Here is a 57,671-nt window from a genome sequence, read left to right on the forward strand (position 1 = left end):
GCTGACCGGGCTGCTCAATCGGCGTGGTTTCTACCAGGCTGCCGAAAGCGCGCTGGTGCGCAACGAGCGTTCGGACAAGTCCCAGGCCTTGTTGTACCTGGACCTGGACGGCTTCAAACGCATCAACGACTCCCTTGGCCATGAAATCGGTGACCGTGTCCTGCATTGGGTGGCCGAGCAGCTCAAGGACTGCCTGGGCACCTGCGCCATTCTCGCGCGCATGGGCGGTGACGAATTCACCGCGCTGCTCGATGCGCTGGACTGCCCCGAACAGGCCGCGCGCTTTGCCGAGAAGCTGATCGAGCGTGTGTCCATCTGCCAGGACATCGAAGGGCTGGAGGTGACGCTGGGGGTCAGTATCGGCATCGCCACCTACCCGGATTGCGGCTTGGGCCTTGATGGGTTGCTGCGTGCGGCCGATGCGGCGATGTATGCCGCCAAGCAGTCCGGGCGTCAGCAGTACCGCTATTACGACCATGACCTCAATGGCCGGGCGCGCTCACGGCAGATGCTCGAAGACAGCGTGCGCGATGCGATCGGGCACGGGGATTTCAGCCTGGTCTATCAGCCTCAGGTTGCCTTTGCCGATGGACGCTTGCGCGGCTTCGAGGCCTTGTTGCGCTGGCGCCACCCCAGTGTCGGGGATGTGCCGCCGGGCTTGTTCATTCCCTTGCTCGAAGAGGCCCGGCTGATCAATCGCCTGGCCAGCTGGATCTACCAGCAAGGTGCGGCGCAACGCCGGGCCTGGAGCGAGTGTTTTGGCCCGGACGTGGTGCTGAGCATGAGCCTGAGCAGGGTGCAGTTTGCCATGCCCAATCTGGTTGAAGAGCTGGCGCGGGTGATCGCCACTCACGCACTTGCACCTGCCCAGTTGGAGGTCGAAGTCGCCGAGACGTCGCTGATGTACAACCGCGATGAAGCCTTCAAGCAGCTGCACAAACTCCGCGAGTTGGGCGTGCGCATCGCACTGGACGACTTCGGCGCGGGTGATTGCTCGTTGAGCCTGTTGCGCGACCTGCCTATTGATACGCTCAAGCTTGATCGCCATCTGGTGGCGAAACTGCCAGGTTCTGCGGTCGATGGCGCCCTGGTCCGCTGTGTGATCGAGCTTTGCCAGCAGTTCGGGATCAGTACCATCGCCGAAGGGGTCGAGACCTACGAGCAGGCCCGCTGGTTACGCGCCAGTGGTTGCGAGTTCGCCCAGGGCTTCCTGGTGGCGCACCCCATGACGGCCACGGATGCGAGTGAGTTCCCGGGCTTTTTTGACTGGTACCTGCTGTAGTTGGGTAAACTGCGTTTTTTTCACCTGCTTTCGCCTCATGACTGCGCTCAAATACCTGCAAGCCTATCCTCCCGCCCTGCAAGACCAGGTCCGTCAGATGATCGCCAGCAATCGCCTGGGGGATTACCTGCAGCAGCGCTACCCGGAGCGTCATGCCGTGCAAAGCGACAAGGCACTGTACAGCTACGCCCAGGGCTTGAAGCAGGAGTACCTGCGCAACGCCCCCAACCTGGACAAGGTGCTGTTCGACAATCGCCTGGACCTGACACACCGGGCATTGGGGCTGCATACGGCGGTGTCCCGGGTGCAAGGTGGCAAGCTCAAGGCAAAGAAAGAAATCCGCATTGCCTCGTTGTTCAAGGAGGCAGCGCCGCAATTTCTGAAGATGATCGTGGTGCATGAACTGGCCCACTTGAAGGAAAGCGATCACAACAAGGCGTTTTACCAGCTCTGTGAACACATGCTGCCGGGCTACCATCAATTGGAGTTCGACCTGCGTGTCTACCTGACCTACCGCGAGCTGCCCGGCAACGGGTAAGCCGTAAGGACCTGCCAATGGACGTGAGCAAGACCAAGACCAGTTTCTACCGCCGCTTGTACGTCGCCTGGCTGATCGACAGCCAGACGGCCAGCAGCGTGCCGGCGTTGATGGAGGCAACGGGCATGCCCCGTCGCACCGCCCAGGACACCATCGCCGCGCTGGCTGACCTGGATATCGTCTGTGAGTTCGAGCAGCAGGAGGGCGCGCGCAATCACGCCGGGCACTACCGGATTCGTGATTGGGGGGCGATCGACAAGCAGTGGATCATCCAGCACCTGCGGGGGATTCGTGAGGTGTTGGGGTATCCCTGAATAAATTTCGCGGGGCAAGCCCGCTCCTGCCGTAGGAGCGGGCTTGCCCCGCGATGCGTTCAGCCGCGGCGCATGCCGATATGCGCAATGTCGTCTTCCAGGTACTCCTCACCCACCACCGTAAAGCCATAACGCCCATAGTAGTCTTGCAGGTGCGCCTGGGCCGACAGGTACACCGGCACGCCCGGCCAGTGTTTCTCGGCCTGTTCAAGGGCCTCTTCCATCAATTCATGCCCCAGCCCGCGGCCGCGTGCCGAGGGCGCCGTTACCACGCGACCGATCACCACGTCACCGCCCTGGGACTGTGGGTCGAGCAAGCGCAAGTAGCACTGCAGCGTGTCATTTTCCCAGCCCATCAAGTGACAGGTGTCGCCGTCCAGGTCCTGGCCATCGACGTCCTGGTAGGCGCATTTTTGCTCTACAACGAAGACTTGGGTGCGTAGCTGCAGAATGGCATAGAGTTGTTCCTTGCCAAGGTCGCTGTGATGTTTGCAGATCCAGTCGATGGACATAGGTAGCGCTCGAGCAGTTGATTGCCTTGATCATGGCAGATGAAAGGCGCAACGACGAGGCGCAAAGTGCCCGCCCTCGACTCAAGGTGTGACGCAGCTCAAGGTGACGGCATTTTGCTATCATTGCGCGCTGCGCCGGGTTACATCTTTGTGTAACCTGCGCACACTTGCGGGCACCGGAAGCGCTCAAGCAGTCGCAATCAACGGTGTGTAACGACACGCCTGCTAAAGGATTTGAGCATGTCGACACTGCTTCGAGCCTTGGGTTTTCTTGGGTTGTTGCTGGCGTTCAACGCCGCACAGGCGGAGAAGCTGCGCCTGGTCGCGGACAGCTGGCCCCCCTTTACCGATGCCAGTAAACCCGGCGGTGGCCTGGCGACAGTGATTGTCACCACTGCCTTGCAGCGTGCGGGTTACGACAGTGAGTTCGAGCAAGTGCCCTGGGCACGGGCGCTGCTTGGAATAGGCGAGGGGCGATACGACGTATTGATCAACGCCTGGTTCAACGAAAGCCGTACCTACATTGGGCAGTTCTCCGCCAGCTACCTGACCAACCGTATTCGCTTGCTCAAGCAGAAGGGCGATGACTTCAGGTTCAACGCCTGGAGCGACCTCTACCCCTATCCCATCGCCATTGTCCGCGACTATGCCTACTCGCCCGAGTTCGATGCCGACAGCCAGCTGCAGAAGATACCGGTACGCAATTTCACAGTGGCCGTGCGCATGTTGGCCGCGGGCAGGGTGGGGTTGACCCTGGAAGACGAGTACGTCGCCCGCTACTTTCTACAGCGTGAATCTCGCTGGGTTCGCGATAGCGTCGAGCTCGTCGACAAGCCCCTGGCCGAGAACGCCCTGCATATCCTGGTGAGCCTCAAGACCCCGGGCCATGAAAAGATCGTCGCCGACTTCAACCGCGCCATCACCCAGATGAAGGCCGATGGCAGCTATGCACGCTTGCTTGAGTACCACGGCTTCTGATCAGGCCTCGGCATCCTTGATCAAATGGGCGGCCAGGGTGCGCAAGGGGCCCAGTTGGCGACAGATCAGGGCCAGCTGTGTTTGCACCAGGCGCTGGTTCTCTTCCATATCCTCGGGCATCTGCTCGAGCGCATTGGCCAGGGCTTCTTCGGCATCGCTGTGGATTGCCACCGGCAACTTGCTGGCCAGGCCTTCGGCAATTTCGTCCAGGCTCTTGGCAAGGCTGGCGCCGGCACCGTCGATCAACTGCTCGTGGACATCGGCCGGCAACGTGGTTTCGCGGTGCGCACCCAGGCCCGAGAGGTAACTGAGCAAGGTGTGGGAGAGCACCAGGAAGCGAAAGCCGACATCCGCTTCCTTACGAAAATGTCCCGGCTCCATGAGCATGTTGGCCAGGGTGGTCGACAGCGCGGCATCGGCGTTGTGGGCGTTGCGCCGCGCCAGGCGGTAGGCCAGGTCATCACGCTTGCCCTGGGCGTACTGCTGCATGATCTGGCGCAGGTAGATGCTGTTGCAGCTCAGGGTGTTGGCCAGCACCTTGTTCAGGCGCCGGCCCTGCCAGTCGGGCAGGAACAGGAACACCGCCAGGATGGCGATCAGGCTGCCCACCAGGGTATCGAACAGGCGCGGCAGGAACAGCCCGTAACCGTCGCCGATCTGGTTGAAGCAGAACAGCACCATCAGGGTGATTGCTGCAGTGGCCAAGGTGTAGCGGGTGGTGCGGTTGACGAAGAACACCACCCCGGCCGCCACGGCGAACAGTGACTGGATGATCGGGCTGGGGAACAGGTCAAACAGCGCCCAGCCGACAGTCAGGCCGATGCCGGTACCGATGATCCGCTGCACCAGCTTGCGCCGGGTCGCACCGTAGTTGGGCTGGCAGACAAACAGGGTGGTGAGGATGATCCAGTAACCCTGGGTGGGGTGGATCAGGTGCACCATGCCATAGCCGATCGACAACGCCAGGGGCAGGCGCAGGGCATGGCGAAACAGCAATGAAGTGGGTGTCATCTGTTGGCGCAGGCGATTCCAGACATCCGCCAGGCTGTGCGGCGAACGGTCGAGCAGGCTGCTGTCGCTGGCATCGGCGAGGTTGTCCGGATTGCTCGCATCGCTGAGCAGGCGGTCCAGGGTTGTCAGGTTGGCGGCCAGGGCGCGCAACGAACGCAGCAGCCCACGCCAGGCCGGGTTGCTCTGGATACGCAGGTGCTCCAGGGAGGCATTGAGGTCTTCCAGGGCCTGGGCAAAGCCGGTGTCGTAGATGAACGGCTGGCGCAGCTGGATCGACTCGGACAACTGCTGGCAGGCCACCCCTTGCTGGCGCAGCAGGCGCTGGCAGCGGAACAGCACGTCACTGTGGAAGAAGGCTTCGGTCAGGGCGTTGTAGGGGTAGTGCGAGGAGCTGGCGCGCTCGTGGATGTCCTGGGCCAGGAAGTACAGCTTCAGGTAACGGCTGACTTTCGAGCCCGGCCGGCCATTGCCGACCCGGTGCAGGATGATCTCCTTGGCGGCATTGAGCGCGGCCACGACCCGGCCGTTCTGCTGGGCCAGTTCCAGGCGCCGGGCCTCGACGTCCAACTGGCGGATCGGCTCGAACAGCGTGGCCTTGAGCTTGAGGTAGCGCCCCAGCTCGCGAAACAACCGCGCCAGGCTTTGCTGCACGGGCTGGTTGGAGAACAGCACCTGCCACAGCACCGACAGCAACCCGTACCAGGCGGCGCCCGCCACCAGCAACAGCGGCTCGTGCCAGAAATCGGTAACTTCGCCACCCCGCTGGTCCACACCGATCATGGTATAGACCGAGAGAATCAGCGTGGCCGAGGCGATGGCGCCGTAGCGCTCGCCCAGCGCGCCGAGCATGGTCAGGGCAAAACTGGCCAGTGCCAGAGCACAGACAAAGATAATCGGGTAGGGGAACAGCAGCTCCACCGACAACGCCGCGACGGTAAAACACACCAGGGTCACGGCCAGGGCATTGAGGCGACCTTGCCAGCTGTCGTCGGTCTCGGCCAGGGCGCTGGCGATAATGCCCAGGAACAGCGGAATCAGCAGGCTCATCTCGTCCTGGTACCAGCACAGCAGCATGCTGCCTGTCAGGGCGATCAGGACACGGATGGCATAGCTGAATTTGTCCAGGGCCCAGAGGCGGCGCAACGATTGGCTGAGCGAGGAGGATGACATGTCGGGTCGGCAGGCCTTGAGCGATGATCGAAATTGAGCCAGTCAGATGGCAGTGGTGTTACCACCGTCACCTGACCAGCAAAATTTGTTCCTTGATGCGCTGATTCTACCGCGAAGGTTAGACGAACTGCGCTGCCGCGTACGCCGAGGCCCAGGCCCACTGGAAGTTGAAGCCGCCGAGGTGACCGCTGACATCGAGTACTTCGCCGATAAAGTACAGGCCCGGACTTTTCAGCGACTCCATGGTCTTGGACGATACTTCGCGGGTATCGACGCCGCCCAGCGTCACCTCGGCCGTGCGGTAGCCCTCGGTGCCGGCGGGTACCACCTGCCAGGCCGCCAGTTTCTCGCTGACCTGGACGAGCTCGGCCGGGGTGTACTGCTTCATCGGCTTGGAGACGAACCAGTGTTCGGCGAGCAGGTTGGCCATCTTCTTGGTGAAGACTTCACCCAGCAGGGTCTTGAGCTCACTGTTGGGGCGTTCGGCCTGTTGCTGCTGCAGCCAGCTCAGGGCGTCGTGCTCGGGCAGTAGGTTTATTTCGACGCTGTCACCGGCTTCCCAGAACGACGAGATCTGCAGGATCGCCGGGCCGCTCAGGCCACGGTGAGTGAACAGCAGGTTCTCGCGAAAGCTGGTGCCGTTGCAGCTGGCCACGCAATCCACCGAGGTGCCGGACAGCTCGGTGCAGATCGCCTTGAGCTGCGGCTCGGTGATGGTGAAGGGCACAAGGCCTGCGCGGGTAGGCAGCAGGGTATGGCCGAACTGGCGGGCGACCTGATAGCCGAAGCCGGTAGCGCCCAGGGTCGGGATCGACAAGCCGCCGGTGGCGATCACCAGCGATTGGCACTGGAACTGGCCGGCGCTGGTTTCGAGCAGATAGCCGCCGTCGACTTTCTCGATCTGGTCAATGCGGGTATCCATGCGCAGTTCGGCGCCGGCGTTACTGCATTCGGCCAGGAGCATGTCGAGGATGTCGCTGGATTTGTTATCGCAGAACAACTGACCGAGCTTTTTCTCGTGATAGGGCACGGCGTGCTTGCCGACCATCTCGATGAAGTCCCACTGGGTGTAGCGGGCCAGGGCCGACTTGCAGAAGTGCGGGTTCTGCGAGAGGAAGTTGGCAGGCTCGGTGTACATGTTGGTGAAGTTGCAGCGGCCACCGCCGGACATCAGGATTTTCTTGCCTGGCTTGTTGGCGTGGTCGAGCAGCAGCACCTGGCGGCCGCAGCCGGCGGCAGTCAGGGCACACATCAGGCCGGCGGCGCCTGCGCCAATGATGATTACTTCGGTGGAACGCACTGCTGATTCCTCAAGATTTGGGGTGAAGCGTTCGTGGGGCAAGCCCGCTCCTACAGGGGATGCGAGAGCGGGCTTGCCCCGCGAGGAAGGCTATTAAACGATCCGTACCCGCAGCGAACGGCCTTTGATCTTGCCGCTGTTCAGGCGCGCCAGCGCCTGCTTGGCCACCGCACGCTCCACCGCCACAAAGGCCTGGAAGTCGAAAATGGCAATCTTGCCGACCTGGGTACCCGGCAAGCCGGCGTCACCTGTCAGGGCGCCGAGGATATCGCCCGGACGCAGCTTGTCTTTACGGCCGGCGGCAATGCACAGGGTGCTCATGGTCGGCAGCAGCGGGGCGCCGCCCTGGGCCTTGAGGCTGTCCAGCTGTTCCCAGCGCAGCGGCGCTTTCTGGATCACTTCGATGGCCTGGGCGCGATGACCTTCGGCCGGGGCGACCAGGCTGACGGCCAGGCCTTTTTCACCGGCACGGCCCGTACGGCCTACACGGTGTACGTGGATCTCGGCGTCGCGAGCCAGCTCGACGTTGATGACCATGTCCAGGGCATCGATGTCCAGGCCGCGGGCGGCGACGTCGGTGGCGACCAGTACCGACAGGCTGCGGTTGGCGAACAGGGTCAGGACCTGGTCACGGTCACGCTGCTCCAGGTCGCCGTGCAGGGCCTGGGCCGAAATGCCCTTGGCCTGCAGGTGTTCGACCAGCTCCTGGCACTGCTGCTTGGTGAAGCAGAACGCCACGCAGGACTGTGGGCGGAAGTGCCCCAGCACTTTGTTCACCGCTTCCATGCGCTGTTCGGGGGCGATTTCGTAGAAACGCTGTTCGATCTGGCTGTCGGCGTGCAGGGCTTCGACTTTCACGGTCTGTGGATCGCGCATGAAGCTCGAGGCCAGTTGCTTGATGCCGGCCGGGTAGGTGGCGGAGAACAGCAGGGTCTGACGGCGCTGGGGGGTCTGCCCGATGATGTCGGCGATGGCGTCGTAGAAGCCCATGTCGAGCATGCGGTCGGCTTCGTCGAGAATCAGCTTGTTGAGGCCGTCGAGCACCAGGGTGCCCTTGCTCAGGTGCTGCTGCACGCGGCCCGGCGTGCCGACAATGATGTGCGCGCCATGCTCCAGCGAGGCGATCTGCGGGCCCAGCGACACGCCGCCGCACAGGGTCAGGATCTTGATGTTGTCTTCGGCACGGGCCAGGCGGCGCAGCTCTTTGGCGACCTGGTCGGCCAGCTCGCGCGTTGGGCACAGCACCAGGGCCTGGCAGCCGAAATAACGCGGGTTGATCGGGTTGAGCAGGCCGATGCCGAATGCGGCGGTCTTGCCGCTACCGGTCTTGGCCTGGGCGATCAGGTCCATGCCCTTGAGGATTACCGGCAGGCTCTGGGCCTGGATCGGGGTCATCTGGGCGTAGCCGAGGGCGTCCAGGTTGGCCAGCATGGCGGCGGACAGCGGCAAAGTGGCGAAGGCGGTGGCAATGGTGGTCACGAGGCGGGCCTGCAAAACAAAATGTCGCGCAGTGTACCAGCCTCATGGCCTTGTGCCCTAAGGCTCTATCTCCGGTTCCGGACGAGGGGCACGCCTTCCGTCTGCCTTGGACAGTTGCATGAAGATCGCCGCCGCCAGCATGGCCATCAGGCCGATGGTCAGGAACGTGAGCTGGAAAGCCCCCAGTGTGCTGTCCACACCTTCGGCGCTGCCCGCGGCGCTGAAGCCCCCCAGCAGGGCGCCGGCACAGGCGACACCCAGGCTCAGGGACAACTGCGCCACCACCGACAGCAGGCTATTGCCGCTGCTGGCGCTGGCGTCGTCAAGGTCGATCAGGGTGACGGTGTTCATCGCCGTGAACTGCATGGAGTTGACCGCGCCGAGCAGGCCCAGCTGGAACAGCAGAAGCCCATAGGGCGTCTGCTCGTCTACCAGGCCCAGGCTTGCCAGCAGTAGGCCGAGCAGCAGGGTGTTGCCGGTGAGGATGGTGCGGTAGCCGAAGCGCTCGATCAGCGGGCGGGCGATGGACTTGGCCAGCATGGCCGCCGCTGCCAGGGGGATCATGCTCATCCCGGCCTGGGCCGGCGAATAGCCCAGGGCCACTTGCAGCAGCAACGGCACCAGGAACGGCAGGGCGCCACTGCCCAGGCGGGCGAACAGGTTGCCCAGGATGCCGACGGAGAAGGTCCGGGTGCGGAACAGCCGGGGCGAGAACAGCGGGTTGTCGATGCTGCCGGCGCGTAGCCAGTAAGCCGCCAGGCATGCCATGCCGGCAAACAGCAACAGCATCACCCGCAGGTGGGGCAGGTGCAGTTCGCCCAGGCCTTCCATGGCGATCGTGATCAGCACCATCGCCGCGCCGAACAGCACAAAACCGACGCCGTCGAAGCGCGTGCGCTCACTGCCGCGCAGGTCGGGAATGAAGCGCCACACGGCATAGCAGCCAATGACGCCGACCGGCAGGTTGAGCAGGAAAATCCAGTGCCAGCTGAGAATCTCCACCAGCCAGCCGCCCATGGTCGGGCCCAGCAATGGGCCGAGCAGGCCGGGAATGGTGATGAAGCTCATGATCCGCACCAGTTCCGAGCGGGGGTAGGCGCGCAGCACCACCAGGCGCCCGACCGGCAGCATCAAGGCGCCCCCCAGGCCCTGGACCACCCGCGCCGCCACCAGCATGCTCAGGCTTTCGGACAGGGCACACAGCAGCGAGCCCAGGCTGAACAGCAGGATCGCGCCGAAAAAGATCCGTTTGGTGCCAAAGCGGTCGGCAATCCAGCCAGAGGCCGGAATCAGCAGGGCCACGGTGAGCATGTAGGCGATGATCACCGACTGCATGCGCAGCGGGTCTTCGGCCAGGTCCCGGGCCATGGCTGGCAGGGCGGTGTTGAGGATGGTGCCGTCCAGGGACTGCATGAAGAAGGCGATGGCCACCACCCAGGGGATCCAGCGGGCGGTGACGGGGTCGAGCGGGGCGCGGCTTGGCATGGCTGGTCCTTCAGGGCTGTATCTCGGGGCCAGCCCGCTACTGCGGCAGGCGCGGACTGGCCTCGTGATCAATCACAACGTCAATGTCAGGCGGTTGACCAGAGCCCCCGGCAAATGGCTGGAACTGGTCTGGCGCTGGCCATAGGTACTGGTCGACAGGATCAACTCCCGCTCGCGGGTCAACGCCTCCAACTGCGACCCCAGCAAACTGTAGACGCTGTCATCGAAGCGCATGGTGCTCACCGGTGCCTGGATCTGGCCGTTCTCGACCCAGAAAGTGGCAAAGCGGGTCAGCCCGGTCATGCGGGCGGCCGGCAGGTCGGAGAAGTTCAGGTACCAGAGGTTGCTGATGTACAAGCCGGTACCCAGGCGCGCGAGGATGTCGTGCTGGTCCAGCTCGCCACCGGCCAGGCTCAGGGCGCAAGGCGATTCATGGCTGTCGGCGCCGTTGGCCGCCAGCTCGAACTCGGCGGCGCTGCGGGCGCAGATCAACCGGTCAAGGCCACGGCCCTGCTCGATCAGGCGCAGGTCGCTGCGCGGCGTACCTTCATCGGAGAAGCTCGGGCTCAGCGAGCCGCTGACCTGTTCGGCGATGCTGACCATCGGGTTCAGGCGGGCATCGCCATCGTACAAGCGCTGCAACGGACTGTTCTTGGTGGCCAGGGAATGGGCGGAGAAGCCACCCCAGCACAGCATGCCCATGATCTCGTCCATGGCCGCGGGCGCCAGGTAGGCGCGGTACTCGCCAGGTGCCAGGGTCTTGAGTGGTCGCCCCAGGTATTCCAGTTGTTCCCGCGCCTGGCGCAGGCGCTGTGAGAAGACCTCGCTGTCCCACTGCTGACCGGCGTAGTTGGCCTTGACCGCCTGGCCGTTGCGGTGGAACAGGCTCCAGTCGAAGTTGAAGCTGTTGGCCTGGTGCCAGCCGAAGGCCCCGAACGAGCTGGCAAAGCCCCGGCAGATCGGCCCTGCGGCATAGATGCCGACCAGATCCAGTTCCCCGGCCCCCAGTTCGATCTGCGCCAGTACCTGGGCAAGGTCGGGCAGCGGCGGGTCTTGCACGCTATGGCTCTGCCAGGCGCTGTCGTTGAGTTGCAGGTAGGGGTCGGCTTCGAGCAGCGGCAAGGTCTGGCGCAGCTGTTCGATGGCCTGGGCCAGGCGCTGCTGATCGACGTCGGGGTCGTTGCCCAGGGTGAACTGCAGCTCGCCCTGGCGGCCATCCATGACCAGTTTCAGCACGCAGCTGGCTTGCTGGACTTCGCCGGCCTGGCGCACCTTGGCGTGGTTGAAACGAATGAATCGGGAGTGCTCGGCGCTGTAGCTGAGGGTGAAGTGTTCCGGCGCGCGAACCTGTTCTTGCAGGCTCTGCAACAGGCGTTGAAAGCTGTGCAGTGGGGTGGCAGCCATCAGGCGTCTCCTCCGAATACGTCGATCTGGCTGAACACGCAGGCGGGTGAAGCATGGCCCACCCGCACCACCTGATTGGGTTCGCCCTTGCCGCAGTTGGGTGTTCCCAGGACCTGGAAGGTGCTGGCATCGCCCACGGCGCTGAGGTTGCCCCAGAACTGCGCGGAGATCCCCCGGTAGTTGGGGTTCTTGACCACGCCCTTGAGCTCACCGTTCTCGATCAACTGGCCCCATTCGCAGCCGAACTGGAACTTGTTGCGGGCATCATCAATGGACCAGGAACGGTTGGTGCGCATCAGGATGCCGCGCTCGATGCCGCCGACCAATTGCGCCAGGCTCTGGTCACCCGGCTCGATGTTGAGGTTGGCCATGCGGTCGATCGGCGCGCGGTTCCAGCCGCAGGCGCGGCTGTTGGCGACGCCGTCCAGGCCCGAGCGGAACTGCGACAGCGCACCGCCCAACGGGCGTAGCAGCAGGCCGTCGCGGATCAGGAATTGCTTGTTGGCGGCGGTGCCATCGTCGTCATGGCTGTAGCTGGCCAGCTCCTCGCCGATGGTCGGGTCAAAGGTCACGTTGAGCAGTTTCGAGCCGTACTGCAGGGTGCCGAAATCGCTGGCGTTGACGAAGCTGGTGCCAGCGTAATTGCGCTCGTCACCGAGGATGCGGTCCATTTCCAATGGGTGGCCGATGGACTCGTGGATCTGCAGCATCATCTGGTCGGGCATCAGCAGCAGGTCGCGCACCCCGCTCGGGGTGTTGGGTGCGAGCAGCAGTTGCAGGGCCTGGTCGGCGACCTTGGCCCCGGCACCCAGCAGGCCGCAACGCTCGATTACATCCATGCCGCCTTGCTGGCCGAAATTCTCCCGGCCCAGGCTGCGGCTCTGGCTGTCCTGGCCATCGAAGGCGGTGGCGGTGAAGCCCGGGTAGATGAAACGCTGGGCCTGACGCTGTTCGGCGCCGGCGGTATTGAGGTAGATCTGCTCGACGGTGCTGATGCCCAGGCTTGCCTGCCAGTTCACCAGGCGGCTATCGGCGGGCACGCTGGCCGATTCGCGGGCCAGCAGGGCAAAGCAGTCCGCCAGCGAGGCCACGGGTTGTTCAAGGTTGGGGGAGCAGTAGTCGGTGCGCCCGGTGGCGACCGGTTGCTCGCGCAGGTCGAGCAGGGCGCAGCCGGCGATCTGCCGGGCGAGCGCCTCGGCTTGCTCCAGGGCGCGTTGCAGGCCTGATTGCGACAGGTCGGCGGTGGCCGCATAGGCTTCGACGCCGTTGAGCCGAACCGTCAGCATCGCGCCTTCGTCACGGCTGAAGAACGGCGGCTCGGCAACGTTCTTGCGCACCGACAGGTGCTGCTGGGACTGCTGCACATGCCGCAAGGAAAAGAATTCGGCCGTGCTGCGCAGGGCGGCGAAGCGCTGGCGCAGCAAAGCGGTCAACTCGAACATGAAGAACCTCCGTGGGTACGGTGGCTCCCCCTCAGAACCACTCGTCGTGCATGCCCTGGCACGTATCGTCGCGAGCCTCGAGCAATGACAGCTCATTATGGCAGCCCGGCACTTCCCAGGTCAGGAAATAACGGGCGGCCTGCAACTTGCCCTTGTAGAAGTCGCGGTCGGCCGGATCACCCCGTTCCAGGCCCTGCTCGGCGCGGATCGCCTGCTCCAGCCAGCGCCAGCCGATCACGCAGTGGCCGAAGGCCTTGAGGTACAGCGCCGAGTTGGCCAGGGCACTGTTCACCTGGCCTTGGGCCAGATCGCCAAGCAGGCCCAGGGTGACGCTTTGCAGGCGAACCTGCAGCTGCTCGAGGGGCGTGCGCAGGTGATCAAGGCCGGGGTAACCCCGCGCCCGTTCGCAGGTGCCGGCAATCAAACGCACCAACTGCTTGAGGCCGGCACCGCCGTTTTGCGCCAGCTTGCGCCCGAGCAGGTCCAGTGACTGAATGCCGTGGGTGCCTTCGTGAATGGGGTTCAGGCGGTTGTCGCGGTAATACTGCTCGACCGGGTATTCGCGGGTGTAGCCGTGGCCGCCGAGAATCTGGATCGCCAGTTCGTTGGCCTTGAGACAGAACTCCGATGGCCAGGATTTGACGATCGGGGTCAGCAGATCGAGCAATTCGTGGGCCTGCTGGCGCTGGAGTTCGCTGTCGCCGCTCTGGGTGTCGTCGAACAACCGTGCCGCATACAGGCCCAAGTCGAAGGCGCCTTCGACATACGCCTTCTGGGTCAGCAGCATGCGCTTCACATCGCTGTGGCTGATGATCGGCACAGCGGCGGTGGCCGGGTCCTTGTTGTCCAGCGGCCTGCCCTGGGGGCGTTGGCGAGCGTAGTCCAGCGAATACAGGTAACCGGCGTAGCCGAGCATCACCGCGCCCATGCCCACGCCGATGCGTGCCTCGTTCATCATTTGGAACATACACGCCAGGCCTTGGTGCGGTTTGCCCACCAGGTAGCCTACGCATTGGCCGTTGTCGCCGAAGTTCAGTGCCGTGGAGGTGGTGCCGCGCCAGCCCATCTTGTGGAACAGCCCGGCCAGCAGCACATCGTTGCGTGGCCCCAGGCTGCCATCGGCGTTGACCAGGAACTTGGGCACGATGAACAGCGAAATGCCCTTCACCCCCGGCGGGGCATCCGGCAGCTTGGCCAGCACCATGTGGACAATGTTTTCCGACAGCGGATGGTCGCCGCCCGAGATAAAAATCTTGTTGCCGCGCAGCCGGTAGCTGCCGTCGCCGGCAGGTTCAGCGCGGGTGCGGATATCGGCCAGGGAAGAGCCGGCGTGCGGCTCGGTCAAGGCCATGGTGCCGAAGTACCGCCCCTCGATCATCGGCTGCAGGAACAGGCGCTTTTGCTCATCGCTGCCAAAACTCTCGATCAGGTTGGCCGCGCCCATGGTCAGGAACGGATAGGCCGTCGTCCCCGCGTTGGCTGCCTGGAAGTGGGCAAAACAGGCCTGTGAAAGCAGGGTCGGCAGCTGCATGCCGCCGGCTTCGAAATCGCGACTGGCATTGAGAAAGCCCGCTTCAAGGAACGCATCGACAGCCGGTTTCACTTCAGGAATCAGCACCGCTTCGCCGTTTTCATAGCGCGGTTCGTTCTCGTCGCCTTTGCGGTTGTGCGGGGCGAAGAACTTCTCGGCAATGGTTCGCGCGGTGCCCAGCGCGGCATCGAAGGTTTCCCGGTTGTGCTCGGCAAAGCGCGGGCGTTGGGTAAGGGCCTCGGCATCCAGCACTTCGTAGAGCTCGAAGGCCAGGTTGCGGGCGCTGAGCAGGGTCTCGGACATGGCGGCATTCCTGTCATTGAAGTCGGCTGAGTGTAGGAATGGCAGGGTGGCGTGACCAGCAAGATTGATGCAGGTGATGGTGTGGGACAGCTGTCAGTTCGGTGCTGGGTTGAAGCAAGCAGCGGGAGAGTGTGGACAAAAGATGAATCGGAATGCTCGCTCCGGGCAGTCGGAGCGAGCCGACATTTTTCCAGAGGGAAAAAGCATCTGATAGGCCGCCAACTACACGGCGGTATGCCTTATGTCCATCACCACGCTTGCCTCGGCACAGGCTGTTGTCAGTTCAGGTTCCCGGGCCGGGCCCATGTTCTTCGTGGTGTCCGTGCGCAAACTGACGTTGATGACGTGTTTCACGTTCGGCCTTTATGGGTTGTTCTGGTTTTACCGCAACTGGGAGCTCTACCAGGAAACCAGTGGCGTGAAGGTGAACATGCTCCTGCGCTGCGCGCTGCCCGAGCTGTTCATCTACTCGCTGTTGAGCCGGGTTGACCGGCAGATTCGCGCCACCGGGCGGCAGTATGCGTGGTCACCCTGGTGCCTGACGTTCAGCCTGGTACTGGCGACCCTGGTGTTTTTGCAGCTGTCGATGCTGATGCCGCCAATGCTCGGCGAGATGCCTCTGATTGTGCTCGTGGCGGTGTTGGGAGTGGTGATCAGTTGCTGGGTGCTGGGCAGGATTCAGCGGGCAATCAATTTTTGCGAAGGGGATCCCGAAGGGGCGGGGAATGGGCGGTTGTCGCTGGTGAATGGGGTTTGGGTCGGGGGAATCGTGTTGCTTGGGATTGGGATTGGGGTTGGGTGAAGCTTCGCGGGGCAAGCCCGCTCCTACAGATTGCCTGTAGGAGCGGGCTTGCCCCGCGAGCGCTATCAGCCGATGGTCATCAGGCTTGCGTTACCGCCGGCAGCAGCGGTGTTGACGCTCAGCGCGCGCTCGATCACCAGGCGCTCCAGGGCAATCGAGGTTTCACCCGACGACAGGCCATGTACACCAACGATCGCACCGGCACGCTTGGCCACCTGCTCGCACACGGCGCGCAGTTGGTCGGAGTGGCCGTGGTGCAGAACCGCGTCGAACACGACTTCGTCCTTGGTCCAGTCACCGACCAGTTTGATGCGTGCCTGAACATCCTTCGGCAGACGGTTGCGCAGGGTCTTGGTCAGCTCACCCTCCGGCCACACCGCCGAGCTGCCCACGGCCAGCACGGCAGCCAGTTGGGTCAGCAGATCGGCTTCGACTTCGGCCAGGCACAGTACGTGCTCGCGCGGCAGGATGGTGTAGCTGTTGCGCTCGCCAGTCGGGCCGGCCAGCAGGCGGCTGATACCGCTCTGCGATTGCTGGGCAAACTGGTCGCACAGGCTGCCCAGGTCGGTCAGCTGGTTGCTGGTAGCCCAGGTCTTGAGTGCTTGCAGTGGCTTGGTCATGGCGTCGCGCAGGCGAGTGTCCGGGGTGTTCTCACCGTCGGTACGCTTGAACGACTGCTCGATGGCATCGGCCGGACGGGTCGACAGCAGGCGGTACAGGTACAGCGGGCCACCGGCTTTCGGACCGGTACCAGACAGGCCCTCACCACCGAACGGCTGCACACCGACCACGGCACCGACGATGTTGCGGTTGACGTAGACGTTACCGGCATTGACGCTGTCGATGACCTTGGCGATGGTTTCGTCGATCCGGGTGTGTACACCCAGGGTCAGGCCGTAACCGGAAGCGTTGATCTGCTCGATCAGCTGGTCAAGGTTCTTGCGGTTGTAGCGCACCACGTGCAGGACCGGGCCGAAGATCTCGCGCTGCAGCTCGTCGAAGCTGTCCAACTCGATCAGGGTTGGCATGACGAACGTGCCGCGCTTGATTTCCTCGCCATCGGCAATGGCTACCTGGTACACGGTGCGGCCTTTGTCGCGCATGCCCTGGATGTGCTTCTCGATGCCAGCCTTGGCTTCGGCGTCGATCACCGGGCCAATGTCGACGGCCAGGCGCTCAGGATTGCCCAGGCGGCTTTCGGCCATGGCGCCCTTGAGCATTTCGATCACGCGGTCGGCGGAGTCTTCCTGCAGGCACAGCACGCGCAGTGCCGAGCAACGCTGGCCGGCGCTGTCGAACGCCGAGGAGACCACGTCGATGACCACTTGTTCGGTGAGCGCCGAGGAGTCGACGATCATCGCGTTCTGGCCGCCGGTCTCGGCGATCAACGGGATCGGGCGACCCTGGGCATCCAAACGGCCGGCGATGTTGCGCTGCAGCAGGCGAGCCACTTCGGTGGAGCCGGTGAACATCACGCCTTTGACGCGGTCGTCGCCGACCAGGCGGGCACCGACGGTTTCACCGCGTCCTGGCAGCAGTTGCACCACGCCTTCTGGGATGCCGGCTTCGAGCAGCAGGCGCACGGCCTGGGCCGCTACCAGCGGGGTCTGTTCGGCAGGCTTGGCCAGTACCGGGTTGCCTGCGGCCAGCGCAGCAGCCACTTGGCCGCTGAAAATGGCCAGCGGGAAGTTCCACGGGCTGATGCACACCACCGGGCCCAGTGGGCGGTGGGCGTCGTTGCTGAAGTCGTTGCGGGCCTGCACGGCGTAGTAGCGCAGGAAGTCGACGGCTTCGCGGACTTCGGCGATGGCGTTGGCGAAGGTCTTGCCTGCTTCGCGGGCCAGCAGGCCCATCAGCGGCTGGATCTCGGCTTCCATCAGGTCGGCGGCGCGCTCCAGGATGGCGGCGCGCTCGGCGGGCGGGGTGGCCTGCCAGATCGGTGCAGCCTTGAGGGCGCACTGGATGGCGTTGTCGACGTCGGCAACGGTGGCTTCTTGTACGTGACCGACCACATCGCGATGGTCGGACGGGTTCAGTACCGGTGCCGCGGCTTCGTCGCTGGCGTCGCAACCGAGCATCGGTGCGGCTTTCCAGTTGTTGTGGGCGGTGGCCAGCAGGGCGCAGGACAGCGACGCCAGGCGGTGTTCGTTGGCCATGTCGATACCGGCGGAGTTGGCGCGCTCGGAACCGTACAGATCACGCGGCAGCGGAATGCGCGGGTGCGGCAGGCCGAAGCTGCCTTCCTGGGTCGCCATGCGCTCGATGGTCGCCACCGGGTCGGCGACCAGTTCCTGGATCGAGATCGACTGGTCAGCGATGCGGTTGACGAACGAGGTGTTGGCGCCGTTTTCCAGCAGGCGGCGAACCAGGTAAGCCAGCAGCGTTTCATGGGTGCCGACCGGTGCGTACACGCGGCACGGACGGTTCAGCTTGCCGTCGGCAACCTTGCCGACAACCTGCTCGTAAAGTGGCTCGCCCATGCCATGCAGGCACTGGAACTCGTACTGGCCCGGGTAGTAGTTCTGCCCGGCGATCTGGTAGATGGCCGACAGGGTATGGGCGTTGTGGGTGGCGAACTGCGGGTAGATGACTTCCGGTACCGACAGCAGCTTGCGTGCGCAGGCGATGTAGGACACGTCGGTGTACACCTTGCGGGTGTACACCGGATAGCCTTCCAGGCCTTCGACCTGGGCGCGCTTGATTTCGCTGTCCCAGTAGGCGCCTTTTACCAGGCGAATCATCAGGCGGTGACGGCTGCGGCGTGCCAGGTCGATCACGTAGTCGATCACATACGGGCAGCGCTTCTGGTAAGCCTGGATGACGAAGCCGATACCGTTCCAGCCGGTCAGCTGCGGCTCGAAGCACAGGCGCTCGAGCAGGTCCAGCGACAGCTCCAGGCGGTCGGCTTCTTCGGCGTCGATGTTCAGGCCGATGTCGTATTGTTTGGCCAGCAGGGTCAGCGACAGCAGGCGTGGATACAGCTCTTCCATCACGCGCTCGTACTGTGCGCGGCTGTAGCGCGGGTGCAAGGCCGACAGCTTGATCGAGATGCCCGGGCCTTCATAGATGCCACGGCCGTGGGAGGCCTTGCCGATCGAGTGGATCGCTTGCTCGTAGGAGGCCAGGTATTTCTGCGCGTCGTGCTCGGTCAGGGCGGCTTCGCCGAGCATGTCGTAGGAGTAGCGGAAGCCCTTGGCTTCGAATTTGCTGGCGTTGGCCAGGGCTTCGGCGATGGTTTCACCGGTCACGAACTGTTCGCCCATCAGGCGCATGGCCATGTCGACGCCCTTGCGGATCATCGGCTCGCCGCTCTTGCCGATAATGCGGCTGAGCGAGGAGGTGAGGCCAGATTCGTTGTGGGTCGAGACCAGCTTGCCGGTCAGCAGCAGGCCCCAGGTCGCGGCGTTGACGAACAGCGACGGGCTGTTGCCCAGGTGCGGTTGCCAGTTGCCGGTGCTGATCTTGTCGCGGATCAGGGCGTCACGGGTGCCTTTGTCGGGGATACGCAGCAGGGCTTCGGCCAGGCACATCAGCGCCACGCCTTCCTGGGACGACAGGGAGAATTCCTGCAGCAGGCCCTGGACGATACCGGCACGGCCGCCGGCGCTTTTCTGGTTGCGCAGCTTTTCAGCAATGCCGGCGGCCAGCTTGTTGGTGGCTTCGGCCATGTCTGCCGGCAAGCGAGCCTGCTCCAGAAGCATCGGCACCACTTCCGGCTCCGGGCGACGGTAGGCTGCAGTGATGGCCGAGCGCAGTACCGATTGCGGCAGGATGCTTTCGGCGAATTCGAGGAAGCACTGGTGGGCGTGATCGCCCGGGACTTCACCGGCTTCGTCGCCGTTGCTGCTGGCCTGACCATTGAGTTCGGTCAGCGTGGCGCCACCCTCGAGCTTTTCCAGGTAGTTGAAGATTGCCTGTTTAATCAACCAATGCGGCGTGCGGTCGATGGACTGCGCAGCTGCTTTGAGTCGCTCACGGGTCGGGTCGTCAAGTTTGACCCCAAGGGTGGTCGTCGCCATTTCTTATCCTCATTATTGCCACGATGCTGTGGCTAAAGCTGGCGCCAAGATTAGCTGTGCGCGATTTCGGGTGCAACCTAGTGCAACCCAAAATCTGTAGGAAAAAAGTGCAACTCGTCAGGTAGGTAAAACCCCACAACAAAAATGGCTGTTTCTGATGTGTTTTACGTATGGAAACAGCGTTTCTTGCTCCAAAAAGGAGCAAAAAAGTTAAGTAGTCCGAAATTTCCGACGAGGTGCAACTGGAATAAAAATATTGGTTGCACCTACTTTGCGTTGTTGCATAGCATTCGCGGCCTGGGTGCAACCTCTTCGAGGCTGTCGCTACATAAAAACAAACGCCAGGGCGCAACAAATGAGTGTAAGCAATCCAACCTTGATCACTTTCGTGATCTACATCGCGGCAATGGTGTTGATCGGCTTCATGGCCTATCGCTCCACCAACAACCTCTCCGACTACATTCTCGGTGGCCGCAGCCTCGGCAGCGTCGTGACCGCGCTTTCGGCTGGTGCCTCGGACATGAGCGGCTGGCTGCTGATGGGCCTGCCGGGCGCCATCTACATGTCGGGTCTGTCGGAAAGCTGGATCGCCATCGGCCTGATCGTCGGCGCCTACCTGAACTGGCTGTTCGTTGCCGGTCGTCTGCGTGTGCAGACCGAGCACAACGGCGATGCCCTGACGCTGCCGGACTACTTCTCCAGCCGTTTCGAGGACCAGAGCGGGCTGCTGCGGATCATCTCCGCCGTGGTAATCCTGGTGTTCTTCACCATCTATTGCGCCTCGGGCATCGTGGCGGGTGCCCGTCTGTTCGAAAGCACCTTCGGCATGTCGTACGAAACTGCCTTGTGGGCAGGCGCTGCGGCGACTATCGCCTACACCTTCGTCGGTGGTTTCCTGGCGGTGAGCTGGACCGATACTGTCCAGGCTACGCTGATGATCTTCGCCCTGATCCTGACCCCGGTGATCGTGCTGATCGCCACGGGTGGCTTCGATACCACCTTTGCTGCGATCGAGCTGCAGGACGCGGGCAATTTCGACATGCTCAAGGGCACCACCTTCATCGGCATCATCTCGCTGATGGGTTGGGGTCTGGGCTACTTCGGTCAGCCGCATATCCTGGCGCGTTTCATGGCTGCTGATTCGGTCAAGTCGATTGCCAATGCCCGTCGCATCTCCATGACCTGGATGATCCTCTGCCTGGTCGGTACCTGTGCCGTTGGCTTCTTCGGTATTGCTTACTTCTCGGCGCATCCTGAAGTTGCGGGTCCTGTGAACGAGAACCACGAGCGTGTGTTCATCGAACTGGCCAAGCTTCTGTTCAACCCATGGATCGCTGGCATTCTGCTTTCGGCCATCCTGGCGGCAGTGATGAGTACCCTGAGCTGCCAACTGCTGGTGTGCTCCAGTGCCCTGACCGAAGACTTCTACAAGACCTTCCTGCGTAAGGGTGCGTCCCAGCTGGAACTGGTCTGGGTCGGCCGCGCGATGGTACTGCTGGTCGCCGTGGTTGCCATCCTGATTGCCTCCAATCCGGAAAACCGCGTGCTGGGTCTGGTCAGCTACGCCTGGGCCGGTTTCGGTGCTGCCTTCGGTCCGGTTGTACTGATCTCGGTACTGTGGAAAGGCATGACCCGTAACGGTGCGCTGGCCGGCATCCTGGTGGGTGCGATCACCGTGGTGGTCTGGAAGCACTTCGCTATCTGGGGTCTGTACGAAATCATTCCGGGCTTCCTGTTCGGTGCCTTGGCGATCTACTTCGTCAGCAAGGCCGGCAGCCCTTCGGCTGCGATGGTTTCGCGCTTCGAAGCTGCAGATCAGGCGTTCAAGGTCGGTCATTGATCGGCGTCTGAACCCTGACTGACAACGGCCCGGCCTCCACAAGAGGTCGGGCCGTTGTCGTTTCGGCCGGGCGCTCCTGACGCCAGCCGCATGACGAGGTAAACTGCGCGGTCTTGCAGGAGTTGCCATGAACTATCGTCACGCCTTCCACGCCGGCAACCACGCCGACGTCTTCAAACACCTTGTCTTGACCCGCCTTATTGCGCTGATGGAGCGCAAGGAGCAGCCGTTCGCCTACCTTGACACCCATGCTGGCCTCGGTCTGTACGACCTGCAGGGCGACCAGGCGACTCGCACCGGCGAGTGGATCGAAGGTGTCGGGCGGCTTTGGGGGCGGGATGACCTGCCGGAAGTGACCGCCGACTATCTGCGCATCCTGCGCAAGATGAACCCCGATGGCGAGCTGCGTTACTACCCGGGCTCGCCTGAGCTGGCCCGGCGCCTGGCCCGTCAGCAGGATCGCGTGTTGCTCAACGAGAAGCACCCCGAAGACGGGCGCATGCTCAAGGACAACATGAAGAAAGACCCACGCGTTGCCGTGCACCTGGGCGAAGGCTGGCACGTGCCGCGCGCCTTGCTGCCGGTGCAGGAAAAGCGTGCGGTGATGCTGATCGACCCGCCGTTCGAGCAGGCCGATGAGCTCAAGCGTTGCACCCTGGCGATGAAAGAGACCATTGGCCGCATGCGCCAGACGGTCGCGGCGATCTGGTACCCGATCAAGGATCAGCGTCAGTTGGTGCGTTTCTATCAGGACCTGACCAGCACCGGTGCACCGAAGCTGCTGCGCGTCGAGTTGTACGTGCACCCGCAGGACAGTCCGCAAGGCCTGAACGGCTCGGGCCTTGCCATTGCCAATCCGCCGTGGGGGCTTGAAGAAGAGCTGCGTGCGCTGTTGCCGTGGCTGTCGCAGGTGCTGGCGCAGAGCCAGGGCAGTTGGCGGATGGACTGGCTTATCGCTGAGTAACGGCGGCAAGCCCGCTCCTGCGCTTTACGTTATAATCCCGCTCTTTCGTTGCCGCTCGCCCCTCGGGGCCAGGGCGCATTTTTACAGATTGAAGAGGCTAGACCCTTGGCATTGACGATTCTTGGCCTGTCCGGCGCCCTTAGCCATGATCCTTCCGCGGCCCTGTACATCGACGGCAAGCTGGTTGCCGCCGCTGAAGAAGAGCGCTTCGTGCGCGACAAACATGCAAAGAACCGCATGCCCTACGAATCGGCGAAGTTCTGCCTGGAGCAAGCGGGCATCAAGCCTTCCGACGTTGACGTGGTAGCGATCCCGTTCGCTCCGATCAGCTTGTTCGGCAAGGCGCGCTGGCACTACGCCAAGCGTTACTGGTATGCCCCGGATCGCGCCCTGGATGCGATCCTGATGGGCAACCGTCGCTACAAGCGCTACCGCAAGAAGATCGTCTGGTGCCTGGAGCAACTGGGCTTCGACCCCAAGAAGGTCAAGATCGAGCCGGTCGAGCACCACCTGGCTCACGCCTCCAGTGCCTACCACTGCTCGGGCTTCAAGGAAAAGACCGCGATCCTCGGCATCGACGGCAAGGGCGAGTACGCCACCACCTTCTTCGGCTATGGCGAAAACGGCAAGATCCACAAGATCAAGGAATTCTTCGATCCGGATTCGTTGGGTGGCCTGTACGGCGCGATCACCGAATTCCTCGGCTTCGAGATGCTCGACGGCGAGTTCAAGGTCATGGGCATGGCGCCCTATGGCGATGCCAGCAAGTACGACTTCTCGCGTCTGGCCTCGTTCGAGAACGGCGAGCTGGTGATCAACACCGACTACGCCAACGTCATCGGCCTGCGTCGCTACAAAGAGAAGGGCAAGGGGTTCTACTTCTCGCCAAAGCTCATCGAGTGGCTGGGCCCCAAGCGCGAAGGCGATATCGCCGACGAGCCGTACATCCACTACGCGGCCAGCATGCAGGCGTTGTTCGAGAAGATCGCCCTGCAGATGATCGACCACTACCTGGGCGACATCCTCAAGGAAACCGGCAAGCTGGCGTTCGCCGGCGGTTGCGCGCTGAACGTCAAGCTCAACCAGAAGATCATTGCCCGTCCTGACCTCAAGGAACTGTTCGTGCAGCCGGCTTCCGGCGACGCCGGTACCGCGGTCGGTGCTGCGGCCTATGTGTCCCACGCCCGTGGTGTGCCGGTCGAGAAGATGGAACACGTTTACCTCGGCCCTGCGTACTCCAACGAAGACGTGATCGCAGCCTGTGCCCGTCATCCAAGTCAGCCGAAATGGCGCAAGCTGGATAACATGCCGGAGCAGATTGCCAAGATCATGGTCGATGGCAACCCGGTAGCTTGGTTCCAGGGTCGCATGGAGTTCGGTCCGCGTGCCCTGGGTGGTCGTTCGATCATCGGTTGCCCAAGCGTTGCCGGCGTTGCCGACCGCATCAACCACCAGATCAAGTTCCGCGAGCGCTGGAGGCCTTTCTGCCCGTCGATGCTCGACACCGTCGCCCCGCAGATGATCAAGATCGATCACCCGGCGCCGTTCATGACCTTCACTTTTGAAGTGGCGGAAGAGTGGAAGACCCGCGTGCCGGAAGTCGTCCATGAAGACGGCACTTCGCGGGCCCAGGTGCTCAAGCGCGAGTACAACCCGCGTTACTACGACATGATGAAGGCGCTGGAAGACCTGACCGGTAACGGCGTGTCGCTCAACACTTCGCTCAACCGTCGTGGCGAACCGATGATCTGCTCGCCGACCGACGCCTTGAACATGTTCTTCGGCTCGGACCTGCAGTACCTGATCATGGAAGACATTCTGGTAGTCAAGGACGGCGCGAACACTTATGACGTCCAGGGCTGAAAAGCGCGTCCTGCAGTTCTGCCACGGCTATGACGGTCCGTTTCTGGACTGCGCGCGCCAGTACGCCAGCCTGTTCAGCGGCAGCGGTTACAAGGTCACCACGGTGTTCCTGACCGGTGCCGCCGACCCGGAAGTGGCGGCCGGCTGCGCGTCTGACGAAGTGCTGTTCCTTGAATTCAGCTCCAAGGCCATCCGCGGCCTCAAGCTGGGGGCGATCCGCGCATTGCGCCGGATCGTCGCCACGCGCAACTTCAGCTTTTGCATCGCCCACCGCTTCAAGCCTATCTACATCGCCTTGCTCGGCAGCCGTTTGCCGGTGATCGGCGTGCACCATGCATTTGGTGATTACCAGCGCAGCAGCCGGCAGTTGTTTGCCAATCTGTTTCGCCAGCGCTTGAGCCTGCTTGGGGTGTCCGATGCGGTGCGCGACGACATGCGTAAGTGCCTGGCCAAGTGGCCGGTCGAGCGCATTCAGACGCTCTATAACCGTATTGATATCGAAGCGCTGCAGGCCATTCAGGTGCCGGTCGACGAGGCTCGTCAGGCGCTGGGCTTGGACCCGCAGGCGTGGATTGTCGGTAACGTCGGCCGCCTGCATCCGGACAAGGACCAGGCCACCCTGCTGCGTGGCTTTGCCCAGGCGCTGCCTGGCCTGGCGGCTGGTGCGCGCCTGGCCATTTTGGGCAAGGGTCGCCTGGAGCAGTCGCTCAAGACCCTGGCGGCTGAGCTGGGTGTTGCCGGGCAGGTGGATTTTCTTGGTCAGGTGCCTGACGCTCGCCGCTACTTCAAGGCGTTCGATGCGTTTGCCCTGAGCTCGGATCACGAGCCGTTCGGTATGGTGCTGCTCGAAGCCATGGTCGCCGGAGTACCGGTACTGGCCACGGCGTGCGGCGGTGCCCTGGAAGTGGTCGAAGGGGTCGGTATTCTGTTCCCGCTTGGCGATGCCGAGCGCCTGGGGCAGGGGCTTCAGCACTTGGCCGTGCTGGACGAGGGCCAGCGCCAGGAATGTGCCGAGCGCATGCTGCAGCGGTTGTATGAGCGTTTTTCCGATAGCGCCGTGCGCGATACCTTCTGGCAACTGCCGCACGTTCGCGCGCTGACCGCGGAGGCTTGATGCTTAATCATATTCAAGGCTGGCGCGAGCGCGGCTGGTCCGTGATCGATGCCGCTACTTACGCCCAGGCCTGGCAGCGCTTTGGTGGCAGTGTCGCCACCCACCCCCTGGTGATTGAACAGCTGGCGGACCTGGCGCAGATTCCGGTGCGTTACCTGGGCTGGGAACACAATGGCGAGCTAAAGGCCGCGATCCCGACCTGGGGGCGCTACCTGGCCCTGTCCAAGGACGTGCTCAAGCGCCAAGGCAAGAAAGGCCTGTACGACCTGGGCAATGCCGAGCTGATCCTGCCGGCGGCTGCCGATGCACAGGCACCGCTGCGCCATGCCGGGCGTTATCTGTCCGAGCTCAATCAGGGGCGCTTTGCCAATCTCAAGCCCCAGGCCGAGTCACTGGCCATGGCGCGTACGCCGGAAGACCTGTCGAAGAAGTTTCGCTACAACCAGCGCCGCGAGCTGAGGCTGCTGGAAGAGGCGGGCGGCCAGGTACGGCCGGTCACCGACTTCAGCAGCGCCGAACTGGCGGCAATTTATTGCGATCTGTTCAAGCGTCGCTGGGAGTTCCCGGCAACGGGTGCCGAGCGTATGGCCGATGTCATCGAGCGCTTGCGGGAGCTGTTGATCGGCTCGGTACTGTTTCTCGACGGTGCGCCGATTGCCATTCAGCTAGTGTACCGCGTCGAGGCGCCGGAGTGGATCAGCGTCGAGTACATCAACGGTGGCGTTGACCCGCAAACCAAGGCGTTCAGCCCTGGCAGCGTATTGAGCTTTCTCAATACGCAGGCGGCCTGGGAGGATGCCCGGGCACGCAACAAGCCGCTGCGTTTCTCGTTCGGTCGCGCCGATCGTGAGTACAAGGATCGTTGGTGCAACCCCGTGCCGGTGTTTCAGGTGTGAGCCGCAAGCAGCAGCTGCTCAAGCAGCACCGGCGTAACAAGCGGCTGGGGCTGCTGGTCAGCCTGGTGGTACTCGTCGCGCTGGGTATTTTTGTACAGTGGTGGTTGCCACTGCTGCTCTTGCCGTTGCTGTGGGTCGCCCACGAGGCCTGGTTTGCCGACCACCTGTTCTATTCGCCTGCCGAAGATTATCAATATGCCTTCCCTGCCGACTGCGTCGCCCACCCGGTCGAACTGGTTGGCGGTGCTGTGCGGCTGCCGTCGCCCCTGGATCTTGCCGGGGACGCAACCCTGGTGTTGCAGCTGCGACTGAAAAGCCGTTGGCTCGGGCGTTTTCTGGACCCCGCTGTGGTGCTTGGCGATGAGGACTGCCAGACCTTCGAGCGTGGCGTTGCAGGGGTGCGTTACCTCAACCTCACAGGCTTGGCCGGCTCTTTGAGCGCCGGCCAATTGCGTTTGCGCGGTCGGCACTGTCGCTTGCCGACCGAAGCGACGCTGTGGGTTGTCCCCACTCAAGACCTGCGCCAGAAGCGGATCATGGTGATAGCGCCGCATGCCGACGATGCCGAGCTTGCGGCCTACGGCTTGTACAGCCAGGCGCAGGAAGCCTGGGTGGTAACCCTGACCGCCGGTGAAATCGAAGCCGAACACTATCAACAGATGGGCCTGGACAAGGCCGAGGCTGCGCGCTTGAAGGGGCGGCTGCGGGCCTGGGACAGTATTGCCGTTCCCCGTTGGGCGGGTATTCCCGAGGCGCACTGTGTGCAGCTGGGCTATTTCTGTCTGCAACTGCCGGCGATGCAGGCGACCCCTGACCAACCGATTGCCTCGCGCGAAGCCGAGCTTGCCGATACGCGCCTGTTCCGCCAATTCAACTCGATCACGCTGCCGGGTGACCAGGACGGTGCGCCAACCTGGAGCAACTTGCTGGCGGACCTGCGCGCGTTGTTGCTCCAGGCGCGCCCGCAGGTGTTGGTCATGCCGCACCCGACACTCGACCCTCACCCAGACCACATCTGCGCCCAGGCGGCGGTACTTCAAGCCTTGCAAGGCTTGGCGTGGCAGCCAGAGACCGTGCTGGGTTATGCCAATCATCTGCACGATAACGACCGCTGGCCGATGGGCGAAAGTGGTACCGGCGTTACTTTGCCACCGCAATTGGAAGGTGGAGAAAGCTGGGCGCCCTACAGCATGCTGTTGGACCTGCCCACTCAGCGTGACAAGGCCATGGCACTTGGCATGATGCATGACCTGCAACCGCCGGCTCCGTTCAAGCGTCGCCTGCGCCGCCTGCTCCAGCGCTGGCTGGCGGGCCGACGCGCTTCGCCCTATGGCGAGAACGAGTTTTTCCGCAAGGCTGTACGTCGACATGAATTGTTCTGGCGCCGTGATCTCTGATCGGGGCGCATGACTGTTAGCGGCCAAGCAAAGGCCGCAAGGAAGACAATGAAAGTTCTATTTCTGGTGCAGAAAGAACAACGGGCCATCCTCGATCGTCTCTACGACGGCGTAGCTGCCCATTGCGAATGCGATCTGCGCTGGCTCAGCAGTGCCGATCAGCGCAACCTGCGCAGTTATTTCCGTCGCGAAGTCAACGTTGAAAAGTATGATCGGATCGTGTTTTTCCTGCGTTTCAAGCAAGAAATCCGTCAGGTCGGTTTCATTCGGACGGTGCCTAACCTGGTCATCCTCGAACACGACGCCTACCAGAACTACATCCCGTGCAAGTACACCGGCAAGTTCAGTGCGCATTACCGCCAGCTGCCGTGGGCGCGGGTGATCAGCTCCGGGTACATGGTCAGTGAGCGCCTGCGCCAGGAAGGCTTCGACGCCGAGTTCGTGCCCAAGGGCTATGACCAGCAGTTGCTCGCCGACCAGGGGCGTGAACGGGATATCGAGCTGGCCTTTGTCGGTAGCACCAATAGCGTGGCCTACAGCGGGCGCAAGGCGTTGCTGGACGAGCTGGCGCAGGTTGAAAACCTGCTGGTGACCCGGACCAAGTCCGGTGAAGAGTACTGTGACACGCTCAACCGCATACGTTTCTTCGTCAGTGCCGATGTGGGCATGGGCGAGTACATGATCAAGAATTTCGAGGCCATGGCCTGTGGCTGTGTGCTGCTGGCGTATGACCAGGGTGAGGCGGAAAATCGCGCCCTGGGTCTGACAGACATGCATAACGTGGTGCTGTATAACAGCATCGCGCAGTTGCAAGAGAAGCTCAAAGTACTGCGCGCCGACCCCGCGTTGGCCGAGGAAATCGGTCGCAATGGTCGTGATCTGGCGGTTGCGCAATTCAGCTTCGCTCAAGTGGGTCGTAGCATCGTTGAAAAAATGCAGTCACCTCTGCGTCCCCGTCCAGCCCTGACCGGCTGGCAGCGTTTGCGTTTGAGACTGGGCCTATGAGCCGGCTGTCCTGCGTCATGGTCTCAAACAACCGAATACAGAAGATGGGGAGGGAATCCGGTGCGATTCAGTGAAGAGAGTGATGTAACCCTGGTGGTTACCAGTTGCGGGCGTTTCGACCTGCTCCAGCTTACGCTGGAAAGTTTCGACCGTTTCAATACTGCGCCGATACGCGAGGTGTTCATTACCGAAGACTCCGGGGATGACGCGGTGCATGGCGCGGTCCCGGAGCACTGGAAGCCCTATACCACGGTGTTCGTCAACCGCCCCAAGCTGGGTCAGTTGGCCTCGATCGACCTTGCCTACGGCCGGGTCAGGACGCCCTACATTTTCCACTGCGAAGACGACTGGGAGTTCTACCGCCCAGGGTTTGTTGAGGATTCGCGCAGCATTCTCGAGGTCAGCCCGCAGCTGTTGCAGGTATGGTTGCGCAGCTACGCCCATGACCTTAAATTGCACAGCCCTTACATTCATCTGGGTGGGCGTCAGTTCATCAATGGCGTACCTTGCTACCCGTTGTTGTCGAGCAAGCCGGAGTGGCAAAGCTTCTCGTTGAACCCGGGTTTGCGTCGACTGAGTGATTATCAACGCTGCGCTCCATTTGCCGCCTATGCTGGTGAAAAGGCACTGTCAAAGCGTTATGCCGAGTTGAACCTGACAGGGGTAACCCTGGAGGGCGACGCGGTGTTGCATACCGGGTTCGGCTCCCATGTGAGCCTTCCCGAAGAGCGCCGGCGCAAGGATCGACGTCGCAAGCGTGATCGGGTCAAGCTGGCGGTGATTCTAATTGTCGGGATTGCATTAGGAGTGGGGGTTGGCTTTTTTGCGCATTGATTCGGCCTATATGTGTGTTGTCCATACCGATTTAGGGGGTACTACCCCGTGAATATCGTCAACATCATGTGGGCCGGCGGCGCGCCGTATGTCTCGGTGCACAAGGTGCACCAGCAAATCCTTTCCCAGGCGGGGTCGGATGCAGCGATCAGCAGTTGGTTGCTGCAAGGGCAGGGCTCTTGCTGCAGCGCCGGGGAGACGCGCGAATGGCAACTGTCCCAGCGCCTGCTCAAAGGCCGGCATTTCTGGAAGCTGCTGCATCCCTGGATGCGTGGCCGATTTCGCGAAGCATTGAAGCAAGCCGGTACCGAGGTCGTGTTGCTTGACGGCCTGGGGGTATCCCGATTGGTGCTGCCGGTGCTGCGCCAGTTGCCTGAGGTGCGGGCAGCTGTCGTTTTTCATGGCAAGACTCGCTTGCATCGTGGTGATATCAGTCTGCTGCGTAGCTTCGACCCATCACATGTGACACTGGTTGCCGTCTCCCAGACGCTCGCCCGTACCCTTGAGCAGGACCTCGGTGTGCCTGTGCAGGTATTGCGCTCGGCACTTGAGCCAACCAGCTTTCGCCAGGCGTTGCTGGATCGAGTGGCAGCCCGGCAGGAAATGGGTTTACCGCTCGATAGCGGGCCGGTGCTGGGGGCGGTGGGACGGCTGGTCGATAGCAAGGGCTTCGACTACCTGCTCGATGCGTTTGCGCTGGCCCGCCAGCAGCGACCTGATCTGCGTTTGGTGTTTCTGGGTGAAGGCAACGAACGGCCGTTACTCGAATCACGCATCAAGGCGCTGGGCCTTGGCGACGTTGTTTCCCTTCAGGGCCACTGCAACGGTCTGGCCCATCTGTATCGGGCATTCGATTGGGTGCTGATACCCTCACGCTCCGAGGGGTTGGGCCTGGTGCTGCAAGAGGCCGTAATGGCCGATGTGCCGGTCTTGTGCAGTGACCTGTTAGTGTTTCACGAGCAGTTGGGGGATGCTGGTCGCTATGCCGCTGTCGGGGACATCGAAGACTGGGGGCGGGCGATCATCGAGAGTGTGGCCTCTGATCGTGATCAGGTGGCCCAGGCCCAATACCAGGCCCTTGCGCCCGAGCAGGTCTGGCAGCGCTTCAGCCAGACCTCCAATGACCTGCTACGAACTTCCTGATTTTCAGCCCAGCAGGGCACGTTCCAGTTCGGCAAGGGGAAACTGATCGTCGAGCCGCTCGCGAGCGATGTAGCGAGCAAAATGCTGCACGTTGCGTCGGATCATGCGATTGGACAGTGGCGCCCGCATGAAACGCATATCCGCGACGTCAATCAGTCCCATCTCTTGGTCAGGGGTCACGACAATGTTGCCCAGATGCAATGACCGAAAATAAATCCCCGACCTGTGTAATTTGCGTACCAGTGCCACAAGCTCCGGCAGGCGCTCCTGCCAGCTGAACCCGTCTTTGCGAGACAGTTGGCTCAAGGTTTCACCGGGCAGGGGTTGATACAGCACTGCCGTCATTCCTGGCGCATCCAGCTTGTAGTATTTCAATACCTTCAGCGTAGGAATTCCCTTTTTCTCCAGGCCCATCGCGTTGTCGATGAAGCGAGCGGAGTAAGGTCGCAGCAGTGCAGATGAAATTAACCGCTTGCGCCTGAAGAGCTTGAGGATGTTGCCATCGTTTAGCAGGTACACTTTGGCGCCGTAGCTATCAGCCTCCAGCACCTTGGCACCGAGGATGAGCTGGTTGAAGTCGACCTGGGGTAGCCGGGAACATTGCATGAATAGGGCCTTCAACGGGCTAGCGAAAAGACCGGCCATAATGCCGAAAAGTTTACCGATGCACCATGCCGGTGTTGTTCAAACGATGGCGATACGCATGATGTACGCAAGGCGCTGGGCACAGACCTGGCTGGCGATTGGCTTTCTCTGGTTTCTGGTGGCCATTGCCCTGGCACCAAGCAACAAGATCTATCAGCAAGGTCTGGTGGCGTTTCTCTGGCTGCCGACGCTGGTGCTTTTGTGGTCGGCGCGTGGGGTGCTGCTTGAGGTCTGGAACGCGCAGCGGGCGTTGTGTGTATCGATCATTCTACTGCTCGGCTGGTCGGCATTGAGCCTGACCTGGGCAAATACTGAAGACGCTGGGCGTGAGCTTAAGCGACTTTTGTACATAACGGTCTTTCTGCTGTTTTTTCCTTTGCTGGCAAGTGCCGGGATAGCGCGTCTGATTCAGCTGCTTCGCTGGGGGGCATTGGTCTTGCGGTGGCAGCGGTTTACTCGATTATCCATTTCTACAGTCTGCCAGGGCAGCTGTGGACCACCAGGCTCGAAGGTGTTGGTGAAATTTCCCACCCGATCCTCGGGGCTTATGTCATTGGCGTTGCGATCGTCTGCCTATTGCATTGGCCACCACAGCAGCGCTGGTTTCAAATGCTGTGGGGGCTGGCAGTGCTTTGCCTCGGTGCCTTTGTAATGTTGTGTCAGAGCCGCGGGGCAGCTTTGGGGTTGTTGCTTGCGCTGGTGGCCATGCCCGTATGGTGCCGTGACCGCAGAAATTTCTTGATTGCAGGGGCTGCCCTCCTTGCTGCAGCGGTGGGTTTTGCGCTGATGCATGGGCTGATACTGGAGCGTGGTGCGTCATACAGGCCGGAGATTTTCCACGCCAGCATGCAACTGATTGCAGAGCCCCCCTGGACAGGGCTTGGTTTGGGGAGCTTTTATGTCATTCCGGCATCGGCCGCGAGAGCTGGCGCGCCCGCGCGACGGATTTTGGCAAAGGCATGATGGGCCTGTGGCTGTTTTCGACCCTGGCGATGCAGTTCGACGCTGCTAGCCTCACAGGGACGCCGCGTGCCGAGTGGTTCATCAGCTGGTTGCCGGTGGGGCTGGCTTTCGCACTGGTGTGGGTGCATGCCCGCCGTCCGGGCTGTGATAAAATTTCCGGTTCAATCTGAACAGCGAGCTCGACGATGGCCGAAACACCGCTAAAGGCGGAGCAGCAGAGCAGCTCCAGCCTGAAAATCTACTTCCGGCTACTGAGCTATGTGAAACCGTACATTGGCATTTTCATGCTGAGTATCGTCGGCTTCGTAATCTTTGCCTCTACCCAGCCGATGCTGGCCGGGATCCTCAAGTATTTCGTCGATGGCTTGAGCAATCCCCAGGCCGTGTTGTTCCCCACCGTGCCCTACCTCAAGGATCTGCAGTTGCTGCAGGCCGTGCCGTTGCTGATCGTGCTGATCGCCGCCTGGCAGGGGCTGGGGTCGTTCCTGGGTAACTACTTCCTGGCCAAGGTTTCGCTGGGCCTGGTCCACGACTTGCGGGTCGAGTTGTTCAACAAGTTGTTGGTGCTGCCCAACCGCTATTTCGACAATCACAACTCCGGTCACCTGATTTCCCGAATCACCTTCAACGTCACCATGGTCACTGGCGCTGCTACCGATGCAATCAAGGTAGTGATCCGTGAAGGCCTGACCGTGGTGTTCCTGTTCATTTATCTGTTGTGGATGAACTGGAAGCTGACCCTGGTGATGCTGGCGATCCTGCCGATCATTGCTGTGATGGTGGGTAGCGCAAGCAAGAAATTCCGCAAGCAGAGCAAGAAGATCCAGGTGGCGATGGGCGACGTGACCCATGTGGCCTCCGAGACCATTCAAGGCTACCGCGTGGTGCGCAGCTTTGGCGGCGAAAGCTATGAGCAGAAGCGTTTTGCCGACGCCAGCCAGAGCAACACCGACAAGCAACTGCGCATGACCAAGACGGGCGCCGTGTACACCCCCATGCTGCAGCTGGTGATCTACACCGCCATGGCCGCCTTGATGTTCCTGGTGCTGTTCCTGCGTGGCGATGCCACGGCGGGTGACCTGGTCGCCTACATCACCGCTGCGGGCTTGCTGCCCAAGCCAATCCGTCAGCTCTCGGAAGTCAGCTCGACCATCCAGAAAGGCCTGGCCGGCGCTGAAAGCATCTTTGAACAATTGGACGAGGCTCCCGAAGTCGACAACGGCACCGTCGAGCTGGACCGCGTGGTTGGTCGCCTTGAGGTGCGCAACCTGAGCTTCACCTACCCAGGTACCGAGCGTCAGGTGCTGTCGGATATTTCCTTCACGGCAGAGCCGGGGCAGATGATTGCACTGGTGGGGCGTTCCGGTAGTGGCAAGTCGACCCTGGCGGGCCTGATTCCGCGGTTCTACCACCATGACCAAGGGCAGATCCTGCTCGATGGCGTGGAAATCGAGAACTACCGCTTGCGCAACCTGCGCCGCCATGTGGCCCAGGTTACCCAGCATGTCACCCTGTTCAACGATACCGTGGCCAATAACATCGCTTATGGCGATCTGGCCGGTGCGCCGCGGGCGGAAATCGAAGCCGCTGCCGCCGATGCCTATGCCAAGGATTTCGTCGAGCAGTTGCCGCAGGGCTTCGACACCCAGGTCGGCGAGAACGGCGTGCTGTTGTCCGGCGGTCAGCGCCAGCGCCTGGCGATTGCCCGGGCCTTGCTCAAGAACGCGCCGCTGCTGATTCTCGACGAGGCCACCTCGGCCCTGGATACCGAGTCCGAGCGCCATATCCAGGCGGCACTTGATCATGTGATGAAGGGCCGCACCACGCTGGTTATCGCCCACCGCCTGTCGACCATCGAGAAGGCCGACATGATCCTGGTCATGGACCAGGGCAAGCTGGTCGAGCGCGGTACCCACGCCGAGCTGCTGGCCGCCAATGGCTATTACGCCAGGCTGCATGCCATGGGCCTGGATGAGCCGGCCAAGGCCGATATCACCTGACCCTGTCTACGGGGCCCGTCCTGGGCCCCGTCTGCATTTCTGTGGATAGCTGCAGGCAAGGCTGTAAACAAGCCTTCGTCTTGCCTGTGCTAATATCCTGCCCCTGTTAATTTTGTATATATGGGTTGCCCATGAAGTTGTCCATGCCGCGTTTCGATCAAGCCCCGGTACTGGTGGTGGGCGATGTCATGCTCGACCGCTACTGGCATGGCGGTACCTCACGGATCTCGCCTGAAGCCCCGGTGCCGGTGGTCAAGGTCGAGCAGATCGAGGACCGTCCCGGCGGTGCGGCCAACGTCGCCTTGAACATCGCCGCGCTGGGTGCCCCGGCATCGCTGGTTGGGGTTACCGGCCAGGATGAAGCTGCCGACAGCCTGGCCAACAGCCTGCAGGCCGCTGGCGTGTGCTCGATTTTCCAACGCATCGCGCACCAGCCGACCATCGTCAAGCTGCGGGTCATGAGCCGTCACCAGCAATTGCTGCGTATCGACTTTGAAGAACCCTTCGCCACCGATCCGCTGTCGCTGGGTGCCGAAGTCGACACCCTGCTCGAAGGCGTCAAGGTGCTGGTGTTGTCCGACTACGGCAAAGGCGCCCTGAAAAACCATCAGAGTCTGATCCAGGCGGCGCGGGCCAAGGGCATTCCGGTACTGGCCGACCCCAAGGGCAAGGATTTCTCGATCTACCGTGGCGCCAGCCTTATCACCCCGAACCTCAGCGAGTTTGAAACCATCGTCGGTCGTTGCGCCGACGAAGCGGAGCTGGTGGCCAAGGGTGGTCAGCTGATGCGTGAGCTTGAGTTGGGCGCCTTGCTGGTGACCCGCGGTGAGCACGGCATGACCTTGCTGCGTCCGGAGCATCCGGCGCTGCACCTGCCAGCCCGTGCTCGTGAAGTGTTTGATGTCACCGGTGCCGGTGACACGGTGATTTCCACCCTGGCTGCAGCGATCGCTGCCGGGGAAGACCTGCCTCACGCAGTGGGCCTGGCCAATCTGGCCGCCGGCATCGTGGTGGGCAAGCTGGGTACCGCCGCCATCAGCGCGCCAGAGCTGCGTCGTGCCATCCAGCGCGAGGAAGGTTCGGAGCGTGGCGTACTGAGCCTTGATCAGCTGCTGTTGGCCATTGACGATGCCCGTGCCCATAACGAGAAAATCGTCTTTACCAACGGTTGCTTCGACATCCTCCATGCCGGGCATGTGACCTACCTGGAACAGGCGCGCGCCCAGGGTGATCGCCTGATCGTAGCAGTCAACGACGATGCTTCGGTCAGCCGCCTCAAAGGCCCGGGCCGTCCGATCAACAGCGTTGACCGGCGCATGGCGGTACTGGCGGGTCTGGGTGCGGTGGACTGGGTCATCAGCTTCCCTGAAGGCACGCCGGAAAACCTGCTCAGCCAGGTCAAGCCGGATGTGCTGGTCAAGGGTGGGGACTATGGGATCGACCAAGTGGTCGGCGCCGACATCGTCAAGGCCTATGGCGGTACCGTGAAGGTGCTGGGGCTTGTTGAGAACAGCTCGACTACGGCCATCGTCGAGAAGATTCGCAAGCACTGATGTACGCATCGCGGGGCAAGCCCGGTCCTACAAGTAGGAGCGGGCTTGCCCCGCGATTACGTTACTTGCGCAATTCCCCCCGCGCCATCTGCAGCAACTCCCGCGCCTTACCTGTCAGTCGCCGCAATCCGGAATCCGCTTTCGGCGTTGCCAGCCCTTGTTGGCTGACCCAATCCTTCCAGCGAATCCGCTCATCCCTCACCAGCCAGCCTTCCTGCCGGGCAAAGCTTTCGGCCAGGTACAGGCCGCGCGTGCTCGCGGGCACCAGACGGTCCTGCTTCAGGGTGTACAACTCGGGCCGAGGATGGCCGTCCTCCAGTGGCATCAGGTACAAATCGGGGCGAGTGCGGTTGAGCCGCGCCACCAACTGATCGCCTTCCAGCCGTTCATCGACATGAAACAGGCTCAGGGATTTGGCTTCACGCGGCACCTGCAGGCGCAGGTCGTAGATCAGCTGAAGTGAGGCGGTAGGCAGGTGTACATAGGCACGCGGGCGTTCGAGCAATTGCAGGTTGGCGCAGCGTACTGGTCGTGCCGCACCCGACTGTGGCGTAAGGACAAAGGGCAGGGCTTCGCGATAGTGCAGCGCGTCAGCGTAGGGTGCGGGTAGCCAGGTTTCGTTGAAGCGCCCGCCGAGCCAGCCTTCCGGGGTTTCCAGCAAGCATTCCTCGGCAACTTCCTGGATGGCAGTGTGCAGCGGCAGGTTCAGTTCCTGGGCCGGCACGTAGCCTGAAATCAGTTTCAGCACCACATCGCCACGGTCCTGGCGGCGCTGGCGGACCAGCACCCAATAGTCGCGATTCTGCCAATGCAGGGTCAGTCGTACCGACACCCCCAGGTTGGCCAGCTCGACGGCAAAGCGTTGGCTGTCGGCCAGGTGAATCTGCTTGCGCCGTTGCTGGGTCTGGGCAAAGTTCAGCGGCATGCCGATGCTCTGGTAGCACAGCCCCTCGGGGCTGGCTTCGACATGCAGGGGCAGGGTCTTGAAGTTGCTCGGGTTCTTGCGGATCAGCGTTCGCGGCATGTCGGCTCCTACTTGCGTTGGGGTCGGCCGCGACGGCGGCGCAGGCGTCAGCGATTCAGTATGGCGGCAACGGTGGCCACGTTGTGGGCCAGGTGTACAGGGTTGATGGTACCGACGATAGCACTGCTCACCCCGGGGTGATTGAACAGCAGCTCGAAGCTCGCGCGTACCGGGTCTACCCCAGGGCTCAGGCAGACATGACCACTGGCCAGGGCTTTTTTCACCAGAATCGCTTTGCCATGTGCGGCGGCATAGTCGAGTACCGGGCGTTCTGCCTGCTCGTTCAGATTGTAGGTGACCATGGCGCAATCGCCGCGCTCCAGCGCTTTCAATCCACCCGCTGCCGTTTTGCCTGAGAGGCCGAAGCCGCCGATCTTGCCCTCCTGCTTCAGGGCCTCAAGGGTCTGGTAGACCTCTTCGTGTTCGAGGATGTGCAGGTCGTTGCCATCGGAATGCACCAGCACCAGATCAATATGGTCGGTCTCCAGGCGCTGGAGGCTGCGTTCGATGGAAAAGCGCGTGTGAGCGGCGCTGAAGTCGAAACGAGACTGGCCGTCGTCGAACTCTTCGCCCACCTTGCTGACAATCACCCATTGCTCACGTTGGCCACGCAGCAATGGACCCAGGCGCTCTTCGCTCCGGCCGTACGCCGGTGCGGTGTCGATCAGGTTGATGCCCAGCTCGCGCGCTTGCTGGAGCAGCAGGCGAGCCTGGTCATCGTCGGGGATCGTAAAGCCGTTGGGGTACTTGACCCCTTGGTCACGGCCCAGCTTGACCGTACCCAGGCCCAGCGGCGAAACCCGCAGGCCGGTGCTGCCCAAGGGGCGGTGCAGACCGTGAAGGGTTGGCAGGCTCATGGCAGCAGTTGCTCCCAGACCGGCACCGCCATCGGTGGTTTCGGCAGGTCAGGCAAGGCTGCGCTGGCGGTAGGCTTGATGCCGTCACGCTCAAGGTTGGCCAGCACCCGGTCGGCGAAGTCTGGCGCGAGGGCCAGCTTGGTCGGCCAGCCCACCAGCAAGCGATCCTGCTCGGCGAGGAAGGCGTTGTCGGGGCGCACCAGGCCAGACTGTGCAGGTTCGGCGCGGTCGATGCGCACGGTTGCCCAGCGCACCTGGCTCAGGTCGATCCAGGGCAGCAGGCTGGCGACTTCTTTTTTCGCCGCTGCAATCTGTGCGTCCGGTTCGCGGGCCACACCGTCGGCTTCGGCCAGGTCGCCCCCCAGGTACCAGACCCACTGACCATCGGCAGCCGGATGGCTGGTAACGGTAATGCGCGGCTTGGGGCCGCCACCCAGGCAGTGGGCATACAGCGGCTTGAGGCTGGAACCCTTGGCCATGACCATGTGCAGCGGTCGACGCTGCATGGCCGGTTGCTTCAGGCCCAGTGTTTCCAGCAGGCCGGCATTGCCGGCGCCGGCGCTGAGCACGACACGCTGGGCACGGATTTCGCGACCATCGACGCGCAAGCCGACCAGCTCGCCGCCGTTTTGCAGCGGTTCGATCTGCTCGCCGGCCAGCAAGCTGTCGCCGGCCAGTTCCGCCAGGCGGGTCAGCAGGCTGGGCACATCAATGACCAGTTCAGCCAGGCGGTAGACCTTGCCCTTGAAGGCACGGTCCTGCAGGGCAGGCGGCAGTTGCTCGCCCTTGACCTGATCGACCCGGCCACGCACCGCCTTGCTGGCGAAAAAGCTGGTGAGGTTGCCGGCCAGGGTGCCGGGCGACCACAGGTAATGGGCTTCGGACAGCAGGCGCACACCGGACAGGTCCAGTTCGCCATTGCCAGCCAGGGCCTCGCGCCAGCGTCGCGGCATGTCGGCGATCGCTTCGGAGGCGCCGGTCAGGGCGCCATGCAGGGCGTACTTGGCGCCGCCGTGAATGATGCCTTGGGATTTGAGGGTCTGCTCGCCACCGAGGCTGGCGCGTTCCACCACTACCGTCGAGTAACCCAGGCGACGCAGGCGAGCATTGAGCCAGAGGCCTGCGACCCCTGCGCCGACGATCAGGACGTCGGTGGAAATAACGGATGGCATGCATGTACCTCACAAGCTTGGACAGACGCCCAGTATACAGCCTGTGAAGCGGATCAATGCCCGGCGGTTTTCGAGAACAGCTGGATCACCACCACGCCACCGACAATCATGGCCATGCCGAGCATCGCCGGGAGGTCCAGCTTTTGCCCGTAGATCACCAATGCCGCAATGCTGATCAGCACGATGCCCAACCCCGACCAGATGGCGTAGGCAATACCCACCGGAATGCTGCGCACCACCAGGGTCAGCATCCAGAACGCCACGGCATAGCCGCAGACCATCAGCAGCAAGGGCAGGGGTGTGCTCAGGCCCTTCACGGCCTTCATCGAGGCGGTGGCGATGACTTCGGCGCAAATGGCAATGGCCAGGTAGGTATAGGCATTCATGGGGGCTGTCCTCTGTTCTGGCTGGGCATTCTAGAGCAAGCCTGGATGGGGTAAAGTCATTACCTATCTTTTATGGAGATAGGTTGCATGGCCGAGCAATGGAATCTGGAGCAACTGCGTCTGTTCGTGAGGGTGGCCGAGCTGCGGTCGTTCTCTGCGGTCGCCCGCACCCAGCGCAAGGCCCAGTCAGCCGTGAGCAATGCCATCGCGCTGCTTGAGGCGGACCTGGGCGTCACCTTGTTCGAGCGCAGCAGTGGCCGCCAGCCGCGGCTGACCGAGGCCGGCGCCGCCTTGCTGGAGGATGCCCGGGAGTTGTTGCGCCAATGCGAGCGGCTCGATGGCCGGGCGCTGGCGCTGATGCGGGGGCAGGAGGCGCAGTTGCGGGTGGCCCAGGACGAGGCCATGCCGTATCAGCCGGTGATCGACAGCCTTGATCAACTGGCCCAGCAATTTCCCTCGCTGGAAGTGCAACTTGCCAGCGGCGCGCAGGGCGATGTGGCGCGCAAGCTGGTAGAACGCCGCGCAGACCTGGGGTTGCTGTTCCACCATGAACAGATGCCGCCAGCGCTGGAACGCCGGACCCTTGGGCAGGTAGAGATGGTCACGGTCTGCGCCGTCAACCATCCCCTGGCCGGGTTATTGCGGGTCAACCGCCAGCAACTGGCCCGGCACCGGCAACTGCTGATTACGCCCCAGGCAAGCGGTTATCCGGGAGGCGAACCCATCAGCCCGCAGATCTGGCGCGCAGACAGCTTCTACGCGATTGCTGAGTTGCTGATGCGCGGCCTGGGCTGGGCCTGGTTGCCCCGGCATGTGGTGCAGTATCCGACCTACCATGCGCATATGGTCGAGCTGAGCAGCGAGTGGACGCCACCGCCGCTGGTGGTCGAGCTGGTGTGGCGACGCGATGAACCCCTCGGGCCTGCTGCGCAGTGGTTGGCCGAGCGCTTCGCAGTGCACTTGCGCGCCATTGGCTAGTACACTTTGGCACCATGAACAGAACCCTTTATTCCCTGCTGTTTCACCTGGGCCTGCCGCTGGTTGCGCTGCGCCTGTTCCTGCGCTCACGCAAGGCGCCGGCTTATGCTCAACGCATCGGCGAACGCTTTGCCCTGAACCTGCCGGCCATGGCCAAGGGCGGGATTTGGGTGCATGCCGTGTCGGTGGGCGAGAGCATTGCCGCCGCGCCGATGATCCGCGCGCTGCTCAAGGCTTATCCACAGCTGCCGATCACCATCACCTGCATGACCCCGACCGGCTCTGAGCGCGTGCAAGCGATGTTCGCCGACGAGCCACGGATCCAGCATTGTTACCTGCCCTATGACCTGCCTTGGGCCGCCGGGCGCTTCCTTGATCATATCCAGCCCCGGCTGGCGGTGATCATGGAGACCGAGCTTTGGCCCAACCACATCCACCAATGCGCCAGGCGCGGTATCCCGGTAGCCCTGGCCAATGCGCGATTGTCCGAGCGTTCGGCCCGTGGCTATGCCCGCTTTGCCGGGCTGACCCGGCCGATGCTGGCCGAGATGAATTTCATTGCCGTGCAGACCGAGGCCGAAGCCGAGCGCTTCCGCCAACTGGGGGCACGGGCGCAATGCGTGCAAGTGACCGGCTCGATCAAGTTCGATCTGCGCATCGACGAGCAACTGCTGCCCCGCGCGCGTGACCTGCGGGCACAGTGGCAGGCCAGCCAGCGCCCGGTGTGGATCGCCGCCAGCACCCATGAAGGCGAAGACGAAGTGATTCTCGCCGCCCATCGCCAGTTGCTCGCGCAGCATGCCGACGCCTTGCTGATCCTGGTGCCGCGGCACCCGGAGCGGTTCAACACGGTGTTCGAGTTGTGCTGTGCGCAGTTCCCGACGATCCGCCGCTCCAGCGCCGAGCCGGTGAATGCAGAAACCGCCGTGTTGCTGGGCGACACCATGGGGGAGCTGCTGTTCCTCTATGCGCTGGCCGATATCGCCTTCGTAGGCGGTAGCCTGGTGCCCAATGGCGGGCATAACTTGCTGGAGCCGGCGGCCTTGTCATTGCCTGTGCTCAGTGGGCCGCACCTGTTCAACTTCCTGGAAATCGCGGCGATGTTGCGCGAGGCAGGGGCGTTGCAGGAGGTGGAGGATGCCCAGGGGCTGGCGGCGCAGGTTCAGCGCCTGATCGAGTTGCCGCAGGATGCGCAGCGCATGGGCGAGGCGGGGCGGGCGGTGATGAAAGCCAACCAGGGCGCGTTGCAGCGCTTGCTGGAAGGTTTGGGGCGGTTGATTCAATAACGCGGTGCGTTCTATCGCTGGCAATGCCGGCCCCCGCACTTTCGCGTGTGGGAGCCGGCATTGCCGGCGATGGGTTCAAGGCCTGGCGTCGAAATTCGCCTTGGCCGCAGCCGCCAGATCAGGCGGCAGGAAGTCCTTGTCCGGGTTGTAGTCCGGTTTCAAGTACCGGGCCAAGTCCGTCAGATCCTGCGGGCTCAAGGTGCCCGCCGCCTGCTTCAGGCGCAGGTTGTCGAGAATGTAGTCGTAGCGGGTGTTGTTGTAGTCGCGCACCGAGGTGTACAGCTGGCGCTGGGCATCGAGCACGTCGACGATGTTGCGGGTACCGACCTGGTAGCCGATTTCCGTGGCTTCCAGCGCGCTCTGGTTGGAGATGATCGACTGCTTGCGCGCCTGTACCTGTTCTACGTCGGTGTTCACCGCGCGGTGCAGGTTACGGGTGTTTTCCACCACCTGGCGGCGCAGGCTTTCGCGCTGCTGTTCGGTCTGGTTCAAGCGCTGGTACGCCTCACGCACCTGGGAGCTGATCAGGCCGCCGCTGTAGATCGGGATGTTCAGCTGCAGGCCGACGCTGGTCTGCTCGACATCGCCACTGATGGTCCCGCCGAGGTTGGGGTTGCTGAAGCCCAGGTTGTCATTGTCGCCTTTCTGGTATTGCGCTATCGCATCCACGGTCGGTGCATGCCCGGCCTTGCGCTGGCGCAGGGTTTCTTCGGCAGCATCGACGGCATGGTTGGTCGCCAGCAAGTTGAGGTTCTGTTTGCCGGCGGTTTCTACCCAGGCCTTGGCGTCGTTGGGGACCGGTACCTGCACCGGCAGGGTGTGGACGATGCCCTGTACCGAGTTGTAGTAGCGGTTGGTGAGGGTGATCAACGCTTCAAAGGCGTCGTCGACCTGGCGCTGGGCGACGATGCGGTTGGCCCGTGCCGTGTCGTAGCTGGCCTGGGACTGGAGCACGTCGGTCTTGTCGGAAAGGCCTACGTCGAAACGTTCATTGGACTGGTCAAGCTGGCGCTTGAAGGCCGCTTCTTCGGCCTTGGTCGAGGCCAGGGTGTCCTGGGCGCGCAGCACGGCGAAGTAGTTTTCCGCAGTTTGCAGGATCAGGTTCTGCTCGGTGGCCGACAGCTCCAGGGCCGCCTGTTCGTTGACCGCTTCGGCGGCTTGCAACTGGAACCAGCGATCGGCACGAAAGACCGGCTGGGCCAGGGTTGCCTGCCAGGAATTGCCGCTGCGGTTGGAGGTAATCGAAGGGCTGTCGAGCTTGGTACGGGTGTTCAGCATATCGGCACCGGCCGACAGGTTCGGCAGCAGGCCGGCGCGGGCCTGGGGTACCACTTCCTTGTGTGCGCCATAGTCGGCGCGGGCTGCGGCGAGGTCGGCGTTGTTGTTCACAGCTTCCTGGTAGACGCTGACCAGGTCGGTCTTTGCCGACAAGGGCACATCTGCTGCCCAGGCCATTCCGTTGGTAGCACAAGACACGGCAAGGGCCAGTGAAAGTTTGCGCAGCATAGGGCGATCCTTGAACAATTGAGTGTTTCTGAACCGGTGAGTGTAGATGCGCGGACACTTTGCAACAATCTGCCATTTGCGCCATTTATCGTGGCCGTGCTTGTACTGTTGGCTTTGCAGGTGAGTCCAGTCTAGACTGGGCGCGTTCTTGTCGGGGTGCCTTGCGTTGAGGCTGAGATCGGATAATCCGGATCCCGTTGAACCTGATCAGGTTAGCGCCTGCGTAGGGAACAAGATTTCTCGCTTTCCCGGCGAGTCTCTTGTGCCAGGTCCGGGAATGTCGAGTCAGCCGTTGCAGCTGCAGGCATCACCGCGCATTTGGCACAGCACCGTCCTTGGTGCGTCCGTGCCTTTCAGGTTCTCCCCCGACATTCCACTGCTAGGAAGCCGTCTGGAGAGCCTGTGATGAGTAAACAAGAAAAATACGCCAATCTGAGTGAGTCGGCCCAGGTCGATCAACAGTCCGTACAGCCGTTCACCCGCTCGCGCAAAATCTATGTCGAAGGCTCGCGCCCGGACATCCGTGTACCCATGCGCGAAATCAGCCTGGATGACACCCCCACCGACTTCGGCGGCGAGCCTAATGCCCCGGTGCTGGTCTACGACACCTCCGGTCCCTACACCGATCCCGACGTCATCATCGATGTGCGCAAAGGCCTGGGCGACGTGCGCTCGGCCTGGATCGACGCCCGTGGTGACACCGAGCGCCTGGAAGGCCTGTCGTCGGACTTCGGCCAGCAGCGCCTGGCCGATGCCGAGCTGACCAAACTGCGCTTCGCCCATGTACGCAACCCGCGCCGCGCCAAGGCCGGCGCCAACGTCAGCCAGATGCACTACGCGCGCCAAGGCATCATCACCGCGGAGATGGAATACGTTGCCATCCGCGAGAACATGAAGCTGCAAGAGGCCCGCGCCGCTGGCCTGTTGAGCCAGCAGCACGCCGGGCACAGTTTCGGTGCCAGCATCCCGAAAGAAATCACCGCCGAATTCGTCCGTGAGGAAATCGCCCGCGGTCGCGCGATCATTCCGGCCAACATCAACCACGTGGAGTTGGAGCCGATGATCATCGGCCGCAACTTCCTGGTGAAGATCAACGGCAACATCGGCAACAGCGCCCTGGGCTCGTCCATCGAAGAAGAGGTGGCCAAGCTCACCTGGGGCATTCGCTGGGGCTCGGACACGGTGATGGACCTGTCCACCGGCAAGCACATCCATGAAACCCGCGAGTGGATCATCCGCAACTCGCCAGTGCCGATCGGCACCGTGCCCATCTACCAGGCGCTGGAAAAGGTCAACGGCGTGGCCGAAGACCTGACCTGGGAGCTGTTCCGCGACACCCTGATCGAGCAGGCCGAGCAGGGCGTGGACTACTTCACCATCCACGCCGGCGTGCTGCTGCGGTATGTACCGCTGACCGCCAAGCGTGTCACCGGTATCGTCAGCCGTGGTGGTTCGATCATGGCCAAGTGGTGCCTGGCGCATCACAAAGAGAACTTCCTCTATACCCACTTCGACGAAATCTGCGAAATCATGAAGGCCTACGACGTCAGCTTCTCGCTGGGCGATGGCCTGCGTCCGGGCTCGATTGCCGACGCCAACGATGCCGCGCAATTCGGTGAGCTGGAGACCCTCGGCGAGCTGACCAAGATCGCCTGGAAGCACGATGTGCAGTGCATGATCGAAGGCCCGGGCCATGTGCCGATGCAACTGATCAAGGAGAACATGGACAAGCAGCTGGAGTGCTGCGACGAAGCGCCGTTCTACACCCTTGGCCCGCTGACCACCGACATCGCCCCGGGCTACGACCACATCACCTCCGGTATCGGTGCGGCGATGATCGGCTGGTTCGGTTGCGCCATGCTTTGCTACGTGACGCCCAAGGAGCACCTGGGCCTGCCGAACAAGGATGACGTCAAGACCGGCATCATCACCTACAAGATCGCGGCCCATGCCGCCGACCTTGCCAAGGGCCATCCGGGCGCGCAGATCCGCGACAACGCCTTGTCCAAGGCGCGCTTCGAGTTCCGTTGGGAAGACCAGTTCAACCTGGGCCTTGATCCGGACACCGCGCGTTCGTTCCATGACGAGACACTGCCCAAGGATTCGGCCAAGGTCGCCCACTTCTGCTCGATGTGCGGGCCGAAGTTCTGTTCGATGAAAATCACCCAGGAAGTACGTGAGTACGCCGCCAATCAGCGCATTGAAGCGGTGGATGTAGCGGTCGAGGACGGCATGCGCGAGCAGGCCGAGCGGTTCCGCCAGGAAGGCAGCCAGTTGTACAAGAAGGTTTGACGCTGCATCGCGAGGCAAGCCCGCTCCTCCTGAAGGAGCGGGCTTGCCCCGCGAAAGACCCCAAGAATAAAAAAACTCTCCCTGTCGAGATCCCCTTTGTGAGCACACCCAGCCAATTTTCCCCCGACCACCCGGTCACCACCCAGCAGCGCGTCCTCAGCGGCCGCGATCTCTGCTCCCTCTGGTTTTCCCTCGGCATCGGCCTGATGGTCCTGCAGACCGGCGCCTTGCTCGGCCCCGGCCTTGGCCTGGCCAACGCGGTGCTGGCCATCATCCTCGGTACGTCCGTGGGTGTCCTGCTGCTGGCGGCCGTCGGCGTCATCGGCAGCGACACGGGGCTCTCGTCCATGGCCGCGTTGCGTCGCAGCCTGGGCCGCGATGGCGCGCGCCTGCCCGCGCTGCTCAACCTGCTGCAACTGATCGGTTGGGGCTCATTCGAAATCATTGTCATGCGCGATGCCGCGAGCCTCCTGGGCGCACGCGCCTTCGGCGAAGGCAGCGCGCTGACCAATCCATTGCTCTGGACCCTGTGCTTCGGTGCCCTGGCGACCTTGCTGGCGGTCAGCGGGCCGTTGACCTTCGTGCGCAAGATCCTGCGCAAGTGGGGCATCTGGCTGTTGCTCGGGGCCTGCCTGTGGCTGACCTGGAACCTGTTTGCCAAGGCCGATCTTGCCGCCCTGTGGGCGCGTGCCGGCGATGGCTCGATGTCACTGGCTGTGGGCATCGATATCGCCATCGCCATGCCGCTTTCGTGGCTGCCGCTGATTGCCGACTATTCACGCTTCAGTCGCCATGCCAGCCGCGTGTTCATCGGCACGGCACTGGGCTACTTCGTGGGCAACGTATGGATGATGAGCCTGGGTGTGGCCTATACCCTGGCCTTTGCTCCTGCAGGGGAGGTCAATACCTTGCTCCTGGCACTGGCCGGCGCCGGCCTGGGTATTCCGCTGCTGCTGATCCTGCTCGACGAGTCGGAAAAGGCCTTTGCCGATATCCATTCGGCAGCGGTTTCCACCGGCCTGCTGGTTCGCCTGAAAGTCGAGCACCTGGCCCTGGCCATCGGCGTGCTGTGCACCCTGATTGCCTGCTATGCGCCCATGGCGCAGTACCAGAACTTCCTGCTACTGATCGGCTCGGTGTTTGCCCCGCTGTTCGGCGTGGTGCTGGTCGATCACTTCATCGTGCGTCGCCGCCGCAGCGATGCCAGCCCGATCCATAGCCTGCACTGGCGTGCGCTGGTCGCCTGGGGCAGCGGGATCGCCACCTATCATTTGCTGGCGCACTACGCCGCGGATGTCGGCTCGACCCTGCCCGCCTTGCTGCTGGCAGGGTGCGTGTACTGGATGGCGGCGCCGTCCGTCAGCCGCGACCCGGAAACAACGCCGGCTTGATGATGCCGTTCAGGCGCGGGTAGGGGATCTTGAGTTCGATGTGGCCCATGGAATACGGGGCGATGGCATACACTTCGTACTTGAGCACCACCGCGCCATAAGTCAGGGCGATGTGCGGGGTCTGGCGGAAGGGCCAGGTCTTGACGAACTCGGCGTCCTTGTCCATGCCCGTGCTGATCAGCCAGCCCTTGTGGGCTTCCTCGGCGGTCTTCCAGAAGGTCGCTTCCTGGCCTGGCACCAGCATGTCCTGCAGGGTCAGGACCTTGTCCTGCTGGCGCGAGTAGTTGATGAAGCCGCGCCCGGGCATGCCGTGGGCACCGCCGGTGTCCAGGTAGCTGGACAGCTCGATGATCACCAGTCCGTCATGCTGCTCGCGTACCTTGGCTTGCAGGTAGCTGCTGTGGCGGCTTTCGGCGCTGGCCATGAATTTGTCTTCATAGGCCTTGAGCGAAGTCGGCAGGGCATCGCGCTCGTTGTCCTGGGTCATCTGCAGCAGGCTTTTCTCGACGATCGCGTCCAGCTTCGGATTGGCCGGGAAGTGGATGGTGTCGATATTGACCAGGGGGCAATCTGCCGTATTGCAACCGGGCTTGATGTGCTCCCAGCGGTCGCGCTTGACCTCCAGTGGCGTGCGCATATTGGGCTGGAACAAGCTTTGACAGGCGCCCAGGGCCAGGGCCAGCACGGCCACGGTAGTCAGTTTCACAAGCGTCATGATGATCCTTGTAAGGCAAAGGTAATCGGGCTTGGACCGTCGGCATGGCCTTCAGTTCGCCACTAAGCTCAATACATCAGCAGGCCGTCTATCCTCGCAGCCAGGGCGCTATCTTTAAAGGGGTGAAACGCGACGGTGCGCAGGTTAGGATGGCGCGATGCGGTACACGAGGTTATGAGGATTCCCATGTCAGACACGCTGAACACTGTGCCCAAGGACGTTGAAATCGTCGAGCGGCTGAACTGCTTCAAGGGCTTCTACCAGCTCGATCGGGTGCGCCTGCGCCATGAACTGTTCGCCGGGGGCATGGGCCAGGAGATCAGCCGCGAATTGTTCGTGCGCCATGATGCGGTGTGTGTGCTGCCCTACGATGCCCTGCGCGATGAAGTCGTGCTGATCGAGCAGTTTCGCGTCGGCGCCATGGGCAAGGTTGCCAATCCGTGGATGATCGAACTGGTCGCCGGTCTGATCGATAAAGACGAAGTGCCGGAAGAAGTTGCACACCGCGAGGCGCAGGAGGAAGCTGGGCTGAAGCTTCAGACACTGTGGCCGATGACGCGATATTTCCCGTCCCCCGGCGGCAGTGACGAGTACGTGCACTTGTATCTTGGACGTTGCGACAGCGCTGGGGCGGGCGGTCTGCACGGCCTGGAAGAAGAGGGCGAAGATATTCGCGTGAAGGTCTGGGCGTTCGAGGATGCGCTGCAGGCCGTACGCGATGGGCTGATCGCCAATGCGGCAACCATCATTGCCTTGCAGTGGCTGGCCTTGAACCGAGATGAAGTCAGGGGGCTATGGTCGTGAATCTGTTGCGCGAGCGCTACCGGGTCGATCTGGTCGGGTTGCAAGCGGCCTGCGAGGCCAACTACGCGCGCTTGATGCGTTTGTTGCCGGATATGCGCAGCGCCCAAAGCTCGCGTCGCATCGGCATGACCCAGGGCGACCAGATGCTGGGTGTGCTGGTCCTGGATGTGGTGCTCGCCTGCCCGTACACCACCACCCTGCGGGTGCGCCAGGAGCACAGCCTGCCCTGGTTGCCGGTGCCGCAACTGGAGGTGCAGGTGTACCACGATGCGCGCATGGCCGAAGTGGTCAGCGCCGAGCATGCCCGGCGTTTTCGCAGCATCTACCCCTACCCGAATGCGGCGATGCACCAGCCCGACGAAAAAGCCCAGCTCAATCTGTTCCTTGGCGAGTGGTTGAGCCACTGCCTGGCGTGCGGTCATGAGTTGGCTGTCGTTCGCTGAAATGTGACACGGGTTGTTGTCGAGTATTTGCTCAAGCCCGGCCAGCCGCCATAATCGCGCTGAATCCGCCCAAGGAGTCGGCCCTTGCCGCAACAATCCATCCCTCACGACCACTCGCCGGTGTGCCTGGTGCAACTGACCGACAGCCACCTGTTCGGTGATGCGAACCGTACATTGCTGGGCATGAACACCTGCGAAAGCCTGCAACGGGTCATCGCGTGCGTGCGTGACGAGCAGCCGCGTATCGACTTGCTGCTGGCTACGGGCGACCTGTCACAGGATGGCACGCAAGCGTCCTATGCCCGTTTTCGCGACCTGACGGCGAGTCTCAAGGCGCCGGCCCGCTGGCTCGCCGGCAATCACGACGAACCGCTGCCGATGGAGCAGGCTGCGCAAGGCTCACAGGTGCTGGAGCCCGTGGTGGATATCGGCAACTGGCGCATCCTGATGCTCAACTCGGCCGTGCCAGGCTCCGTGCCCGGGGTGCTGGATGAGAGCCAGCTGATGTTGCTCGATCAGGCCTTGGGCGAGGCGCCCGGGCGCCATCACCTGATCTGTTTCCACCACCAGCCTGTACCGATCGACTGTGCCTGGATGGCGCCGATTGGCTTGCGCAATGCAGACGCTTTGTTTGCAGTGCTGGATCGTTATCCACAGGTGCGTGCCTTGCTGTGGGGGCATATCCACCAGGAGTGGGACCAGATGCGCAACGGAGTGCGGCTGTTGGCCTCTCCCTCCACCTGCATCCAGTTCGAGCCTGGGAGCGAGGACTTCAAGGTCGGCGAACAAGCGCCGGGCTATCGCTGGCTTCGCTTGCACCCAGACGGCGCTATCGACACCGGTGTGTCGCGGGTGACCGGCTTCGAGTTCACCATCGACTACGAAGACGGCTATTAAGTGTTGCCGAATGGCTGAAACCGCTCAATCCACTGTCGAACAGGCTAAAATGCGCGTTTTTCAGCCTGGTACGCCAGGCCAGACAGGTGCAGCGGGGGCGGTATGTCGGGATCGATTCTCTATATTCACGGGTTCAACAGTGCACCCTCGTCGAAGAAGGCCTGCCAGCTGGTCGAGGTAATGCAGCAGATCGGCCTGGCCGGGCAACTGCGGGTGCCGGCCTTGCATCATCACCCTCGCCAGGCCATTGCCCAGCTTGAAGCCGACATCGCTGAGCTCGAATCGCCATTACTGGTCGGCAGCTCGCTCGGCGGCTACTATGCCACCCACCTGGCCGAGCGCCACGGGCTCAAGGCGCTGCTGATCAACCCCGCAGTCAACCCGCACCAACTGTTCGACGGGTACCTGGGGCCTCAGAAAAACTTCTACACCGGTGAAACCTGGGAATTGACCCACGATCACGTGCAGGCCCTGGCCGAACTTGAGGTTGCCGCGCCCACCGATGCCGCGCGCTATCAAGTCTGGCTGCAAACCGCCGATGAGACCCTGGACTATCGCCGGGCCGAGCAGTTCTACCGCGCTTGCGCCCTGCGTATCCAGGCCGGGGGCGATCACAGTTTCCAGGGGTTCGCCGAGCGTCTGCCGGCCTTGCTGAGCTTTGCCGGCATAGACCCGCAGCAGTACCAATCGCTCGATTTTTCTGTATTTTGATGACTTATTTTCACCCACGACTGACGACGAGACCCCATGGCCATTCCCAGCGCTAGTGCCTATAACGCAGACGCCATCGAAGTCCTCTCGGGCCTTGACCCGGTGCGCAAGCGCCCGGGCATGTACACCGACACCAGCCGGCCGAACCACCTGGCCCAGGAAGTCATCGACAACAGCGTCGACGAAGCCCTGGCGGGGCATGCCAAATCGGTGCAGGTGATCCTTCACGCCGACCATTCGCTGGAAGTGTCCGACGACGGGCGCGGCATGCCGGTGGACATCCACCCTGAAGAGGGCGTGTCGGGGGTCGAGCTGATCCTCACCAAGCTGCATGCCGGCGGTAAATTCTCCAACAAGAACTACCAGTTCTCCGGCGGTCTGCACGGGGTGGGTATTTCTGTGGTCAACGCCTTGTCCAGCCAGGTGCGGGTCAAGGTCAAGCGCGACGGCAACGAATACCAGATGACCTTCGCCGATGGCTACAAGGCCAGCGAGCTGGAAGTGGTCGGCTCGGTCGGCAAGCGCAACACCGGTACCAGCGTGTACTTCGCACCGGACCCCAAGTACTTCGATTCCCCCAAATTCTCCATCAGCCGCCTCAAGCATGTGCTCAAGGCCAAGGCGGTACTGTGCCCGGGGCTGCTGGTCAGCTTTGAAGACAAGGCCAGCGGCGAGAAGGTCGAGTGGCATTACGAGGACGGCCTGCGTTCCTACCTGGTCGACTCGGTCAGCGAGTTCCTGCGCCTGCCCGACGAGCCGTTCTGCGGCAGCCTGGCCGGCAACAAGGAAGCTGTCGACTGGGCCCTGCTGTGGTTGCCGGAAGGCGGCGACAGCGTCCAGGAAAGCTACGTCAACCTGATCCCCACCGCCCAGGGCGGCACCCATGTCAACGGCCTGCGTCAGGGCCTGCTCGATGCCATGCGCGAGTTCTGCGAGTTCCGTAACCTGTTGCCGCGAGGGGTCAAGCTGGCCCCCGAGGACGTCTGGGAGCGCATCACCTTCGTGCTCTCGATGAAGATGCAGGAACCGCAGTTCTCCGGCCAGACGAAGGAGCGCCTGTCGTCCCGCGAGGCGGCCGCGTTTGTTTCCGGTGTGGTCAAGGATGCTTTCAGCCTGTGGCTCAATGCGCACCCCGAGATGGGTATGCAACTGGCCGAACTGGCCATCAACAACGCCGGCCGCCGTCTCAAGGCCAGCAAGAAGGTCGAGCGCAAGCGCGTTACCCAGGGGCCGGCGCTGCCGGGCAAGCTGGCGGACTGCGCCGGCCAGGACCCGATGCGCGCCGAACTGTTCCTGGTCGAGGGTGACTCGGCCGGCGGCTCGGCCAAGCAGGCGCGTGACAAGGAATTCCAGGCGATCCTGCCGCTGCGCGGCAAGATCCTGAACACCTGGGAAGTCGATGGCGGTGAGGTCCTGGCCAGCCAGGAAGTACACAATATTGCCGTGGCCATCGGTGTCGACCCGGGGGCGGCCGATATGAGCCAACTGCGCTACGGCAAGATCTGCATCCTCGCCGACGCCGACTCCGACGGCCTGCACATCGCCACGCTGCTGTGTGCGTTGTTCGTCCAGCATTTCCGCCCGCTGGTCGAGGCCGGCCACGTCTATGTGGCCATGCCGCCGCTGTACCGTATCGACCTGGGCAAGGAGATCTACTACGCCCTGGACGAGGCCGAGCGTGATGGCATTCTTGATCGCCTGGTCGCCGAGAAAAAACGTGGCAAGCCACAGGTCACCCGATTCAAGGGCCTGGGTGAAATGAACCCGCCGCAACTGCGTGAAACCACCATGGACCCGAACACCCGTCGTCTGGTGCAACTGACCCTGGAAGACCTGGACGGTACCCGCGAGATCATGGACATGCTGCTGGCCAAGAAGCGTGCCGGCGATCGCAAGACCTGGCTGGAGTCCAAAGGCAACCTGGCTGAGGTACTGGCTTGATTCGTCTGCTACTGGCAGCGGTACTTGGTGTGTTTGCCCTGTCATCGCAGGCGGCACCCTGGCCTGAGCTCAAGCTGGTGAGCGAACATCCGGTCGACGGCATGCGTGGCGGCAATCTGTCGGGCCTGGCCCTGTGCAAGGGCGAACTGTGGGCAGTATCCGACCGCGACGACGACCTGCTGTACCGCATGGATACCCGGGCCACGGTCTGGCAGGCCGTGTCGATTCCGCTGGCCGCTCCCCCGGTACCGGAAAGCGGCTTGCCCTGGGGCTTGCGCTCACGTACCTGGGCCGCTGGCAAGGTGCGTGGTGGCGACTTGGACTTCGAGGCCATCACCTGTGATGCCGCCGGCAATCGCTATGTGGTTAGTGAAGCCCATGCCGCGGTGCTGCAAGTGCCGGTCGACGGTGAGCCGAACTGGTTGAAGATCGACCCGAGCCTGGTTCGTCAGGCCCGGGCCAGCGGCATGCTGCTGCATTTCAATGCCTTGTTTGAAGGCCTGGCCGTAAACCCGGCCGGTGATCGCCTGTGGCTGGCGGCCGAGCGCGAGCGTCGCGGCTTGCTGCTGATCAATCGCCAGCAGACGGTATGGGACTGCGCCGGTGGCTGTGTGCTGCTGAGCGAGGCGGGCGTCGAGATGCAGCCCCCGCAGATGCCCGAGGCGCGAGCGTTGCCGAGGGACTTTGCCGACCTTGCCCTGTTCAACAACAAGCTCTTCACCCTGGAACGCAATGCCCACCGGATATGCCGTCGCAACGCAGTGACCGCGAAAGTCGAGCGTTGCTGGTCGTTCGCAGCCGATGCACTGGCCGAGACGCGGCAGTACACCCAGCCCTTCGGCTTGGCCGAAGCCCTGGTGATCGATGCCAAGGGCGCCTGGATCGGTGTGGACAATAACGGCGCAACGCGCAACGACGGCGAGTCGCGGCCGGTGGTCTGGCGATTTGCTGCCCCTGAAGGCGGCTGGAGCGCCAAGCCGTGAGCCAGCCACCGGGAAAGCGTGCTGGCAGGGTGCTGCTGGTGCTTGCCTGGGCGGCCGGCCTGTTCCTGGCGACGCGCTTTTTCGGCGATTGGGAGCAGCGTCAGGCCAACCCCAATACCCAGATCAGTTCGCAGCATGGCGATGGCTATATCGAAGTGCAATTGGCGGGTAACGGCCAGGGGCATTTCGTCGCCGATGGCCAGATCAATGGCCAGGCGGTACATTTTCTGCTCGATACCGGTGCCACCGATGTGGCGATTCCCGAAAGGCTGGCCGGCAAGCTTGATCTTGAACGCGGCGCTCCGGTGACGCTCAGTACCGCCAACGGACGCACCGAGGGCTATCGCACGCGCCTGGACACGCTGCAACTGGGCGATATCCAGTTGCGCGATCTGCGCGCCCTGGTGGTGCCGGGGCTGGAAGGCGAACAGGTCTTGCTGGGCATGAGTGCCCTGAAACAACTCGAATTTACCCAGCGTGGTGGCACCTTGCTGCTGCGCCAGAACCTGAAATGATGAGGCCCGCATGAGCGACTCCCTTGATCTCAGCCTCGATGGCGTAGAGCGCCGGTCACTGGCTGACTTCACCGAACAGGCCTACCTCAACTACTCCATGTACGTGATCATGGACCGCGCCTTGCCGCATATCGGCGACGGCCTGAAGCCGGTGCAGCGACGCATCGTCTATGCCATGAGCGAGCTGGGCCTGGACGCCGATTCCAAGCACAAGAAGTCGGCGCGTACCGTCGGTGACGTGCTCGGCAAGTTCCACCCCCACGGTGACTCGGCCTGCTACGAAGCCATGGTGTTGATGGCGCAGCCGTTCAGCTACCGCTACACCCTGGTCGACGGCCAGGGCAACTGGGGTGCTCCGGACGATCCGAAGTCGTTCGCGGCCATGCGTTACACCGAAGCTCGGCTGTCGCGCTACTCCGAGGTGCTGCTCAGCGAACTGGGCCAGGGTACCGCCGATTGGGTGCCGAACTTCGACGGCACCCTGGACGAGCCTGCCGTATTGCCGGCACGCCTGCCGAATATCCTGCTCAACGGCACCACCGGTATTGCCGTGGGCATGGCGACCGACGTGCCGCCACATAACCTGCGTGAAGTTGCCAGCGCCTGTGTGCGTTTGCTGGATGAGCCCAAGGCTACCGTCGAGCAGTTGTGCGAGCACATCCAGGGGCCGGACTACCCGACCGAAGCCGAAATCATCACGCCGCGCTCGGAATTGCTGAAAATCTACGAAAGCGGCCGTGGCTCGGTGCGCATGCGTGCGGTCTACCGTATCGAAGACGGCGACATCGTTGTCACCGCCTTGCCGCACCAGGTCTCCGGGGCCAAGGTGCTGGAACAGATCGCTGCACAGATGCAGGCCAAGAAGCTGCCAATGGTCGCTGACCTGCGCGATGAGTCGGACCACGAGAACCCGTGCCGGATCGTGATCATCGCCCGTTCCAACCGGGTCGACCTCGACGAACTGATGCAGCACCTGTTCGCCACCACCGACCTTGAGTCCAGCTACCGGGTCAACGTCAACATCATCGGCCTGGATGGCCGCCCGCAGCTGAAAAACCTGCGCGCGTTGCTGGTCGAGTGGCTGGAGTTCCGCGTGCAGACGGTGCGCCGTCGCCTCAAATTCCGCCTGGACAAGGTCGAGCGCCGCCTGCACCTGCTCGAAGGCTTGCTGGTGGCCTTCCTCAACCTGGATGAAGTGATCCACATCATCCGTACCGAGGAGCAGCCAAAGGCCGCGCTGATTGCCCGCTTCGACCTGACCGAAACCCAGGCCGAGTACATCCTCGAAACCCGCCTGCGCCAGTTGGCGCGGCTGGAAGAGATGAAGATCCGCAACGAACAGGACGAACTGGCCAAGGAACAAGCCAAGCTGACCGCCTTGCTGGGCAGCGAAAGCAAACTGCGCAAGCTGGTCCGTGCCGAGCTGATCAAGGACGCCGAAACCTACGGCGACGCCCGTCGTTCGCCGATTGTCGAGCGTGCTGAGGCCAAGGCCTTGTCGGAAAACGAGCTGATGCCGACCGAGCCTGTCACCGTCGTTCTGTCGGAGAAGGGTTGGGTGCGTTGCGCCAAGGGCCACGACATTGATGCCACGGGCCTGTCCTACAAGGCCGGTGATGGCTTCAAGACCGCCGCGGCCGGGCGGTCCAACCAATTTGCCGTGTTCATCGACTCCACCGGCCGCAGTTATTCGGTTGCCGCCCATACGTTGCCGTCGGCCCGTGGCCAGGGCGAGCCTTTGACAGGCCGCCTGACGCCACCGCCAGGGGCCGGCTTTGAATGTGTGCTGCTGCCTGAAGACGATGCCTTGTATGTCATTGCCTCCGACGCCGGCTACGGCTTTGTGGTCAAGGGCGAAGACCTGCAGGCCAAGAACAAGGCCGGCAAGGCCCTGCTCAGTTTGCCAAACGGCGCCAAGGTCATTGCCCCGCGTGCAGTGGCCGACCGTGAGCAAAACTGGCTTGCCGCGGTGACTACCGAAGGTCGCCTGCTGATTTTCAAAGTCAGCGACCTGCCGCAGCTTGGTAAAGGAAAGGGCAATAAAATCATCGGTATTCCTGGTGACCGGGTTGCCAGTCGTGAGGAATATGTCACTGATTTGGCGGTCATTCCTGACGGCGCGACGCTTGTGTTGCAGGCTGGTAAGCGTACCCTGTCATTGAAGGCGGATGACCTTGAGCACTACAAGGGCGAGCGCGGCCGTCGAGGCAACAAGCTGCCCCGAGGCTTCCAGCGCGTTGATGCGTTGTTGGTCGAGAACATCGGGTAAGCCGGTTTAGAGACCCCGAATGGGTAATTTCGCGCCCGTTCGGGGTTGAAACACTGGAGTCGAACCGCTATTTCGCGGATGATAGGCGCCTTGCGGCATCAGCGTGGCTGTGTGCCCGAACGAATCTATATGAGTATCACTGCGGTTTGCCTTGTGGCGGCCGCCTGGATGGGATGATGAAATTTCTGCGCCTTCCGTTTGTTCTGCTGCTCAGTGGCGTACTCGGACTGGCCGGTTGCAGCATGCACCAGCCGGTATCCCTGTATCAGCTCGACAGTGGTGAGCCTGGCCAGCCCAAGCAAAGTGCGGGCATGGCCGTCGTGCTCGGCCCGGTGTCGGTTGCCGATTACCTGCAGCGCGAAACCCTGCTTCAGCGTCAAGCCGATGGAAGCCTGACCGCGGCGACCGATGGCCGTTGGGCTGGCAGCCTGTCGGCAGACATCGATCAGTTGCTGGTACGCCAATTGGCCTGGCGCCTGGACAGCCAGCGCGTAGTGCTCGCGCCGGGCAACACGGGCTTCACGCCGGATGTACAGGTGCTGTTGTCGATCACTCGACTGGACTCCGGTGCCAACCAGCCGGCGGTGCTTGATGCCCAGTGGCGCCTGCTGGATCGCCGTGGCCAGGTCCGCGACAACCGCATTGTCCACTTGGAACAGCAGCACCAGGGCAGCGCAGCAGCGCAGGTACAGGCCCAGGGCCAATTGCTGCAAAAGCTGGCCGAACAACTGAGCATTGCCCTCAAGCCGCTGGCCAACCAGCCGCCGATCGCTGAAGAGCAACCGAAGAAGGCCGCGCCGGTGCAAGTGCGCAAAGAACCGGAGAAGCCAAAGATTCCATTGGCTACGCCAATTCGCACTGATATGGAAGTTTTCCGCTTCTAAGTCATCAGGTACAAAAAAGCCCGCAGCGATGCGGGCTTTTTTATTGGGTCTGTCGCGTAGCCGCTGCCGAGGAACGAGGCTGTGATCGACTGCGCAGCAGTCGCCATCCCGTCCCCCAAGCGGACACGCCGCGATGGGGTATCAGCTCTTGACCCGACGCTCGTGCATCCGCGCCAGTTGGCGCTCAAGCATCGACGGGTAGGGCTCCATCAGGCGCTCCACGCAGCAGGCACCCTCGGGGCTTGCGATAGGACGGATACGGGCACGCTGGCGGATCAGGGCGTCATCGCTGATCTTGCGCTCCACCAGGAGCAGGTTGCGGCTGTGTTGCGACAGGGCCAGGGCGTCCTGGGCCTTCTCGGTCAACAGCAGGTCGATCTGGCTCATGCCGTCCAGGCCTTCACCCAGTGCCAGGCCCAGCTGCAGTTGCAAGGTGATGCCACTGTCGGCTACCTCGATCTGCAGGGCGTGACCCAGGGCGCGCAGCAGCTCGCCGCAGCAGATGGCATTGGTGAGGTAATCCTCGCCGCTGTCCTGCTTGTGGAACAGCATCAGGGTACTGCCGTCGTTGAGGGTGTGCACTTCGCTTTCATACAGTGACGCGGCCTGGTCGAGGCAGTCGCGATAGCGCTCCAGCAGTTCGGTCAGGCGAGCTCGCGGCAGGCGGCGCAGCTGTTCCTGGGAGCCCAGTTGTACCGCCAGTACGGCGCTGGCCTGAGGCTCACGCTTGGCGGGTGGAGTGGCAGGTTGCGGGGCGTCGTCGTGTTCTTCGTCGAGCAGGTCGGCAAACGCGTCGTCGTTTTCATCGTCGTCCGCTACCGGCGTGCTCG

At 62.6% G+C, this 57,671-nt stretch carries 46 protein-coding genes, 1 pseudogene and 1 riboswitch (2 of these 48 running past the window's edge); of the genes and pseudogenes, 30 read left to right on the forward strand and 17 right to left on the reverse strand.

Translation table 11 applies throughout. The features are described from left to right. The 3 genes in view from U9R80_RS02000 to U9R80_RS02010 are tightly spaced (at most 37 nt apart) and all read left to right on the forward strand, a layout consistent with a single transcriptional unit that may run on beyond the window. Positions 1-1,282, forward strand: partial view of a putative bifunctional diguanylate cyclase/phosphodiesterase gene (locus U9R80_RS02000; protein WP_301838355.1) — the 3' portion only. It extends 839 nt beyond the left edge of the window; the window shows 1,282 of its 2,121 coding nt (coding positions 840-2,121); its start codon lies off the left edge, out of view; it ends in the stop codon at positions 1,280-1,282. Positions 1,283-1,319: 37 nt separating this feature from the next. Next, the gene (locus U9R80_RS02005) at positions 1,320-1,820 is read left to right on the forward strand and encodes a M48 metallopeptidase family protein (protein WP_301838354.1); all 501 of its coding nucleotides are present in this window, start codon (positions 1,320-1,322) and stop codon (positions 1,818-1,820) included. 17 nt (positions 1,821-1,837) lie between these two features. Next, on the forward strand, positions 1,838-2,134 hold the full coding sequence (locus U9R80_RS02010; RefSeq protein ID WP_028945616.1) for a winged helix-turn-helix domain-containing protein: 297 nt from the start codon (positions 1,838-1,840) through the stop codon (positions 2,132-2,134). A gap of 59 nt (positions 2,135-2,193) precedes the next feature. Here U9R80_RS02010 and U9R80_RS02015 read toward each other — a convergent pair whose 3' ends face one another. After that, positions 2,194-2,646, reverse strand: a complete 453-nt coding sequence (locus U9R80_RS02015) for a GNAT family N-acetyltransferase (RefSeq protein ID WP_301838353.1) — start codon at positions 2,644-2,646, stop codon at positions 2,194-2,196. Between the two features lie 240 nt (positions 2,647-2,886). Here U9R80_RS02015 and U9R80_RS02020 point away from each other — a divergent pair, with 240 nt between their 5' ends. Then, positions 2,887-3,624 carry a substrate-binding periplasmic protein gene (locus U9R80_RS02020; RefSeq protein ID WP_301838352.1) on the forward strand — a complete coding sequence of 246 codons (738 nt, stop codon included), beginning with the start codon at positions 2,887-2,889 and terminating at the stop codon, positions 3,622-3,624. Here the strand turns inward: U9R80_RS02020 and yccS are convergent, their stop codons facing one another. The 7 genes from yccS to U9R80_RS02055 all read right to left on the reverse strand — a co-directional run bounded on the left by yccS (position 3,625) and on the right by U9R80_RS02055 (position 14,749). Continuing rightward, positions 3,625-5,805: a YccS family putative transporter gene (yccS, locus tag U9R80_RS02025; protein ID WP_301838351.1), complete on the reverse strand. Its 2,181-nt coding sequence runs from the start codon at positions 5,803-5,805 to the stop codon at positions 3,625-3,627. 118 nt (positions 5,806-5,923) lie between these two features. Continuing rightward, the gene (locus U9R80_RS02030) at positions 5,924-7,105 is read right to left on the reverse strand and encodes an NAD(P)/FAD-dependent oxidoreductase (RefSeq protein ID WP_301838350.1); all 1,182 of its coding nucleotides are present in this window, start codon (positions 7,103-7,105) and stop codon (positions 5,924-5,926) included. Between the two features lie 93 nt (positions 7,106-7,198). Continuing rightward, on the reverse strand, positions 7,199-8,536 hold the full coding sequence (gene dbpA / locus U9R80_RS02035; RefSeq protein WP_301838661.1) for an ATP-dependent RNA helicase DbpA: 1,338 nt from the start codon (positions 8,534-8,536) through the stop codon (positions 7,199-7,201). Between the two features lie 105 nt (positions 8,537-8,641). After that, the gene (gene mdtD / locus U9R80_RS02040; RefSeq protein ID WP_301838348.1) at positions 8,642-10,069 is read right to left on the reverse strand and encodes a multidrug transporter subunit MdtD; all 1,428 of its coding nucleotides are present in this window, start codon (positions 10,067-10,069) and stop codon (positions 8,642-8,644) included. Between the two features lie 72 nt (positions 10,070-10,141). Beyond that, positions 10,142-11,473: a TldD/PmbA family protein gene (locus tag U9R80_RS02045; protein WP_301838347.1), complete on the reverse strand. Its 1,332-nt coding sequence runs from the start codon at positions 11,471-11,473 to the stop codon at positions 10,142-10,144. Continuing rightward, positions 11,473-12,915, reverse strand: coding sequence for a TldD/PmbA family protein (locus U9R80_RS02050; protein ID WP_301838345.1), 1,443 nt, complete (start codon positions 12,913-12,915; stop codon positions 11,473-11,475). The genes U9R80_RS02045 and U9R80_RS02050 overlap by 1 nt, the downstream gene beginning before the upstream one ends. A gap of 31 nt (positions 12,916-12,946) precedes the next feature. Beyond that, on the reverse strand, positions 12,947-14,749 hold the full coding sequence (locus tag U9R80_RS02055; protein WP_301838344.1) for an acyl-CoA dehydrogenase: 1,803 nt from the start codon (positions 14,747-14,749) through the stop codon (positions 12,947-12,949). Positions 14,750-14,990: 241 nt separating this feature from the next. Between U9R80_RS02055 and U9R80_RS02060 the strand changes: the two genes are divergently transcribed. Next, a complete protein-coding gene (locus U9R80_RS02060; RefSeq protein ID WP_301838343.1) occupies positions 14,991-15,551 on the forward strand; it encodes a hypothetical protein in 561 nt (186 codons plus the stop codon). Between the two features lie 65 nt (positions 15,552-15,616). On the opposite strand, the gene putA is transcribed toward U9R80_RS02060, so the two are convergent. After that, on the reverse strand, positions 15,617-19,570 hold the full coding sequence (putA, locus tag U9R80_RS02065; RefSeq protein WP_301838341.1) for a trifunctional transcriptional regulator/proline dehydrogenase/L-glutamate gamma-semialdehyde dehydrogenase: 3,954 nt from the start codon (positions 19,568-19,570) through the stop codon (positions 15,617-15,619). A gap of 355 nt (positions 19,571-19,925) precedes the next feature. On the opposite strand from putA, the gene putP reads away from it, so the two are divergent. The 9 genes from putP (at position 19,926) to U9R80_RS02110 (ending at position 30,626) form a co-directional block, all read left to right on the forward strand. After that, a complete protein-coding gene (gene putP / locus U9R80_RS02070; RefSeq protein WP_301838339.1) occupies positions 19,926-21,410 on the forward strand; it encodes a sodium/proline symporter PutP in 1,485 nt (494 codons plus the stop codon). Between the two features lie 127 nt (positions 21,411-21,537). After that, on the forward strand, positions 21,538-22,374 hold the full coding sequence (locus U9R80_RS02075; protein WP_301838338.1) for a 23S rRNA (adenine(2030)-N(6))-methyltransferase RlmJ: 837 nt from the start codon (positions 21,538-21,540) through the stop codon (positions 22,372-22,374). A gap of 105 nt (positions 22,375-22,479) precedes the next feature. Then, entirely contained in the window at positions 22,480-24,237 is a 1,758-nt protein-coding gene (locus U9R80_RS02080) for a carbamoyltransferase family protein (RefSeq protein WP_301838337.1), read from the forward strand. Next, positions 24,221-25,351 carry a glycosyltransferase gene (locus tag U9R80_RS02085; protein WP_301838336.1) on the forward strand — a complete coding sequence of 377 codons (1,131 nt, stop codon included), beginning with the start codon at positions 24,221-24,223 and terminating at the stop codon, positions 25,349-25,351. Before U9R80_RS02080 ends, U9R80_RS02085 begins: the two co-directional genes overlap by 17 nt. Next, on the forward strand, positions 25,351-26,247 hold the full coding sequence (locus U9R80_RS02090) for an antimicrobial resistance protein Mig-14 (RefSeq protein ID WP_301838335.1): 897 nt from the start codon (positions 25,351-25,353) through the stop codon (positions 26,245-26,247). The genes U9R80_RS02085 and U9R80_RS02090 overlap by 1 nt, the downstream gene beginning before the upstream one ends. Continuing rightward, on the forward strand, positions 26,244-27,644 hold the full coding sequence (locus U9R80_RS02095) for a PIG-L deacetylase family protein (RefSeq protein ID WP_301838659.1): 1,401 nt from the start codon (positions 26,244-26,246) through the stop codon (positions 27,642-27,644). Before U9R80_RS02090 ends, U9R80_RS02095 begins: the two co-directional genes overlap by 4 nt. A gap of 48 nt (positions 27,645-27,692) precedes the next feature. Continuing rightward, positions 27,693-28,649: a glycosyltransferase family protein gene (locus tag U9R80_RS02100; RefSeq protein WP_301838334.1), complete on the forward strand. Its 957-nt coding sequence runs from the start codon at positions 27,693-27,695 to the stop codon at positions 28,647-28,649. A gap of 60 nt (positions 28,650-28,709) precedes the next feature. Next, positions 28,710-29,483 (forward strand): glycosyltransferase family 2 protein, encoded by a 774-nt coding sequence (locus U9R80_RS02105; RefSeq protein WP_301838333.1) that lies wholly within the window; start codon positions 28,710-28,712, stop codon positions 29,481-29,483. Between the two features lie 48 nt (positions 29,484-29,531). After that, positions 29,532-30,626, forward strand: a complete 1,095-nt coding sequence (locus tag U9R80_RS02110) for a glycosyltransferase (protein WP_301838332.1) — start codon at positions 29,532-29,534, stop codon at positions 30,624-30,626. 3 nt (positions 30,627-30,629) lie between these two features. On the opposite strand, the gene U9R80_RS02115 is transcribed toward U9R80_RS02110, so the two are convergent. After that, the gene (locus U9R80_RS02115; RefSeq protein ID WP_301838331.1) at positions 30,630-31,232 is read right to left on the reverse strand and encodes a toluene tolerance protein; all 603 of its coding nucleotides are present in this window, start codon (positions 31,230-31,232) and stop codon (positions 30,630-30,632) included. 97 nt (positions 31,233-31,329) lie between these two features. Here U9R80_RS02115 and U9R80_RS02120 point away from each other — a divergent pair. The 3 genes and pseudogenes from U9R80_RS02120 (at position 31,330) to hldE (ending at position 35,787) form a co-directional block, all read left to right on the forward strand. Then, positions 31,330-32,404 (forward strand): annotated as a pseudogene (locus U9R80_RS02120) (O-antigen ligase family protein). 15 nt (positions 32,405-32,419) lie between these two features. Next, positions 32,420-34,234 (forward strand): lipid A export permease/ATP-binding protein MsbA, encoded by a 1,815-nt coding sequence (gene msbA / locus U9R80_RS02125; protein ID WP_028945638.1) that lies wholly within the window; start codon positions 32,420-32,422, stop codon positions 34,232-34,234. Positions 34,235-34,365: 131 nt separating this feature from the next. Continuing rightward, a complete protein-coding gene (hldE, locus tag U9R80_RS02130; protein ID WP_301838330.1) occupies positions 34,366-35,787 on the forward strand; it encodes a bifunctional D-glycero-beta-D-manno-heptose-7-phosphate kinase/D-glycero-beta-D-manno-heptose 1-phosphate adenylyltransferase HldE in 1,422 nt (473 codons plus the stop codon). Positions 35,788-35,848: 61 nt separating this feature from the next. Here hldE and U9R80_RS02135 read toward each other — a convergent pair whose 3' ends face one another. Genes U9R80_RS02135 through U9R80_RS02150 form a run of 4 tightly spaced genes read right to left on the reverse strand, consistent with a single transcriptional unit; the run spans position 35,849 to position 39,226 of the window. After that, on the reverse strand, positions 35,849-36,811 hold the full coding sequence (locus tag U9R80_RS02135) for a metal ABC transporter ATPase (protein WP_301838329.1): 963 nt from the start codon (positions 36,809-36,811) through the stop codon (positions 35,849-35,851). A gap of 47 nt (positions 36,812-36,858) precedes the next feature. Continuing rightward, positions 36,859-37,668 (reverse strand): aldo/keto reductase, encoded by an 810-nt coding sequence (locus tag U9R80_RS02140; RefSeq protein ID WP_301838328.1) that lies wholly within the window; start codon positions 37,666-37,668, stop codon positions 36,859-36,861. Continuing rightward, complete coding sequence (locus tag U9R80_RS02145) at positions 37,665-38,840, reverse strand: NAD(P)/FAD-dependent oxidoreductase (protein WP_301838327.1); 1,176 nt, start codon at positions 38,838-38,840, stop codon at positions 37,665-37,667. Before U9R80_RS02145 ends, U9R80_RS02140 begins: the two co-directional genes overlap by 4 nt. A 53-nt stretch (positions 38,841-38,893) precedes the next feature. Further along, positions 38,894-39,226 carry a DMT family transporter gene (locus tag U9R80_RS02150; protein ID WP_274117362.1) on the reverse strand — a complete coding sequence of 111 codons (333 nt, stop codon included), beginning with the start codon at positions 39,224-39,226 and terminating at the stop codon, positions 38,894-38,896. An 87-nt stretch (positions 39,227-39,313) separates the two neighbouring features. On the opposite strand from U9R80_RS02150, the gene U9R80_RS02155 reads away from it, so the two are divergent. Then, positions 39,314-40,204 carry a LysR family transcriptional regulator gene (locus U9R80_RS02155; RefSeq protein WP_301838324.1) on the forward strand — a complete coding sequence of 297 codons (891 nt, stop codon included), beginning with the start codon at positions 39,314-39,316 and terminating at the stop codon, positions 40,202-40,204. Between the two features lie 14 nt (positions 40,205-40,218). After that, the gene (gene waaA / locus U9R80_RS02160) at positions 40,219-41,490 is read left to right on the forward strand and encodes a lipid IV(A) 3-deoxy-D-manno-octulosonic acid transferase (protein WP_301838323.1); all 1,272 of its coding nucleotides are present in this window, start codon (positions 40,219-40,221) and stop codon (positions 41,488-41,490) included. A gap of 75 nt (positions 41,491-41,565) precedes the next feature. Here waaA and U9R80_RS02165 read toward each other — a convergent pair whose 3' ends face one another. Beyond that, on the reverse strand, positions 41,566-42,996 hold the full coding sequence (locus U9R80_RS02165) for a TolC family outer membrane protein (protein WP_301838322.1): 1,431 nt from the start codon (positions 42,994-42,996) through the stop codon (positions 41,566-41,568). Between the two features lie 142 nt (positions 42,997-43,138). Continuing rightward, positions 43,139-43,243, forward strand: a riboswitch (TPP riboswitch). Between the two features lie 158 nt (positions 43,244-43,401). Here U9R80_RS02165 and thiC point away from each other — a divergent pair. Together thiC and cytX are read left to right on the forward strand one after the other, a co-directional pair. Beyond that, positions 43,402-45,288: a phosphomethylpyrimidine synthase ThiC gene (thiC, locus tag U9R80_RS02170; RefSeq protein ID WP_301838321.1), complete on the forward strand. Its 1,887-nt coding sequence runs from the start codon at positions 43,402-43,404 to the stop codon at positions 45,286-45,288. Positions 45,289-45,386: 98 nt separating this feature from the next. After that, positions 45,387-46,679, forward strand: a complete 1,293-nt coding sequence (cytX, locus tag U9R80_RS02175; protein ID WP_301838320.1) for a putative hydroxymethylpyrimidine transporter CytX — start codon at positions 45,387-45,389, stop codon at positions 46,677-46,679. On the opposite strand, the gene U9R80_RS02180 is transcribed toward cytX, so the two are convergent. Then, the gene (locus tag U9R80_RS02180; RefSeq protein WP_301838319.1) at positions 46,648-47,394 is read right to left on the reverse strand and encodes an RsiV family protein; all 747 of its coding nucleotides are present in this window, start codon (positions 47,392-47,394) and stop codon (positions 46,648-46,650) included. The genes cytX and U9R80_RS02180 overlap by 32 nt on opposite strands. A gap of 186 nt (positions 47,395-47,580) precedes the next feature. Between U9R80_RS02180 and U9R80_RS02185 the strand changes: the two genes are divergently transcribed. From U9R80_RS02185 to U9R80_RS02225, 9 genes are all read left to right on the forward strand, one after another. Next, on the forward strand, positions 47,581-48,198 hold the full coding sequence (locus tag U9R80_RS02185) for an NUDIX domain-containing protein (RefSeq protein WP_301838317.1): 618 nt from the start codon (positions 47,581-47,583) through the stop codon (positions 48,196-48,198). Beyond that, positions 48,189-48,641: a DUF1249 domain-containing protein gene (locus tag U9R80_RS02190; protein ID WP_028945651.1), complete on the forward strand. Its 453-nt coding sequence runs from the start codon at positions 48,189-48,191 to the stop codon at positions 48,639-48,641. The genes U9R80_RS02185 and U9R80_RS02190 overlap by 10 nt, the downstream gene beginning before the upstream one ends. Positions 48,642-48,725: 84 nt before the next feature. After that, entirely contained in the window at positions 48,726-49,538 is an 813-nt protein-coding gene (gene cpdA, locus U9R80_RS02195; RefSeq protein ID WP_301838315.1) for a 3',5'-cyclic-AMP phosphodiesterase, read from the forward strand. Between the two features lie 102 nt (positions 49,539-49,640). Next, a complete protein-coding gene (locus tag U9R80_RS02200) occupies positions 49,641-50,249 on the forward strand; it encodes a YqiA/YcfP family alpha/beta fold hydrolase (RefSeq protein ID WP_301838314.1) in 609 nt (202 codons plus the stop codon). Between the two features lie 36 nt (positions 50,250-50,285). Beyond that, positions 50,286-52,190 (forward strand): DNA topoisomerase IV subunit B, encoded by a 1,905-nt coding sequence (parE, locus tag U9R80_RS02205; protein WP_301838313.1) that lies wholly within the window; start codon positions 50,286-50,288, stop codon positions 52,188-52,190. Continuing rightward, the gene (locus tag U9R80_RS02210; protein ID WP_301838312.1) at positions 52,187-53,173 is read left to right on the forward strand and encodes an esterase-like activity of phytase family protein; all 987 of its coding nucleotides are present in this window, start codon (positions 52,187-52,189) and stop codon (positions 53,171-53,173) included. Before parE ends, U9R80_RS02210 begins: the two co-directional genes overlap by 4 nt. Continuing rightward, positions 53,170-53,688, forward strand: coding sequence for a retropepsin-like aspartic protease family protein (locus tag U9R80_RS02215; RefSeq protein WP_301838310.1), 519 nt, complete (start codon positions 53,170-53,172; stop codon positions 53,686-53,688). Before U9R80_RS02210 ends, U9R80_RS02215 begins: the two co-directional genes overlap by 4 nt. A 10-nt stretch (positions 53,689-53,698) precedes the next feature. Then, entirely contained in the window at positions 53,699-55,957 is a 2,259-nt protein-coding gene (parC, locus tag U9R80_RS02220; RefSeq protein ID WP_301838309.1) for a DNA topoisomerase IV subunit A, read from the forward strand. Between the two features lie 176 nt (positions 55,958-56,133). After that, positions 56,134-56,841: a PqiC family protein gene (locus U9R80_RS02225; protein ID WP_301838307.1), complete on the forward strand. Its 708-nt coding sequence runs from the start codon at positions 56,134-56,136 to the stop codon at positions 56,839-56,841. Between the two features lie 141 nt (positions 56,842-56,982). On the opposite strand, the gene U9R80_RS02230 is transcribed toward U9R80_RS02225, so the two are convergent. After that, positions 56,983-57,671, reverse strand: the final stretch of a protein-coding gene (locus U9R80_RS02230; RefSeq protein ID WP_301838305.1) for a histidine kinase. 811 nt of this gene lie beyond the right edge of the window; the window shows 689 of its 1,500 coding nt (coding positions 812-1,500); the start codon falls outside the window, past its right edge; it ends in the stop codon at positions 56,983-56,985.

Source organism: Pseudomonas sp. JQ170C, from assembly GCF_035581345.1.
GTDB lineage: Bacteria > Pseudomonadota > Gammaproteobacteria > Pseudomonadales > Pseudomonadaceae > Aquipseudomonas.

Bases quoted from the DNA above. Each gene is read 5' to 3' on its own strand.
- U9R80_RS02005 (WP_301838354.1), top strand. From the start codon at position 1,320: ATGACTGCGCTCAAATACCTGCAAGCCTATCCTCCCGCCCTGCAAGAC.
- U9R80_RS02010 (WP_028945616.1), top strand. From the start codon at position 1,838: ATGGACGTGAGCAAGACCAAGACCAGTTTCTACCGCCGCTTGTACGTC.
- U9R80_RS02015 (WP_301838353.1), bottom strand. From the start codon at position 2,646: ATGTCCATCGACTGGATCTGCAAACATCACAGCGACCTTGGCAAGGAA.
- U9R80_RS02020 (WP_301838352.1), top strand. From the start codon at position 2,887: ATGTCGACACTGCTTCGAGCCTTGGGTTTTCTTGGGTTGTTGCTGGCG.
- yccS (WP_301838351.1), bottom strand. From the start codon at position 5,805: ATGTCATCCTCCTCGCTCAGCCAATCGTTGCGCCGCCTCTGGGCCCTG.
- dbpA (WP_301838661.1), bottom strand. From the start codon at position 8,536: ATGCTGGCCAACCTGGACGCCCTCGGCTACGCCCAGATGACCCCGATC.
- mdtD (WP_301838348.1), bottom strand. From the start codon at position 10,069: ATGCCAAGCCGCGCCCCGCTCGACCCCGTCACCGCCCGCTGGATCCCC.
- U9R80_RS02045 (WP_301838347.1), bottom strand. From the start codon at position 11,473: ATGGCTGCCACCCCACTGCACAGCTTTCAACGCCTGTTGCAGAGCCTG.
- U9R80_RS02050 (WP_301838345.1), bottom strand. From the start codon at position 12,915: ATGTTCGAGTTGACCGCTTTGCTGCGCCAGCGCTTCGCCGCCCTGCGC.
- U9R80_RS02055 (WP_301838344.1), bottom strand. From the start codon at position 14,749: ATGTCCGAGACCCTGCTCAGCGCCCGCAACCTGGCCTTCGAGCTCTAC.
- U9R80_RS02060 (WP_301838343.1), top strand. From the start codon at position 14,991: ATGTCCATCACCACGCTTGCCTCGGCACAGGCTGTTGTCAGTTCAGGT.
- putA (WP_301838341.1), bottom strand. From the start codon at position 19,570: ATGGCGACGACCACCCTTGGGGTCAAACTTGACGACCCGACCCGTGAG.
- putP (WP_301838339.1), top strand. From the start codon at position 19,926: ATGAGTGTAAGCAATCCAACCTTGATCACTTTCGTGATCTACATCGCG.
- U9R80_RS02075 (WP_301838338.1), top strand. From the start codon at position 21,538: ATGAACTATCGTCACGCCTTCCACGCCGGCAACCACGCCGACGTCTTC.
- U9R80_RS02085 (WP_301838336.1), top strand. From the start codon at position 24,221: ATGACGTCCAGGGCTGAAAAGCGCGTCCTGCAGTTCTGCCACGGCTAT.
- U9R80_RS02090 (WP_301838335.1), top strand. From the start codon at position 25,351: ATGCTTAATCATATTCAAGGCTGGCGCGAGCGCGGCTGGTCCGTGATC.
- U9R80_RS02100 (WP_301838334.1), top strand. From the start codon at position 27,693: ATGAAAGTTCTATTTCTGGTGCAGAAAGAACAACGGGCCATCCTCGAT.
- U9R80_RS02115 (WP_301838331.1), bottom strand. From the start codon at position 31,232: ATGCAATGTTCCCGGCTACCCCAGGTCGACTTCAACCAGCTCATCCTC.
- msbA (WP_028945638.1), top strand. From the start codon at position 32,420: ATGGCCGAAACACCGCTAAAGGCGGAGCAGCAGAGCAGCTCCAGCCTG.
- hldE (WP_301838330.1), top strand. From the start codon at position 34,366: ATGAAGTTGTCCATGCCGCGTTTCGATCAAGCCCCGGTACTGGTGGTG.
- U9R80_RS02135 (WP_301838329.1), bottom strand. From the start codon at position 36,811: ATGCCGCGAACGCTGATCCGCAAGAACCCGAGCAACTTCAAGACCCTG.
- U9R80_RS02140 (WP_301838328.1), bottom strand. From the start codon at position 37,668: ATGAGCCTGCCAACCCTTCACGGTCTGCACCGCCCCTTGGGCAGCACC.
- U9R80_RS02145 (WP_301838327.1), bottom strand. From the start codon at position 38,840: ATGCCATCCGTTATTTCCACCGACGTCCTGATCGTCGGCGCAGGGGTC.
- U9R80_RS02150 (WP_274117362.1), bottom strand. From the start codon at position 39,226: ATGAATGCCTATACCTACCTGGCCATTGCCATTTGCGCCGAAGTCATC.
- U9R80_RS02155 (WP_301838324.1), top strand. From the start codon at position 39,314: ATGGCCGAGCAATGGAATCTGGAGCAACTGCGTCTGTTCGTGAGGGTG.
- waaA (WP_301838323.1), top strand. From the start codon at position 40,219: ATGAACAGAACCCTTTATTCCCTGCTGTTTCACCTGGGCCTGCCGCTG.
- U9R80_RS02165 (WP_301838322.1), bottom strand. From the start codon at position 42,996: ATGCTGCGCAAACTTTCACTGGCCCTTGCCGTGTCTTGTGCTACCAAC.
- thiC (WP_301838321.1), top strand. From the start codon at position 43,402: ATGAGTAAACAAGAAAAATACGCCAATCTGAGTGAGTCGGCCCAGGTC.
- U9R80_RS02180 (WP_301838319.1), bottom strand. From the start codon at position 47,394: ATGACGCTTGTGAAACTGACTACCGTGGCCGTGCTGGCCCTGGCCCTG.
- U9R80_RS02185 (WP_301838317.1), top strand. From the start codon at position 47,581: ATGTCAGACACGCTGAACACTGTGCCCAAGGACGTTGAAATCGTCGAG.
- U9R80_RS02190 (WP_028945651.1), top strand. From the start codon at position 48,189: ATGGTCGTGAATCTGTTGCGCGAGCGCTACCGGGTCGATCTGGTCGGG.
- U9R80_RS02200 (WP_301838314.1), top strand. From the start codon at position 49,641: ATGTCGGGATCGATTCTCTATATTCACGGGTTCAACAGTGCACCCTCG.
- parE (WP_301838313.1), top strand. From the start codon at position 50,286: ATGGCCATTCCCAGCGCTAGTGCCTATAACGCAGACGCCATCGAAGTC.
- parC (WP_301838309.1), top strand. From the start codon at position 53,699: ATGAGCGACTCCCTTGATCTCAGCCTCGATGGCGTAGAGCGCCGGTCA.
- U9R80_RS02225 (WP_301838307.1), top strand. From the start codon at position 56,134: ATGAAATTTCTGCGCCTTCCGTTTGTTCTGCTGCTCAGTGGCGTACTC.